This is a genomic window from Novibacillus thermophilus, assembly GCF_002005165.1.
In the GTDB taxonomy this organism is placed as follows: Bacteria; Bacillota; Bacilli; order Thermoactinomycetales; family Novibacillaceae; genus Novibacillus; species Novibacillus thermophilus.
Genome location: NZ_CP019699.1, coordinates 1,555,029 through 1,612,699 on the forward strand (window position 1 = coordinate 1,555,029; position 57,671 = coordinate 1,612,699).

61 protein-coding genes and 6 pseudogenes (2 of these 67 cut by a window edge) are annotated in these 57,671 nt (G+C 43.3%); 57 read left to right on the top strand and 10 right to left on the bottom strand.

The genetic code is table 11. From position 1 onward, the window contains the following. Positions 1-230: the beginning of a sensor histidine kinase gene (locus B0W44_RS07810; protein WP_418304089.1), read on the bottom strand. Its footprint begins 1,147 nt before the window's first position; 230 of the gene's 1,377 nt are visible here — the first part of the coding sequence; it begins with the start codon at positions 228-230; its stop codon lies off the left edge, out of view. A 305-nt stretch (positions 231-535) separates the two neighbouring features. Here B0W44_RS07810 and B0W44_RS07815 point away from each other — a divergent pair, with 305 nt between their 5' ends. From B0W44_RS07815 to B0W44_RS07865, 11 genes and pseudogenes are all read left to right on the top strand, one after another. Then, a complete protein-coding gene (locus B0W44_RS07815; protein WP_077719577.1) occupies positions 536-838 on the top strand; it encodes a metal-sensing transcriptional repressor in 303 nt (100 codons plus the stop codon). A gap of 346 nt (positions 839-1,184) precedes the next feature. Then, positions 1,185-1,391 carry a copper chaperone CopZ gene (gene copZ, locus B0W44_RS07820; protein WP_077719578.1) on the top strand — a complete coding sequence of 69 codons (207 nt, stop codon included), beginning with the start codon at positions 1,185-1,187 and terminating at the stop codon, positions 1,389-1,391. Positions 1,392-1,493: 102 nt separating this feature from the next. Further along, positions 1,494-3,911, top strand: coding sequence for a heavy metal translocating P-type ATPase (locus tag B0W44_RS07825; RefSeq protein ID WP_077719579.1), 2,418 nt, complete (start codon positions 1,494-1,496; stop codon positions 3,909-3,911). Positions 3,912-4,058: 147 nt separating this feature from the next. Further along, positions 4,059-4,325, top strand: a complete 267-nt coding sequence (locus B0W44_RS07830; protein WP_077719580.1) for a glutaredoxin family protein — start codon at positions 4,059-4,061, stop codon at positions 4,323-4,325. 102 nt (positions 4,326-4,427) lie between these two features. Then, on the top strand, positions 4,428-5,069 hold the full coding sequence (locus B0W44_RS07835) for an NAD(P)/FAD-dependent oxidoreductase (RefSeq protein WP_077721293.1): 642 nt from the start codon (positions 4,428-4,430) through the stop codon (positions 5,067-5,069). Positions 5,070-5,477: 408 nt separating this feature from the next. Continuing rightward, positions 5,478-6,704, top strand: a complete 1,227-nt coding sequence (locus B0W44_RS07840; protein ID WP_077718568.1) for an IS256 family transposase — start codon at positions 5,478-5,480, stop codon at positions 6,702-6,704. 183 nt (positions 6,705-6,887) lie between these two features. Next, positions 6,888-7,279 (top strand): annotated as a pseudogene (gene merR, locus B0W44_RS07845) (Hg(II)-responsive transcriptional regulator). A 27-nt stretch (positions 7,280-7,306) separates the two neighbouring features. Further along, a complete protein-coding gene (gene merA, locus B0W44_RS07850) occupies positions 7,307-8,947 on the top strand; it encodes a mercury(II) reductase (RefSeq protein ID WP_077719581.1) in 1,641 nt (546 codons plus the stop codon). 233 nt (positions 8,948-9,180) lie between these two features. After that, positions 9,181-10,503 carry an ISL3 family transposase gene (locus tag B0W44_RS07855; RefSeq protein ID WP_077719582.1) on the top strand — a complete coding sequence of 441 codons (1,323 nt, stop codon included), beginning with the start codon at positions 9,181-9,183 and terminating at the stop codon, positions 10,501-10,503. A 39-nt stretch (positions 10,504-10,542) separates the two neighbouring features. Continuing rightward, positions 10,543-11,193 carry a sensor histidine kinase gene (locus tag B0W44_RS07860; protein WP_077719583.1) on the top strand — a complete coding sequence of 217 codons (651 nt, stop codon included), beginning with the start codon at positions 10,543-10,545 and terminating at the stop codon, positions 11,191-11,193. Positions 11,194-11,209: 16 nt separating this feature from the next. Beyond that, entirely contained in the window at positions 11,210-11,509 is a 300-nt protein-coding gene (locus tag B0W44_RS07865; RefSeq protein WP_077719584.1) for a hypothetical protein, read from the top strand. A gap of 45 nt (positions 11,510-11,554) precedes the next feature. On the opposite strand, the gene B0W44_RS07870 is transcribed toward B0W44_RS07865, so the two are convergent. Continuing rightward, on the bottom strand, positions 11,555-13,678 hold the full coding sequence (locus B0W44_RS07870; protein WP_228441592.1) for a heavy metal translocating P-type ATPase: 2,124 nt from the start codon (positions 13,676-13,678) through the stop codon (positions 11,555-11,557). Between the two features lie 165 nt (positions 13,679-13,843). Between B0W44_RS07870 and B0W44_RS07875 the strand changes: the two genes are divergently transcribed. From B0W44_RS07875 to B0W44_RS07975, 21 genes are all read left to right on the top strand, one after another. Continuing rightward, positions 13,844-14,395, top strand: a complete 552-nt coding sequence (locus B0W44_RS07875) for a TlpA family protein disulfide reductase (RefSeq protein ID WP_077719586.1) — start codon at positions 13,844-13,846, stop codon at positions 14,393-14,395. Between the two features lie 21 nt (positions 14,396-14,416). Next, positions 14,417-15,133: a cytochrome c biogenesis CcdA family protein gene (locus B0W44_RS07880; protein WP_077719587.1), complete on the top strand. Its 717-nt coding sequence runs from the start codon at positions 14,417-14,419 to the stop codon at positions 15,131-15,133. A gap of 375 nt (positions 15,134-15,508) precedes the next feature. Next, positions 15,509-15,883: a hypothetical protein gene (locus B0W44_RS07885; RefSeq protein ID WP_169835477.1), complete on the top strand. Its 375-nt coding sequence runs from the start codon at positions 15,509-15,511 to the stop codon at positions 15,881-15,883. A 118-nt stretch (positions 15,884-16,001) separates the two neighbouring features. Continuing rightward, the gene (locus tag B0W44_RS07890; RefSeq protein WP_149026959.1) at positions 16,002-16,295 is read left to right on the top strand and encodes a DUF2933 domain-containing protein; all 294 of its coding nucleotides are present in this window, start codon (positions 16,002-16,004) and stop codon (positions 16,293-16,295) included. Positions 16,296-16,374: 79 nt separating this feature from the next. Beyond that, positions 16,375-16,626 (top strand): hypothetical protein, encoded by a 252-nt coding sequence (locus B0W44_RS07895; protein ID WP_077719590.1) that lies wholly within the window; start codon positions 16,375-16,377, stop codon positions 16,624-16,626. A gap of 32 nt (positions 16,627-16,658) precedes the next feature. After that, positions 16,659-17,267, top strand: a complete 609-nt coding sequence (locus tag B0W44_RS07900; protein ID WP_077719591.1) for a class I SAM-dependent methyltransferase — start codon at positions 16,659-16,661, stop codon at positions 17,265-17,267. A 218-nt stretch (positions 17,268-17,485) separates the two neighbouring features. Then, entirely contained in the window at positions 17,486-18,226 is a 741-nt protein-coding gene (locus B0W44_RS07905) for an urease accessory protein UreH domain-containing protein (RefSeq protein ID WP_077719592.1), read from the top strand. 177 nt (positions 18,227-18,403) lie between these two features. Then, positions 18,404-18,820, top strand: a complete 417-nt coding sequence (locus tag B0W44_RS07910) for a cytochrome c maturation protein CcmE (protein ID WP_228441655.1) — start codon at positions 18,404-18,406, stop codon at positions 18,818-18,820. Continuing rightward, complete coding sequence (locus B0W44_RS07915) at positions 18,820-20,811, top strand: heme lyase CcmF/NrfE family subunit (RefSeq protein ID WP_228441656.1); 1,992 nt, start codon at positions 18,820-18,822, stop codon at positions 20,809-20,811. The genes B0W44_RS07910 and B0W44_RS07915 overlap by 1 nt, the downstream gene beginning before the upstream one ends. Beyond that, positions 20,804-21,310, top strand: coding sequence for a cytochrome c-type biogenesis protein (locus tag B0W44_RS07920; RefSeq protein ID WP_077719595.1), 507 nt, complete (start codon positions 20,804-20,806; stop codon positions 21,308-21,310). Before B0W44_RS07915 ends, B0W44_RS07920 begins: the two co-directional genes overlap by 8 nt. 69 nt (positions 21,311-21,379) lie before the next feature. Further along, a complete protein-coding gene (locus tag B0W44_RS07925) occupies positions 21,380-21,694 on the top strand; it encodes a hypothetical protein (RefSeq protein WP_169835478.1) in 315 nt (104 codons plus the stop codon). Then, complete coding sequence (locus B0W44_RS07930) at positions 21,684-22,649, top strand: hypothetical protein (protein WP_077719597.1); 966 nt, start codon at positions 21,684-21,686, stop codon at positions 22,647-22,649. Before B0W44_RS07925 ends, B0W44_RS07930 begins: the two co-directional genes overlap by 11 nt. A 5-nt stretch (positions 22,650-22,654) precedes the next feature. Next, complete coding sequence (locus B0W44_RS07935; RefSeq protein ID WP_169835479.1) at positions 22,655-23,344, top strand: ABC transporter ATP-binding protein; 690 nt, start codon at positions 22,655-22,657, stop codon at positions 23,342-23,344. Next, positions 23,341-23,829 carry a heme exporter protein CcmB gene (locus tag B0W44_RS07940; RefSeq protein WP_077719599.1) on the top strand — a complete coding sequence of 163 codons (489 nt, stop codon included), beginning with the start codon at positions 23,341-23,343 and terminating at the stop codon, positions 23,827-23,829. Before B0W44_RS07935 ends, B0W44_RS07940 begins: the two co-directional genes overlap by 4 nt. Next, positions 23,808-24,023 carry a hypothetical protein gene (locus tag B0W44_RS17740; RefSeq protein WP_228441594.1) on the top strand — a complete coding sequence of 72 codons (216 nt, stop codon included), beginning with the start codon at positions 23,808-23,810 and terminating at the stop codon, positions 24,021-24,023. Before B0W44_RS07940 ends, B0W44_RS17740 begins: the two co-directional genes overlap by 22 nt. 47 nt (positions 24,024-24,070) lie before the next feature. Continuing rightward, positions 24,071-24,724: a cytochrome c biogenesis protein gene (locus B0W44_RS07950; protein ID WP_228441596.1), complete on the top strand. Its 654-nt coding sequence runs from the start codon at positions 24,071-24,073 to the stop codon at positions 24,722-24,724. Positions 24,725-24,730: 6 nt separating this feature from the next. After that, positions 24,731-24,853, top strand: coding sequence for a CcmD family protein (locus B0W44_RS19205; RefSeq protein WP_077719602.1), 123 nt, complete (start codon positions 24,731-24,733; stop codon positions 24,851-24,853). 25 nt (positions 24,854-24,878) lie between these two features. Continuing rightward, positions 24,879-25,406, top strand: a complete 528-nt coding sequence (locus B0W44_RS07960) for a TlpA family protein disulfide reductase (protein WP_077719603.1) — start codon at positions 24,879-24,881, stop codon at positions 25,404-25,406. 130 nt (positions 25,407-25,536) lie between these two features. Continuing rightward, the gene (locus tag B0W44_RS07965; RefSeq protein WP_149026961.1) at positions 25,537-25,758 is read left to right on the top strand and encodes an SHOCT domain-containing protein; all 222 of its coding nucleotides are present in this window, start codon (positions 25,537-25,539) and stop codon (positions 25,756-25,758) included. A gap of 197 nt (positions 25,759-25,955) precedes the next feature. Further along, on the top strand, positions 25,956-26,873 hold the full coding sequence (locus B0W44_RS07970; RefSeq protein ID WP_077719604.1) for a F510_1955 family glycosylhydrolase: 918 nt from the start codon (positions 25,956-25,958) through the stop codon (positions 26,871-26,873). Positions 26,874-26,974: 101 nt separating this feature from the next. Further along, on the top strand, positions 26,975-27,499 hold the full coding sequence (locus tag B0W44_RS07975) for a spore coat protein (RefSeq protein WP_077719605.1): 525 nt from the start codon (positions 26,975-26,977) through the stop codon (positions 27,497-27,499). A gap of 244 nt (positions 27,500-27,743) precedes the next feature. Here B0W44_RS07975 and B0W44_RS07980 read toward each other — a convergent pair whose 3' ends face one another. Beyond that, positions 27,744-28,127, bottom strand: coding sequence for a cupredoxin domain-containing protein (locus B0W44_RS07980; RefSeq protein WP_077719606.1), 384 nt, complete (start codon positions 28,125-28,127; stop codon positions 27,744-27,746). A gap of 239 nt (positions 28,128-28,366) precedes the next feature. Here B0W44_RS07980 and B0W44_RS07985 point away from each other — a divergent pair, with 239 nt between their 5' ends. The 4 genes and pseudogenes from B0W44_RS07985 to B0W44_RS08000 all read left to right on the top strand — a co-directional run. Then, positions 28,367-29,950, top strand: a complete 1,584-nt coding sequence (locus B0W44_RS07985) for a multicopper oxidase family protein (RefSeq protein WP_077719607.1) — start codon at positions 28,367-28,369, stop codon at positions 29,948-29,950. A 295-nt stretch (positions 29,951-30,245) separates the two neighbouring features. Further along, entirely contained in the window at positions 30,246-30,434 is a 189-nt protein-coding gene (locus tag B0W44_RS18085) for a hypothetical protein (protein WP_077719608.1), read from the top strand. Positions 30,435-30,597: 163 nt separating this feature from the next. Further along, entirely contained in the window at positions 30,598-31,470 is an 873-nt protein-coding gene (locus B0W44_RS07995) for an alpha/beta fold hydrolase (protein ID WP_077719609.1), read from the top strand. A gap of 246 nt (positions 31,471-31,716) precedes the next feature. Beyond that, positions 31,717-32,051, top strand: a pseudogene (locus B0W44_RS08000) (IS110 family transposase); the annotation flags it as partial. Between the two features lie 635 nt (positions 32,052-32,686). Here the strand turns inward: B0W44_RS08000 and B0W44_RS08005 are convergent. Next, positions 32,687-32,953, bottom strand: coding sequence for a DUF4366 domain-containing protein (locus tag B0W44_RS08005; protein ID WP_077719610.1), 267 nt, complete (start codon positions 32,951-32,953; stop codon positions 32,687-32,689). 80 nt (positions 32,954-33,033) lie between these two features. Beyond that, positions 33,034-34,260 carry an IS256 family transposase gene (locus B0W44_RS08010; RefSeq protein WP_077718568.1) on the bottom strand — a complete coding sequence of 409 codons (1,227 nt, stop codon included), beginning with the start codon at positions 34,258-34,260 and terminating at the stop codon, positions 33,034-33,036. Between the two features lie 1,024 nt (positions 34,261-35,284). Between B0W44_RS08010 and B0W44_RS08015 the strand changes: the two genes are divergently transcribed. The 4 genes from B0W44_RS08015 (at position 35,285) to copZ (B0W44_RS08030) (ending at position 39,903) form a co-directional block, all read left to right on the top strand. Next, complete coding sequence (locus B0W44_RS08015) at positions 35,285-36,871, top strand: multicopper oxidase family protein (protein WP_077719611.1); 1,587 nt, start codon at positions 35,285-35,287, stop codon at positions 36,869-36,871. 212 nt (positions 36,872-37,083) lie between these two features. Further along, positions 37,084-39,276, top strand: a complete 2,193-nt coding sequence (locus tag B0W44_RS08020) for a heavy metal translocating P-type ATPase (RefSeq protein WP_077719612.1) — start codon at positions 37,084-37,086, stop codon at positions 39,274-39,276. Positions 39,277-39,345: 69 nt separating this feature from the next. Next, positions 39,346-39,666, top strand: coding sequence for a metal-sensitive transcriptional regulator (locus B0W44_RS08025; RefSeq protein ID WP_077719613.1), 321 nt, complete (start codon positions 39,346-39,348; stop codon positions 39,664-39,666). Between the two features lie 30 nt (positions 39,667-39,696). Then, the gene (gene copZ / locus B0W44_RS08030) at positions 39,697-39,903 is read left to right on the top strand and encodes a copper chaperone CopZ (protein ID WP_077719614.1); all 207 of its coding nucleotides are present in this window, start codon (positions 39,697-39,699) and stop codon (positions 39,901-39,903) included. A gap of 26 nt (positions 39,904-39,929) precedes the next feature. Here copZ (B0W44_RS08030) and B0W44_RS18490 read toward each other — a convergent pair. From B0W44_RS18490 to B0W44_RS08040, 3 genes and pseudogenes are all read right to left on the bottom strand, one after another. Further along, a pseudogene (locus tag B0W44_RS18490) lies at positions 39,930-40,028 on the bottom strand (VOC family protein); the annotation flags it as partial. Positions 40,029-40,088: 60 nt separating this feature from the next. Next, positions 40,089-40,436, bottom strand: coding sequence for a four-helix bundle copper-binding protein (locus B0W44_RS08035; protein WP_077719615.1), 348 nt, complete (start codon positions 40,434-40,436; stop codon positions 40,089-40,091). Between the two features lie 82 nt (positions 40,437-40,518). Further along, positions 40,519-40,977 (bottom strand): hypothetical protein, encoded by a 459-nt coding sequence (locus B0W44_RS08040; RefSeq protein ID WP_169835481.1) that lies wholly within the window; start codon positions 40,975-40,977, stop codon positions 40,519-40,521. A 442-nt stretch (positions 40,978-41,419) separates the two neighbouring features. Between B0W44_RS08040 and B0W44_RS08045 the strand changes: the two genes are divergently transcribed. The 7 genes and pseudogenes from B0W44_RS08045 (at position 41,420) to B0W44_RS08070 (ending at position 46,444) form a co-directional block, all read left to right on the top strand. Next, positions 41,420-42,007 (top strand): YdhK family protein, encoded by a 588-nt coding sequence (locus tag B0W44_RS08045; RefSeq protein ID WP_418304080.1) that lies wholly within the window; start codon positions 41,420-41,422, stop codon positions 42,005-42,007. Positions 42,008-42,047: 40 nt separating this feature from the next. Beyond that, positions 42,048-42,764, top strand: coding sequence for a response regulator transcription factor (locus tag B0W44_RS08050; protein WP_077719618.1), 717 nt, complete (start codon positions 42,048-42,050; stop codon positions 42,762-42,764). Further along, entirely contained in the window at positions 42,761-44,179 is a 1,419-nt protein-coding gene (locus B0W44_RS08055) for a sensor histidine kinase (protein ID WP_077719619.1), read from the top strand. Before B0W44_RS08050 ends, B0W44_RS08055 begins: the two co-directional genes overlap by 4 nt. A gap of 249 nt (positions 44,180-44,428) precedes the next feature. Beyond that, a complete protein-coding gene (locus B0W44_RS17750; protein WP_149026964.1) occupies positions 44,429-44,683 on the top strand; it encodes a hypothetical protein in 255 nt (84 codons plus the stop codon). A 2-nt stretch (positions 44,684-44,685) separates the two neighbouring features. Then, on the top strand, positions 44,686-45,183 hold the full coding sequence (locus tag B0W44_RS08065; RefSeq protein ID WP_237087438.1) for an urease accessory protein UreH domain-containing protein: 498 nt from the start codon (positions 44,686-44,688) through the stop codon (positions 45,181-45,183). A gap of 446 nt (positions 45,184-45,629) precedes the next feature. Then, a pseudogene (locus B0W44_RS18780) lies at positions 45,630-45,734 on the top strand (hypothetical protein); the annotation flags it as partial. A 71-nt stretch (positions 45,735-45,805) separates the two neighbouring features. Further along, positions 45,806-46,444 carry an IS110 family transposase gene (locus tag B0W44_RS08070; protein WP_250637973.1) on the top strand — a complete coding sequence of 213 codons (639 nt, stop codon included), beginning with the start codon at positions 45,806-45,808 and terminating at the stop codon, positions 46,442-46,444. Positions 46,445-46,818: 374 nt separating this feature from the next. Here the strand turns inward: B0W44_RS08070 and B0W44_RS08075 are convergent, their stop codons facing one another. Together B0W44_RS08075 and B0W44_RS08080 are read right to left on the bottom strand one after the other, a co-directional pair. Continuing rightward, on the bottom strand, positions 46,819-47,292 hold the full coding sequence (locus tag B0W44_RS08075; protein WP_077719622.1) for a PCYCGC motif-containing (lipo)protein: 474 nt from the start codon (positions 47,290-47,292) through the stop codon (positions 46,819-46,821). A 368-nt stretch (positions 47,293-47,660) separates the two neighbouring features. Continuing rightward, positions 47,661-48,932: an IS1380 family transposase gene (locus tag B0W44_RS08080; RefSeq protein ID WP_077721187.1), complete on the bottom strand. Its 1,272-nt coding sequence runs from the start codon at positions 48,930-48,932 to the stop codon at positions 47,661-47,663. A gap of 198 nt (positions 48,933-49,130) precedes the next feature. Between B0W44_RS08080 and B0W44_RS08085 the strand changes: the two genes are divergently transcribed. From B0W44_RS08085 to B0W44_RS08130, 10 genes and pseudogenes are all read left to right on the top strand, one after another. Then, positions 49,131-49,448: a hypothetical protein gene (locus B0W44_RS08085; protein ID WP_149026965.1), complete on the top strand. Its 318-nt coding sequence runs from the start codon at positions 49,131-49,133 to the stop codon at positions 49,446-49,448. Positions 49,449-49,734: 286 nt separating this feature from the next. After that, complete coding sequence (locus B0W44_RS18330) at positions 49,735-49,926, top strand: hypothetical protein (protein ID WP_179947370.1); 192 nt, start codon at positions 49,735-49,737, stop codon at positions 49,924-49,926. Positions 49,927-50,806: 880 nt separating this feature from the next. Then, positions 50,807-50,964 (top strand): annotated as a pseudogene (locus B0W44_RS18750) (PadR family transcriptional regulator); the annotation flags it as partial. Between the two features lie 20 nt (positions 50,965-50,984). Then, positions 50,985-52,177: pseudogene (locus B0W44_RS08100) on the top strand (chromate transporter). 678 nt (positions 52,178-52,855) lie between these two features. After that, positions 52,856-54,256, top strand: coding sequence for a BglG family transcription antiterminator (locus B0W44_RS08105; RefSeq protein WP_169835483.1), 1,401 nt, complete (start codon positions 52,856-52,858; stop codon positions 54,254-54,256). An 80-nt stretch (positions 54,257-54,336) separates the two neighbouring features. Continuing rightward, positions 54,337-54,798, top strand: a complete 462-nt coding sequence (locus tag B0W44_RS08110) for a PTS sugar transporter subunit IIA (protein ID WP_077719625.1) — start codon at positions 54,337-54,339, stop codon at positions 54,796-54,798. 37 nt (positions 54,799-54,835) lie between these two features. After that, positions 54,836-55,105, top strand: a complete 270-nt coding sequence (locus B0W44_RS08115) for a PTS sugar transporter subunit IIB (RefSeq protein WP_077719626.1) — start codon at positions 54,836-54,838, stop codon at positions 55,103-55,105. Between the two features lie 39 nt (positions 55,106-55,144). Next, on the top strand, positions 55,145-56,458 hold the full coding sequence (locus B0W44_RS08120; protein WP_077721295.1) for a PTS ascorbate transporter subunit IIC: 1,314 nt from the start codon (positions 55,145-55,147) through the stop codon (positions 56,456-56,458). Positions 56,459-56,477: 19 nt separating this feature from the next. Further along, positions 56,478-57,173, top strand: a complete 696-nt coding sequence (locus B0W44_RS08125; RefSeq protein WP_228441600.1) for a copper homeostasis protein CutC — start codon at positions 56,478-56,480, stop codon at positions 57,171-57,173. A 71-nt stretch (positions 57,174-57,244) separates the two neighbouring features. After that, on the top strand, positions 57,245-57,671 hold the 5' end (the start) of the coding sequence (locus B0W44_RS08130; RefSeq protein ID WP_077719628.1) for a phosphotriesterase family protein. The gene runs 545 nt beyond the window's last position; 427 of the gene's 972 nt are visible here — the first part of the coding sequence; its start codon is at positions 57,245-57,247; its stop codon lies off the right edge, out of view.

Here is a 57,671-nt window from a genome sequence, read left to right on the forward strand (position 1 = left end):
TCCGATTTTACCTCCATTAAGGCGATATGTTGGATTGTCTCTGCATTGTAGTATGTTTCCAAAACATCACGGTGATTATTTCCTCTGGTGACCAATGCGGACAATTCCTCATCTATTCTTGTGTGAGCAATTTTTTGGTGCAACAGGAAAAATAAGCACACTTCCATCGTAAAAATTAAACAAAAAAAGAGCAGGCCAATTTTTATAGATATTTTCCTCAAACACGACACCACCTTTAGATATTTTACAAATGAGATATCGAGAATTTATGCAGAAAAAAAGAAGATTGTTGGTACTCAATTCTAATATGTAGAAATTAGCATAACATATTCTAAAAAAAACATTTGTATACTACACAGGGGTATGGTAACTTAAATGTAAAGAATGATAAATAAAGTGTTTCATGAAGATTTAATAATTGCACTATGTCAAACAGACTGATGAATTCTTTAATAAGCTTTGTAACTGTTATGCATTCTTAGAACCCCGGTTACGTATAATAAAATTAAAGCAAAGTAATGAAGGTGATATTTACATGCACATACCTGAGGAAATAAAGGTCACACACAGGTCAACAAATGAAAAAGAACAATTAATTAATCGTTTAAAACGGATCGAAGGCCAAGTTCGTGGTATTCAAGGCATGATCGAAAACGACCGATATTGTGTTGATATTCTTACTCAAATTTCTGCAATCACTGCTGCATTAAATAAAGTAGGAATTCATTTATTGGAAAAGCATACACAGCACTGTGTAACTGATGCGATAAAGGATGGGAATGGGGAAGAGGCCATTCAAGAACTGATGGAGGTATTTAAAAGGTTTTCTAAGTCATAGATTTAAAGCCAGTAAAACTGGCGCTATATTTTTTTGTTATTGACATACCTAACAGGGGTATGGTAAATTAATATTGAAAGTTGTTATTGGTAGTTAATTCCTAATGAAATGGAGGGGGAATGGATGAAGGGATTATGAATTATACCTTGCATCAGACATATACGTACAGAGGTCATATAAAGGGAATAAAAAATATGATAACGAGAGAAACTTTATGAAGCTTCAATATTCCATTTCACACCAAACAGATAAAGGTTACTATCTTTACTAAAGGGTTTAACCTTTTACCCTACCAAGGTAATTTAAATATAGAAATTTGAAAAATATTTTTAGGAGGAACTTATTTATGCAACATATAACACTAAATGTACAAGGAATGTCTTGTGGGCATTGCGTGAATTCCATTGAACAAAATGTAGGTCAAATAAACGGCGTTCAATCTGTTAAGGTAAATCTTGAGGAAGGAAAAGTTGATGTTACATTTAATTCAGATGAAGTAAGCCTGAAGGATATAAAAGATGTTATTGAAGATCAGGGATACGATGTAGCATAACCGAATAAGAAATCAAAAAAATAAATCGTGCAATTGTTTAGCACGATTTATTTTTTGAAATAAAAATACCCCACTACAGTATGTGAGTTTGGAGTGATAAACATGAGCCAAAAGGAAGTAACCCTGCAAATTTCCGGAATGACCTGCGCAGCATGTGCGACCAAAATCGAAAAAGGGTTGAAAAAAATCGAAGGGGTCGAAGAGGCAAATGTGAATTTAGCACTCGAAAGAACGAAAATAACATATGATCCCGGAAAAACAGATGTAAAGAAATTTAAAGAAAAAGTTGAGTCATTAGGATATAAAGTTGTGAATGACAAGGTAGAGTTCGATATATCCGGTATGACGTGTGCTGCTTGTGCGACGAAGATTGAAAAAAGAATTAGTAAGATGGATGGTGTAACTAAAGCGAACGTCAACTTTGCTTTAGAAACGATTGCGGTTGAATATGACGAAAAACAAGTTCAAACATCAGATATGATTACTGCTGTTAAAAAATTGGGATATGACTTGATTCCAAAGCAAGATGGTAAAGAAAAGATAGATCATAAAGAACAAGAAATAAAAAAGCAATATAGGAAGTTTATTTTCTCGGCCATCTTAACGTTCCCATTGTTATGGACGATGGTTGCGCATTTTGAATTCCTGTCCTTTATCTATATGCCCGAAATTCTGATGAATCCTTGGGTACAGCTCGCGCTTGCAACACCAGTTCAATTTATCGTCGGTGCATCATTTTATAAAGGAGCCTATAATTCACTTCGTAATAAAAGTGCAAACATGGATGTATTGGTTGCCCTTGGAACGAGTGCTGCCTATTTCTACAGCCTCTATCTAACATTTGAATGGATGAATGCAGGTAGTATAGGACATCCCGAACTGTATTTTGAGGCTGCTGCTGTAATTATCACGCTCATTGTACTTGGCAAGTTGTTTGAAGTACGTGCGAAAGGAAAGACGAGTCAGGCTATCCAAAAGCTACTTGGTTTGCAAGCTAAAACAGCCCGAGTTCTAAGAGAAGGTGTTGAAAAAGAAATTCCTGTTGAGGAAGTCGTTACAGGGGATACAATCTTAGTCAGACCAGGTGAAAAGATCCCAGTGGACGGTGAAATCATGGAAGGGCGCTCCGCAATCGATGAATCGATGATTACTGGTGAAAGTATCCCGGTTGATAAAGTCGTTGGCGATGCGGTGATTGGCGCTACGATCAATAAGAATGGATCTTTAACAATAAAAGCCACAAAAGTAGGGAAAGACTCTGCGTTGGCGCAAATTGTAAAAGTTGTTGAGGAAGCTCAAGGTTCGAAGGCGGATATCCAGCGTTTGGCTGATAAGATTTCTGGAGTTTTTGTACCGATAGTAGTTGCAATTGCAGTAGTAACATTCTTTATTTGGTATTTCTTCGTTTCACCAGGAGATTTCCGTTCAGCTCTCATTCCCACAATTTCCATTTTGGTGATTGCGTGCCCATGTGCACTCGGTTTAGCTACACCGACTTCGATTATGGCAGGTTCGGGCAGAGCTGCTGAAATGGGACTTCTTTTTAAGGGCGGAGAACATTTGGAGAATACACAGTCAATCGATACTGTTGTTTTAGATAAAACAGGAACTGTTACAAAAGGTGAACCTACATTGACTGATATTTTTGTGACTGACGGCTTTAAGGAAGAAGAAGTACTCCAATTGATTGGAACAGCTGAAAATCAATCCGAGCATCCATTAGCTCAGGCAATCGTTAATGGCGTAAAAGAAAAAGGGATTACCCTCCTTGAAACAACTGACTTTGAAGCGTTGCCGGGCTATGGAATTAGGGCTAAAGTAAACACCCAGGACGTGTTAGTAGGAACAAGAAAATTGATGAGAAAGCATAATATCTCGATCTTAGATTCTGAAGCATCGATGGAAAAACTAGAGGGCGACGGAAAAACGGCGATGCTGATAGCTGTGGATAACAAACTTGCGGGTATTGTCGCAGTAGCCGACACAGTGAAGGAGACGTCTAAAGAAGCGATTTCTAGAATGCTGGATTTGGGCCTAGAAGTTATCATGCTAACTGGTGATAACCAACGAACTGCAGAAGCGATTGCTCGACAAGTCAATGTATCTAAAGTGATTGCGGAAGTTATACCTGAACAGAAAAGCGAAGAAATTAAAAAGCTTCAGGAACAGGGCAAGAAAGTAGCGATGGTCGGAGATGGGATCAACGATGCACCTGCCCTTGCGATGGCGAATATCGGTATGGCAGTTGGGACTGGAACAGACATCGCTATAGAAGCAGCTGACATTACACTGATGCGGGGAGACTTAAATAGTGTTGCGGATGCGATGATTATGAGCCGGAAAACAATGCGGAATATTAAACAGAATCTGTTCTTTGCTTTTATTTACAATACGATCGGAATTCCGATTGCAGCAATTGGCTTATTAGCCCCATGGGTTGCAGGTGCTGCGATGGCGTTCAGTTCGGTATCCGTAGTTCTTAACGCACTAAGACTACAAAGGATTAAGTTAAAGGCTTAAATCTAGAGAGGATGCACATTTAGATATTTATAAAACCAAAAATGGATAAATATATTCCCCAAAAAGCTAATGATCAAGAGGAAGAAGGAAGGCCATGTAGGTTACTGCATGGCTGTTCATTTACTTTAGTCGGGAAGGTGGTTATTAATGAAAAAATATCAATTAGTGATCTATACCCGTCCTACTTGCTCAGACTGTCAAGCAGGAAAAGAGTTTCTTGCTAGGAATAACATATCTTATATTGACTATGATTTAACAAAACAACCGTCTAAGGAAGAAGAATTAATACAGATTTCAGGTACAAGGATTGTCCCGGCGTTTGTTTTTAAAAATAAATCAATCCTTAGGTTGAGTAAAAAACCAAAAGTAATTATTGGATTTGAATGGAATGTAGATGAAATAAAAAATTGTTAAATATTAACGGCTGACATTACCTGCATTCTATATAGTGAGTAGCAGTACATGGTCGTTTTCAAATGCTTTTTAGTACACTGGGGAATGGATGTGAGAATTAGAATGAACCAAAAAGACAAAATGGTAAAACTCGCTATTAGTGGAGGAATATCGTTCGGTGCCAAATTAAATGCCAAACAATTGACTGTGATTGCTGAATACATGAATGAAAGTGATGAGCTGGAGTTAACAACGTTCCAGCAACTTTACATTGAGGTACCCGAAAGTAAAGTAGAACAAGTTAAAGAAAAATTTCAAGAGGTGGGTTTATCCTGTTACCCCGTGGGGAATTTCGTAAAAAGTCTAAGAACCTGCAATTTTTGTAAAGGGGCCGAACAAGAAGGGATGCCGGTTGCCATTGAATTAAACAAACGAATTGCAGGAAAACCAGTTCCCTTTACACTTCGGCCAGCATATACCGGATGTCCGATTGGCTGTGGTGAACCTATGGTTAATGATATCGGTGTCATGAAGGTAAGAAACGGATATAATTTATATGTTGGGGGAAAGGCAAAAGGTATGGACGCCCAAACAGGTATCTTATTGATGGAGCAACTGCTACCTAAAAAACTCTATGAGGTTATCGAAAAAATTATTGATATCTATTCTGAACACGGCAAAAAGAGAGAACCATTCTTTAAGTTTATTAATCGATATGGTCTAGATAACATAAAAAATCAAGCAACCGGACAAAAGCTTTTGTAAAAGTATAATATTATACTCTCGGTTTCAAATCACAAGATTTGAGACCGGTTTTTTTAACCGACCCTTCCTTATATAGTGCCAATTTAATGCGATTAATTTCACACCTAGGGCATTCTCCGTTAGAAAACAATTAAAGGTAAAGGCTTAGTTTTATAATTATTTCTCTTAACTTCGACCCTTTCATTCATAAACTTTATTTATTGAACATTTTGCGTACATCTTCCGTACGAAATTTTATAATATCCCAGATACAATATTAATGTAGGCAACCCTTTCCATAGTTAAGTCCTTATAATTGTGTAAAATAATTGTGTAAAATGGATTCCTTAAAAATAAAGGAGCCAATTTCAAAATCCTCGGTTAGAATGGAGTTGTCGGAAATACCATTCTGGAGAGGAGAATTTTGAAATGGCTCAATACCAGATTACCGTAGATCAAGAACTTTTGCAGCAACTTTTTTTAGGACATTCAAAAGACGCTGGTGTAGCGAAATTACTGGAATCGGTATTAAACCAAATTCTCCAAGCGCAGGTGACCGAACAGCTGGCAGCTGAACGCTATGAACGCACGGATTCCCGTCAAGGCTATCGCAATGGATCCTATCCTCATCAATTAACCACTCGGGTGGGGACCATTACGTTACGTGTTCCACGGATTCGAAACGGTCAGTTCTCCACTGAACTGTTTGCCCGTTACCAACGGAGCGAGCAAGCTTTGGTGTTGGCTTTGATGGAAATGGTCGTGAATGGGGTTTCCACACGTAAAGTGACTCAGATTACCGAAGAGCTTTGCGGCACTCATTTTTCCAAGTCCACCGTTTCAGACCTGTGCAAAAGGCTTGATCCTATTGTGGAGGCTTGGAATTATCGTCCGCTTTCAGACCGCCGGTTCCCGTTTGTGCTGGTGGATGCCTTGTACCTCAAAGTCCGTGAGGATGGCCGGGTACGGTCCAGAGGAGTGATGATAGGAATCGGTGTCAACACAGACGGTTACCGGGAAGTCTTGGGGATCATGACCGGTGACACGGAATCGGAAGCCAGCTGGAGCGAATTTTTCAGTTGGTTAAAACAACGTGGTCTTGGTGGTGTCGATTTGATCACCTCTGATGACCATGGCGGTTTAGTCCGTGCCATTCGTCACCATTTCCAAGGGGTCACCTGGCAACGCTGTCAAACCCATTTGATGCGTAATATTCTGGATGCCACACCAAAAGCGCTGAGAGACGAAGTTCATCGCCATGTCCGTGGCATCCTGGATGCAGCGGATATCGAAACAGCCAGAATGCTTTTGAACGAAACGCTGAAAGTCTTTGAAGAGAAAGCGCCTAAAGCCATGCGTATTTTGGAAAACGGGTTTGATGATGCCACCGCCGTTTTGGCTTTCCCTGAGAAGTACCGTAAGCGACTGCGTACCACCAACAGCGTCGAGCGGTTGAACGAAGAAATCCGCAGACGGGAACGTGTGATTCGCATTTTTCCCAACCGCCAATCGGTGATTCGTCTGTTGGGGGCCTTACTCATGGAACAGGATGAGAAGTGGGCCAGTGGTCGGAAATACCTCGATATGGAAGATTACTTCACCTGGCGCAAAAGCCATTCAGCAAAAACACATAGTAAGGTGACACGCATCATGTAGGCAGCTTATCTAACCGAGGAGCTTTTTACACACAATTTTGGACTTGATCTTAGGATAATCAATAGTATTATATAAAAGTATCAATCACATACGAGTGATACGTTGGGAAAAAAATAAAATAGTCGAATTTACTTGACCGTGTACTATGGTACACGGTTTATAATATTCATGGGGTGAAATAAGATGATTTATCGCATTAGTGAGTTTGCAGATAAATGTCGAGTTAATAAAGAAACGATCAGATATTACGAGCGAAAAAATTTATTACAAGAACCTCACCGAACGGAAGCTGGTTATCGGATATATTCATATGATGACGTTAAGCGTGTTGGGTTTATTAAACGAATACAGGAACTTGGTTTTTCTTTAAGCGAGATTTATAAATTACTTGGTGTTGTAGATAAAGATGAAGTTCGTTGTCAAGATATGTTCGAATTTGTTTCTAAAAACAAAAGGAAGTGCAAACACAAATAGAGGATTTAAAACGAATTGAAACTATGTTAGACGACTTAAAACAACGATGTCCAGATGAAAAGCAATTACATTCGTGTCCAATAATAGAAACGTTAACATGAGAGATTAATTAAGAAAGGAGCTTTTTTATGAATAAATTTAAGGTAAACATTCAAGGAATGACTTGTACGGGTTGTGAAAAACACGTAGAATCAGCACTTGAAAAGATAGGTGCTAAAAATATTGAGTCTAGTTTTCGTCGTGGTGAAGCAGTATTTGAGCTGCCCGATAATATTGAGGTTGAAAGTGCAATAAAGGCGATTGGTGAAGCAAATTACCAAGCCGGAGAAATTGAAGAAGTATCTTCACTAGAAAACGTGGCGTTAATTAATGAAGACAATTATGACCTTCTTATTATTGGTTCTGGTGCTGCTGCCTTTTCTTCGGCAATTAAAGCTATAGAATACGGTGCAAAAGTTGGAATGATTGAGCGTGGAACGGTTGGGGGAACCTGTGTGAATATTGGCTGTGTTCCGTCAAAAACTCTTCTTAGGGCAGGGGAAATTAATTATTTATCAAAAGACAATCCGTTTATAGGTTTACAAACATCCGCTGGAGAAGTGGATTTAGCTAGTTTAATCACGCAAAAGGATAAATTGGTGAGCGAACTTCGGAATCAAAAATATATGGATTTAATTGATGAATATAATTTTGATTTAATTAAAGGTGAAGCAAAATTCGTTGATGCTAGTACGGTTGAGGTCAATGGGGCAAAGTTATCTGCAAAACGCTTTTTAATTGCAACAGGTGCATCGCCTTCGTTGCCCCAAATTTCAGGACTTGAAAAAATGGACTATTTAACTAGTACAACACTTCTTGAGTTAAAGAAAATACCAAAACGATTAACTGTAATTGGTTCAGGATACATTGGAATGGAGCTTGGACAACTATTTCATCATTTAGGTTCAGAAATAACGCTTATGCAAAGAAGTGAGCGACTTTTAAAGGAGTATGACCCTGAGATTTCAGAGTCAGTTGAAAAAGCGTTAATTGAACAGGGTATAAACCTTGTCAAAGGGGCAACTTTTGAGCGTGTTGAACAAAGTGGAGAGATAAAAAAGGTTTACGTAACAGTAAATGGCAGTAGAGAAGTCATTGAATCAGATCAGTTACTTGTTGCCACTGGAAGAAAACCAAATACGGATTCGTTAAATTTAAGTGCAGCAGGTGTTGAAACTGGAAAAAATAATGAAATCCTGATCAATGATTTTGGTCAAACAAGTAATGAAAAGATTTATGCAGCAGGAGATGTGACTTTAGGACCGCAATTTGTATATGTAGCTGCCTATGAAGGTGGAATTATTACTGATAATGCTATAGGTGGGTTAAACAAAAAAATAGATTTATCGGTAGTTCCTGCTGTTACGTTTACGAATCCAACGGTTGCAACGGTTGGTTTAACAGAAGAACAAGCAAAAGAGAAAGGGTATGATGTGAAGACATCTGTATTACCTTTAGATGCTGTTCCAAGAGCAATTGTAAACCGTGAAACAACCGGTGTATTTAAACTAGTAGCAGATGCAGAAACACTAAAAGTATTAGGGGTTCATATTGTATCTGAGAATGCAGGAGATGTCATCTATGCAGCATCATTAGCTGTTAAATTTGGCTTAACGATAGAAGATTTAACAGAAACCCTAGCACCATATTTAACAATGGCTGAAGGGCTAAAATTAGCTGCACTTACGTTCGATAAAGATGTTTCGAAATTATCTTGTTGTGCAGGCTAAGGGAACTTTTTTTACAACTCCCTATTCAAGTGAACCAGCTAATACTTTACTAAAGTGTGCAGTAGTTTAGCAAAGTCTACAAAAAATTTCATACACTATTTTGCGATTATATAAATGCTTTAAGGGATTTTCTAAGTGCATTTGTGGTCACAAAAATAATTTAACACTGATGATTTCGACATCAAATCTATAATTGATACCTTAACACCGCAGAGTAATAAAGGATGAACAATATGTCAGACTTATTATCCCTACCAGACATTAAAACAATAGAACCACCACAAGAAAATGAAACCGATATGATGTTTAAAGTTGAAGCAGTCGGACCACCTGAACGTTGTCCTGAATGTGGTTTTGACAAGTTGTACAAACACGGTTCAAGAAATCAACTAATTATGGATTTGCCCATTCGTTTAAAGCGAGTGGGTTTACAATTGAACCGTAGACGATACAAGTGTCGTGAATGCGGATCTACCTTCTGGGAACGCCTAATATCTGTAGATGAAAAGCGTAGTATGACCAAAAGGCTTTTAAAGTCCATTCAAGAGCAATCCATGTCTAAGACCTTTGTAGAAGTCGCAGAAAGCGTTGGTGTTGACGAGAAAACCATTAGGAACGTTTTTAAGGACTATGTGGCACTCAAAGAACGTGAATACCAGTTTGAAACTCCTAAGTGGCTTGGGATAGACGAGATACATATTATCCGTAGACCTCGGCTTGTATTGACTAATATTGAACGCAGGACTATTTATGACATCAAGCCTAACCGTAACAAGGAAACAGTCATCCAACGTCTTTCAGAAATCAGTGACAGGACTTACATTGAGTACGTCACAATGGACATGTGGAAGCCCTACAAAGACGCAGTGAACACTATCCTTCCACACGCTAAAGTTGTCGTAGATAAGTTTCATGTAGTTAGAATGGCTAATCAAGCCTTAGATAACGTCAGAAAGTCTTTGAAAGCCAATATGAGCCAAAAAGAAAGACGTACCCTTATGCGTGAAAGGTTTATCCTTCTAAAGCGTAAACACGATCTAAATGAACGTGAATCATTCCTCTTAGATACTTGGTTAGGTAATCTTCCTGCTTTAAAAGAAGCCTATGAACTCAAAGAAGAGTTTTACTGGATATGGGATACTCCTGATCCAGATGAAGGTCGTCTTCGTTATAGTCAATGGAGACACCGTTGTATGTCCAGTAACTCTAAAGACGCATATAAAGACCTCGTGAGAGCCGTAGACAACTGGCATGTCGAAATATTCAACTACTTTGATAAAAGGCTCACTAACGCTTATACAGAGTCAATTAACAGCATTATTAGGCAGGTAGAGCGAATGGGTAGAGGTTACTCGTTTGATGCCTTACGAGCCAAAATCCTTTTCAATGAGAAGCTCCATAAAAAGCGTAAGCCACGATTTAATTCAAGTGCTTTCAATAAAGCTATGTTATACGATACTTTCAATTGGTATGAAGTGAATGATCACGACATTACAGACAACTTTGGTGTCGATTTTTCCACACTTATTAAGAATTTGGAGAAGGGTGATTTATAAGCCCTTTTCCACCATAAAATCCGAATACCCAAAAAATTCTTGTCTGATATATCACACGAACTGCGCACCCCGATTACGTACATTAAGGGCTACGCCTCCCTATTGATGGATAAAAAGGTTAAACCTTTCAAGCAACAGCAATTATTTGAGATCATTTCGAGTGAGGCGGAACGGTTGGAACATTTAGTAGAAGATTTAGTGACTCTTAGCCGACTGGATGAAGGGCGCGTCCAACTTCAACTGGAGGAAGTGGACCTCAAATCCTTATTGGAAAAGGTGGCAAACCGGATTCAATCTTATGCTGAACGGGAAGGCTATCACCTTTCCCTTGAATTAGAACACGTGAGAATCAAGGGAGATCCCCGAAGATTGACTCAAGTGCTCATGAATTTAATGGAGAATGCTATTCGTTATTCAGGAAGAGAAAAACGAATTGAACTCCGCTTGTATCGTCATGGTTGGCAAGCAGTCATCGAAGTGGAGGACCACGGTCACGGTATTTCTGGAAAGGAGTTGCCTTATATATGGGAGCGGTTTTACCGTGTGGAAAAATCCCGTTCACGACAGTTTGGGGGCAGTGGTCTTGGATTACCTATTTCTCGTGAACTTGTGGAACTTCACGGGGGAGCATTGATGTACAAAGTCATGCAGGTAAGGGAACGGTATTTCGTATTTATTTACCCTTATTAGAAGGGGGTCATCAAAAATGACAAAGCGTGAGATTGTTTTAGCAGTTGCCCTCCTAAGTGTAGGTTTGGGATGTTTGTTTCTGTCCGTACAAGCCCCGATTCCGCTCGCGATGGATTGGATGATGGGCCTCATGCATATGATTCCGGTCTTATTCGTTTGTCTATTAGTGGTTGGAGCAGTGTTGTTGATCTGGCGTGCTTTAAACAGGCCTTTTGGAACGTGTGATCGATGTGACCAGTCATTAAAAAAGGACTGGCATTATTGCCCAAACTGCGGAAAAGAAGTCAATAGAACGATCATGCAGGAAGAAAAATAGGAAAAAATGCACAGGGATCTGGTACCATTTCAGATCCCTGTAATATCAACTGTTCAGCTTCAAAAGCCGTGCATTGATCGCGACAATGATCGTACTCAGTGACATAAGGACGGCACCGAGTGCAGGGCTAAGTAAAATGCCGATACCGAATAACACACCGGCAGCGAGCGGTATGGCAACAGCGTTGTAACCTGTTGCCCAAAACAGGTTTTGGATCATTTTGCGGTAGGTGGATTTGGCTAATTCGAGAATGGACAATACATCGTTCGGATTGTTGCGTACGAGGACGATGTCCGCTGTTTCCACTGCGACATCCGTACCAGCACCGATGGCGATGCCGACGTCGGCTTGAGCAAGTGCTGGCGCGTCGTTTACACCGTCACCGACCATGGCGGTAATCAGACCGCGCTGTTGAACTTCCTTGATTTTTTCCGCTTTTCCGTCCGGCAGGACCTCAGCGAAGTAATCGTCTAGTTCCAACTGTTTCGCAACCCACTGGGCCACTTGTTTATTGTCACCGGTCAGCATCATACACTGTACACCCTGTTCCTTTAACGCCTGAATCGCCCTTTTCGAATCTTCACGGATGATATCGGCGAGAGCAATGCTTCCGGCGGGTTCTTCACCGACCAGAACAAAGACAACCGTCTTACCCTCGGCAGAGAGTTCAGATAAAGTATCCTCATTAAATGGGATATCGTGTTCGCGCAAATACCCGGGGCTAACGACTTTGATGTCCCGTCCGTCTACGGTTCCTTCCAGCCCCTTGCCGGTTAACGAAGAAAAGGAATCGACCTCCAGTAGTTTCGTCTTTCGTTGCTCGGCCTCACGCACAATCCCCTGTGCAATGGGATGTCCGGATTGAGCTTCCAGCGACGCTGCCCATTGAAACACTTCATCTTCGTCAAAGTCACCGAAAATGTCCAAATTCGTGACACCAAACTGTCCTTCCGTTAACGTTCCAGTTTTGTCAAACACGACTGCCTCAAGATTGCGCGCACGTTCGAAAGCAGCCCGATCCCGGATAAGGAGGCCGTTTTTGGCCGAGAGGGCGGTGGAAGTGGAGACGACGAGCGGCACGGCCAAACCAAGGGCGTGGGGGCAGGTAATCACCATGACCGTGACCATCCGTTCCACGGAAAACGCAAAATCGTAGCCGAGTACCAGCCAGATGAATAGTGTACCGAACCCCCCAACTAATGCCACCATGGTCAGCCAAAACCCGGCCCGGTTGGACAAGTCCTGGGTTTTGGAACGGCTTTTTTGCGCTTCCTCTACCAGACTGACCACTTGGGACAGATAGCTGTCTTCACCGGTTTTATCAATCTCAATCGTGAGCGCTCCTTCCCCGTTAATTGATCCCCCGATGGCGGTATCGCCCTGTTGCTTTTCGATTGGAGTCGATTCGCCGGTTAACATCGATTCATCGATGGTCGTGTGACCTTTGATGATTGTCCCGTCTGCCGGTACTTTTTCGCCCGGTTTAATTAGAACCCGATCCCCTTGTTGCAGTTGTTGGATGGGGACGTCCGTGACTATGCCGTCATCCTGCAGCAGATGAGCTTCTGTTGGCATGAGTTCAACTAGCTCTTCCAGCGCACGGGACGCGCCCATGACCGAGCGCATTTCCAGCCAGTGTCCTACCAGCATAATGTCAATCAACGTGGCGAGCTCCCAGAAAAACATTTCCCCTTTCAGGCCAAAGACAACAAGGCTGCTGTAACCGTAAGCGACGGTAATCGCCAGTGCGATCAAAGTCATCATGCCGGGTTGTTTTGTTTTCAACTCATCGGCCATTCCGCTTAAAAACGGCCAACCGCCATAAAAGAAGATAACCGTAGATAAAGCGAATAAAAGATACAAATCTCCGCTGAATCGCCAAGCATTTCCCACGCCGAGGAACGATTGAATCATCGGTGATAAAGCGAGGATGGGAATTGTCAAAACGAGCGATATCCAAAACCGCTTTTTAAAGTCGGCGATCATGTGTTCATGATGATCGCCATGTCCATGACCTCCGTGATCGCCATGATGGTGTCCACTGTGATCATGATGGTCTTCGTGGTGTTGTTCGTGATTCGCATGGTTCGTATGATGCCCTTCTTGGTGATGGGTGTGGCTACCGGAGTGATGGCTTCGGTGTTGTTGGTTGGATGGATGATTGTCCACGGAATTCGTCTCCTTCGTCTATCAGTGTTCCTATCGTATTATTTTCCCACTTATAATTGTTATCAAACAACATCAGCGGACGCAAATATGTGCAAATTTCTTCACACTTTCTACATAAATCTTTACTATACTCAGTCCATATAGTTGTACAAGAGGGGTGAGGGTATGCGTGGGAAAAATGTTTGGGTCGGGATCGTGATTATTTTGCTTATCGTTGGTGCAGTCTTCATGAATCAATCAAGGGAGGGTCAGCAACAGACAGCGAAAGTGGTTGAACCTGACCGCGATGTGAAACCACAAGAAGGATTTGCTGCCCCTGATTTCACGTTACAATCTTTATCAGGTGAGACGGTTCAGCTATATGAAAACAATGGGAAGCCTTCTTTAATCAACTTTTGGGCTTCTTGGTGCCCACCTTGTAAAGTGGAAATGCCCGATTTACAAGAGGCATATGATACGTATGGGGATCAGGTTAATTTTCTGATGGTCGATTTGACGTTTAATGATGATCTGGATGAGATGACACAGTATATTGAAAGTAACAGCTTCACCTTTCCAGTTTTGCTAGACGAGACAGGGGATACGGCAAGCCAATACCAAGTTGTCGCAATTCCTTCAACATATATCGTAGATAAAAATGGCATTATTGTATCGAAAGTTCAGGGAGCGATGTCTCGTGAACAAATTCAAGACACGATGAAGCGACTCACAAAGTAAGCATAAGGGGTGGAAGTTTTCATGGGAGCAGATCTGACATTATGGTTAGCGTTCGGTGCGGGGTTTTTGTCGTTCATTTCCCCTTGTTGTCTTCCGTTGTACCCGTCATACATTTCATATATTACGGGCATTTCAGTCAATCAATTAAAGGGTAACAAGCAGTCGTTTGCCATGCGTAAACTGACGATGATCCACACGTTGTTTTTTATTTTGGGTTTTTCCATCATTTTTTTCGCACTTGGATTGTCGGCATCCTGGATCGGGCAGTTCTTTACCGGCAACCAAGATATTATCCGCATGCTCGGTGGGATTTTAATTATCGCTATGGGGCTTTTTGTGATGGGTGTTTTTAAACCTGCTTTCTTAATGCGTGAAAAGAAAGTGTCTATTAATAAAAAGCCGACCGGGTATTTAGGTTCTACACTCGTGGGCATTGGTTATGCGGCGGGGTGGACACCGTGTGTGGGGCCGATACTGACATCGGTTTTGCTGCTCTCTGCTACTAACCCCACACAAGGAATTGCCTATATTACGGCTTACACTCTCGGTTTCGCCATTCCATTTTTTATCATGGCGTTTTTCCTCGGGCGTACCAAATGGATCTTAAAGTATTCCTCAAAATTGATGAAAATTGGTGGCGCCCTGATGATTGTGACGGGAATCCTGTTATACACAGATCAAATGACACGGATCACCACCTCGTTAATTCGTCTCTACGGAGGGTTTACTGGGTTTTAATTTTTGTCACGGTTCAAGACAGAAGAGGGGATAAGCGGTGTTCGAACCACGGGTGATTAGCGTTGGCAGTTTCTTGCTTCCATTATCGCTATTAGTCATTGTCTTACTAGCTTTTCTATCAGTTAAGGCAAGTGAACGGTTTTCACCGCAAAGGGAGAAAATCGGCAAAACAGTGAGTGACGAGCTTCCGACGTTGCTACTCATCTATGTACTGGTATACAAGTTTGGACCTGCCGTTTTTGACTTAGGACGGGTCTTTCAAAACCCGTTTTTATTGTTATACAGTTCGGGGTCCTTTAAATCCGGAGTCATGGCAATATTGGTTATGATCGTTTGGCTATGGTACAAGCTTAGAAAATCCCCCACGTTTGGCAGATGGTGGATGTACTTGCAGTGGCGGGATTGCTCATTATCGTGGGATATAACGTGATCATTCGTGATCTCGGGGAGACAACCTCGCTTTGGTGGGGTTGGGACGGGGGAGAATACCGTTACCATCCGCTCAATGTTTACCGGCTTGTCATGTTGGTTCCGTTTTCTATCTGGCTGTTACGAAGATGGAGGCAGTTGACACCTGGGCATGTCTCTGGTTGGGTCTTCATTTCGGTCGGTATGGCTTATACATTAAGTTCATTTTTAGATTTTAGCACGAATGATTTAGTCGCCGGCTTAACAACCGAACAGTGGTTAGGTCTAGCGTTAATTGTTGCCGGATGGGGTTTGCAACTGTTGTTGCCAAAAAAATTATAGATATTTAGCGAACAAGAGACCTCATAAAACCTCCAACTTTTCCTCACAGTTTTAACACAATTTTTGTCTATACTAAAGGCATAAGATGATCCCATCCAAAAGCGAGGTGAAACAGTTTGTGGAATGGTTAACCCTCTTAATCCTTTTGGCTTGTCCGCTTATGATGCTGTTTTGTATGAGAGGTATGCACGGCGGAAAAAAAGGACACGCTCACCATCACAGTAACGGGGATGAAAAACAAACCCTCACGGCAAAAGGGGAGGTTTCCCAACAGCAATGGGAGACCCTTCAAACACAAATGGCTGCATTAACAGAAGAGAATCGCCACCTAAGGCAAGAGGTCGAATCGATGAAGGTCTCCCAATCCACTCCGAATAAAATGAGATCTCCCTTTAAAAAGGACGTATCATGATCGGGAACGGCAAGGGAGTATGTATAACAGTATCTTTCTAGTTGCTTAAAATAAACTTGATCGAAAGGAGTAAGACAAGATGAAAAAGAAAACAGCATTGTTGATGTCATTTGCTTTAGCCATCGTGCTGGTAGTGGGGCAAATTGCCTTTGCTCACGGAGAAGACGATAATGGTGGCATGGGGATAATGGATGGCAATGGCATATCTGGAATGATGAACAATGCGAACATGGGGCAAATGATGGAAGCGATGAATTCCCCGGAAGGACAAGAAATGATGAATGCTTGCATGAATTTCATGCAATCCCAAAATAATGACACGAGTTCGTGAACCAAGGAACAGCCGAATGGAGCTGAGTATTAGTGGGCAAGTGGTTCCCCAGATGGTATGATGCATTGATGGAACCTTTGGAACGGCGGGGTATTCGGAACATTCGCATTAGATTGCTTCAAAAGGCATGGGGAAATGTGCTGGAAATCGGTTCGGGAACAGGATTGAACTTCCCTTATTACGAACAAGTAGAGCAAGTGACTGCTATCGACCCAGAACCACTCATGGTGAAACAATCGATGCAACGTGCGGAACAGGCCCACGTTCCGATTAGAGTTAGGAGGGCCGAGGCAGAAGCGCTCCCCTTCGCTGACAACCTCTTTGACACCGCCGTGGGAACGTTGGTACTATGTACGGTTCCAGATCCGAACAAGGCATTGGCGGAAATTCGTCGTGTCTGTAAACCAGGTGCCCCGGTTCTTTTCTTCGAGCATGTTCGCTTGGAACACCCATTGCTTGGGCGGTTGCAGGACGGGTTAACTCCCGTGTGGAAACGCCTTTGTGACGGCTGTCACTTAAACCGCAACACATTAGAGCAAATCCAACGAGCAGGATTCAAAACGACCGTTGTCGAACCGCATTATAAAGGAATCTTTCTCGTTATAGAAGCGGTCAATGAAAAAGATATCGGAAAACAGTGATTAGACTATAAAAACCGGGCAGATCAAGAACGGGCGTTTTCGGTTCTTGATCTTTTTTTATGGATTCAACTGGTTCCCTATTTTGTCAACGCTTCCCCATAAATTCTTCACAAGTTCGTGTTATAAAAGTGGAATAGATGAAAAAATACAGCCTGTTGTTTGTAGTCGATCAAAACAAGATGCGGCGAATAACGAAAACTAATGGGGGGCTCAAGTAAATGTATGACTGGATCAGTCGCATGAGTGCTATTATAAGCGAGCCGTTTTTCAATCTGTTTTTTGGGGTGGAATGGCCGGTATTGGGTGCATTATTGCTCGGTATTGTCGGCTCACTCGCCCCTTGTCAACTAACTAGCAATGCAGCGGCACTAGCATATACGACGAAACGTTTTCAGTACAAAAAGAGTGTTATGGTTGAACTTATGGCATTCATTAGCGGCAAGATGATCGTTTACTTCGGTATTGGGCTCATTGCCATGATCCTTGGTGCCCAGCTACAACAGCAACTTATCCCCATCTTTGTCTGGGCCCGCAAGCTGATTGGGCCTATTCTTTTACTAACTGGCTTAGTTCTGGTCGGCTGGCTGCGCTTTCGAACGCTAAACGCATCATTATCTTCGCGTATCCAGAACTGGGCGGAACGTTACGGGGGAGGGAAAGCAGCCTTCGGGATGGGAGCGGGATTTTCCCTCGTGTTCTGCCCAACCATGGCGACACTTTTCTTTGCCTGGCTTTTGCCAATGGTGATCAGTACTTCCTTCGGATGGGTGTTGCCCCTGATATTTGCGATCGGGACCTCCGTGCCGCTAGTGGTGTTGGTTCTTATAGCCGGTGTTACTGGAATGGACCGGCCGTTACTTCGTCAATCACGAAAGGTGGGAAGATGGGTGACGGTAGGGATTGGCGCTGTCCTAATCGTCATCGGTGTTTTTGACACAATAACGTATTGGACATTTTAGTACGAAGAAGCAACTGAAATCTGTTTCCTTCAAACATCAGCCACAGTTTCATCATAAAAACTTCACACTTGTTTGTTAGTGTTGAAAATGGAAGGCCGCATGGGAGAGGAAAGTCGTTATTACACACCCCACAAATATATTGTTTAATATGGAAAAAATGAGGAAGGCGGTGCGGTGATGAGTGTAAAAACAAAGTTGACAATTGTGGTCAGCCTGATCGTTGTCGTAATCGCAACACTTGTCGTCACAAATCTGGGGGAGGCTGCGACATTTTACATGACCGTTGATGAGTTTGATGAAAAAAGCGTTTCAGCTTCGGCGAAGCCTGTCCAGATAAGTGGAGAAATTGTCGGCGATTCAATTGAATGGGATCCAGAGAATACGCTACTTACGTTTGACCTTCGAGGTGCGCAACAAACGGACAAAACAGTTTCGATTCGTTATGAAGGTGTGAAGCCTGACATGTTAAACGATGGTTGGGAAGCCATTGTCGAAGGCAATTTAAATGATGACGGCGTCTTTGTTGCAACCGAATTGCTCGTCAAGTGCCCTTCGAAATATGAAGCAATGGAAGAGGAGGAAGGCGGAACGTGATGGGTGAAATAGGGCGCTGGGCACTTATTTTTGCCTTGATTATCGTTGTCTATGCGGGGGTGGCGCATCTCATAGCTATCAAAAGTGGAAATAAGCGTCTGTTACATAGTGCTAAAAATGCCGTGCTCGTCGTAACAGGTTTAACGACAATAGCGTCAAGTGCCCTCATTTATTTACTAGTGACCGATGACTTTAGATACCAGTACGTCGCACAATATACGAGCACGGATACATCACTACTCTACAAAGTAGCAGCGTTCTGGGGAGGCAATGCCGGCTCGCTTCTTTTTTGGCTCTGGATTTTAACCATATATACAGCGCTTGTCACTTGGTCAAAACATAAAGACAGTCACCAGTATTTACCGTGGGTCTCCACTGTCATGCTCACAATCAGTTTGTTTTTTGTGTTTTTGGTTAACTTCGTTGCGCAGCCTTTTGCTTTGGCAAACGAAGTCGTGACAGAGGGAAGCGGATTAAATCCGTTGCTGCAAAATCCAGGAATGGCCGTACACCCTGTCATGCTTTATCTCGGCTATATCGGTTTTACGATTCCGTTTGCTTACGGGATTGCCGCGTTAATTTTGAAAAAGGCGGACGCGACTTGGCTGAAGGTCACGCGGCGCTGGACACTTGTGACGTGGCTTTTTTTAAGTATGGGGATCATTTACGGGGCACAGTGGGCGTACGTTGAACTGGGCTGGGGTGGCTACTGGACTTGGGATCCGGTCGAGAACGCCTCTTTCTTACCGTGGTTGACAGGAACGGCCTTTTTACATTCCGCAATGATTCAAGAGAAAAAAGGCAAGTTAAAAGGCTGGAACATTTCATTAATTGTGTTGACGTTCATGCTGGTGATATTCGGAACCTTTCTAACACGTAGCGGATTACTGTGGTCGGTACATGCGTTTGCCAACGGCCCGATCGGTGCTTATTTCCTTGGTTTAATCGGGGTTGTTCTCATTGTTTCGCTTAGTTTGATTTGGTCGCGGTGGTCACTTTTGAAGGCTGATCAAGTGCAATATGAGGCTGTTGTCTCAAAGGAAAACAGCTTTTTAATTAACAATCTGTTGCTTGTCGGGATCATGTTTACTACATTTTTTGGCACCATTTATCCCATCATTTCTGAGACATTGACAGGAACGAAGGTCATGGTTGGCGCCCCGTATTTTAATCGGGTGAACGTCCCCATCTTTATCGCCTTAATCTTGCTCATGGGGATTTGCCCGCTGATTGCATGGAAGAAATCAAGTTTACGGACGGTGCGCAAAAACTTATTTCTCCCTTTAATCGTAGCGCTCCTGACTGCATTCGTACTGTTTGCAATGGGCGTAAGCGAATGGAGAGTCTTCCTGTCGTTGACCGTTGCTGCTTTCGTTTTGGCAACCATTTTTCTCGAATTTGCTTTGGCTGTTCAGGCAAGAGTAAAATCGACAGGGGAGAATCCGTTTCTTTCATTGTATATGCTTTTTGTAAAAAACCGCAGAAGATACGGCGGCTATATTGTTCACTTCGCCATTATTATGATTGTCATCGGCTTGACAGGTGCGGGTTTCTACTCTCTCGATCTGCAGAGCAGTATTGCCCCGGGCGAGACAATGCGGGCGGGGAACTACACGTTACAATACCGCAACATCGATGAAGTAACAACACCGGCAAGGAATACGGTTTATGCGGAGTTCCTCGTGAGTAAAGGCGATAAGCTCCTAGGTGCCGTCCGTCCGAAAAAAGTTTTCTACACAAATGGAAATCAGCCGTCAACGGACGTATCGGTTGTGAGTTCATTTACGGATGATTTATACGTTGTTTTAAACGGTTGGATTGAAGACTCGGAAAAAGCGGTCATACAGGTTAAAGTCTTTCCGCTCATTTCCTGGGCATGGTTTGGTGGTTATGTGCTCATTTTCGGCTCATTAATCTCGCTTTGGCCAGGCAAGAAAAAGCGGCGTTCATTCCGAACGCCAAAAGCAATGGAGTCGGTTCTCGATGGTTAAAGTGAAGCACCTGATGGCTTTGGTCATTTTGGCTTTTTTGATGATGGGTGGGCACGATGCATGGGCAGCAGGGAATGCCCCATCACAAAAAGTGCCTGTTTCAAGGGCAGACGTGCTGGACGTCGCCAAGGAGATTCACCCACCCGGCTGTACGCACTCGATGACAGCCGACTACTGTACACTGACCACCGCCTATGAGACGAGAGCCGAAATTGCCGAGTTGCTCGGTCAGGGCATGAATAAACAGGAAGTACTGGATACGCTAATTGCCAAATACGGGGAACGGATACTAGCATCGCCACCGGCGAGGGGTTTTAACCTACTCCCCTGGGTTTTACCCGGGGTTAGTATAGTGATCGGTGCGGCTGCCGTTACTTTTTTCGTTCGCAGCTGGGCGAATGGAGAGGAGGACAGCGGCAACAGTTCGGAAAGGAATAACTACACGGTTTCTCCGGCGGATGAGCGAGATGTACAGGAAGAGCTTAAACATTGGATTTAAGGATTGAACCAGAGTGTTGCCAAGAAAGGAGAATGGACCATGTCGACATCAATGCTTATTATCGTAGGGATGGCTATCTGTGTATTGGCAGTTATTTTATATCCACTCTTTATAGACACCGGGCGACAAAAGGGCGATTTCATCGAAAAGTCTGATTGGGAACAGCGGAAAGAAGAGGTCTTCTTACAGTTGTCAGATTTAGAATATGATTACCAGATGGGAAAGCTGTCCCAACACGACTATGAAACTACAAAAGCGGAATTAACCGCGGTTGCGGTACGCTATACGCGCGAAGAAGAAACAGATCTGGATAACGTCTCCCAATCGGTCGATCAGGAGATTGAGCACTACTTATCTGCGAGGGGAGTGCAGAATGAACATTAGAAGATGGTCAACTGTCGTCTTCCTGTTTGCCTTATTTTTTTCGTTTTCACCGTACGCTTATGCGGACGGAACGTACCCCGTAAGGATAACGAGCCAAAAAATGATCGTGTACCCGAGTGACGTGAACACAGTCAATATCGTGCAAAGTATGGATTTTAAGAACACCGGTACGGAAAAGGAAACAGAATTGCCGATCTACTTACCCGAAGGGTATAGCAACTTGGAATTAAGGGGCGGCTTAGCGGAAGCGGACATGGAGAAGACGGAGAATGGAATTGTTGATACGTCCGGATTGGATGCGGGCGAGGGTAAGCTGATTATCGTTTCTTACCAAATGCCGATGGAGCAAAACGTTTCCCAATGGACAATCACACAATCTTATGTGACAGAAGATGTGCAAGTGATGATACAGCCCGGGATTTTATCGTTTCAGGCGACTGATCTTGTCACGCAATCGCAGCTGATTGAAATAGACGGACAAGAGTATCGCAGATTCACCCGTCTGGATCTGCATCCGGATGTTCCGTGGACGCTTTCCTTTCGTTTAATCGACACCGTGGAAGGTAATGAATCGGAGACGACCCCATCTAAGCCGTCCGCAGGGAGTGCTGTTATTGATCCGAGTGGGGAAAAGTTCACCGAGGACGGCATCCCGATTATTGGGGCCGAGCATGAACGTGTCTTTTTTAAAACGGCTTTTACTTTTGGAACGATTGCTGTCGCTTTATCCGCTGCGTTGATCGGTTTACGGCGGGACCGGCAGTCCACAATCGTCGATGTGAAGAAAAGGAGCAGACCTTGGCTGCATACACAAAAAGAACAGCTGCTTAAGCAAATGTTCGATTTGGAAAAGGACTACCACAACGAATTAATCAGTGAACAAACATATGAGTCGGTAAGGGCCAAAATTCGCAGCCAAATAATCAAAATTACCGCAGAACTGCAGCAAAGGTAATGACCATGATCGAGCTACAAAACCTTGCGGTCATTTTAAATGACAAAGTTATTCTACGTGCGCTCAATTTTTCTTGGCACAAGGGAGAGACAGTCGCCCTTGTCGGGGCAAACGGTGCTGGGAAAACAACATTGTTGAAAGTACTCAGCACGTTAATCAAACCGACATCCGGCAAGTTGAAGTTGGCAGACGGTGTCACGTCGCAACAGTGGAGACGTCTGTTCGGTGCGGTATTTCAAGAATCGTTTTTGTACGATGAGCTTTCTGCACAGGAAAATTTGCTTTTTTATCAACAATTGTATGGTGACGCTGACCGAAGAAAAACGGAGTACCTGTTGCAACTGGTAAACCTGCTTAATGTGAAAGATGAGAGAACAACGGCGTTCTCCAAGGGCATGAAGCAGCGACTGTCGATTGCACGAGCTTTAATTCACGAACCGATGTGTCTGCTGCTGGACGAGCCGTTTGAGGGACTTGATCTCGCATCAAAAAAAACGATTGAAGCCGTATTGCATGAAAGGAAAAGAGCCGGAGCAGGCTGGATTCTCGTCAGTCACGATATAGATGATGCGTGGCGATTATGTGATCGGGTTGTGTTTCTCCATGATGGAACGGTTCTGCTCGAGCAGCCATGTCATGAACAACAATTTGCGTCCTTTCTTACGTATTACAAAAAGGTACTGGAACGAGGATGACGATGCAATTTCTTAGACAGGCAGCCTTAGTTCTGCAACGGGATATCACGATTGAACTGCGGCAAAAATCACTGCTCGTTTCGATGATTGTTTTCTCAATTCTCATCCAAGTTGTATTGTTCATTTCTTTTGATGTGCAAAAAGAGGCGATGCAAACGTTGGCAGCAGGGATACTATGGCTGCCGATTATACTCTCGGCAATGATCAGTTTTAGCAAATATGCAAAAGCGGAAAAAGAAAATGGGGCGATGCACGGCATGCTCGTTTCCCCGATCAACCGCGGTGCGATGTTCCTCGGCAAGCTAATGGGAAATTTAATTTTCGTATCGATGGTGGGCGTTGTTTCCGTCCCGGCCTTTTTCCTGTTCCTGAAGCAGCCCCCCCTTCTTCCACAGCACTTTTACTGCTCACCCTTTTTTTGGGTAGCTGGGGCTTTACGGCTATCGGCGTTTTTCTCGCCAACTTGGCTGAAGCAAGCAGTTTGAAAGAATTGCTCGTTCCGATTATGTTGTTTCCAATGTCAGTACCGCTCTTAATTGCGATTATACGTTTAACAGAAATGGCACTTTATCCGACAGTTGAACTCGGGATGTCTCTGTGGATCGTCCTTTTAATCGCGTATAATGTCCTTTTTACGGTTGTTCCTTTGTTGTTATTCGATGTGTTACTGGAGGTATAAGCATGGCGAGGAAATTAATTGTACCCTTTAAGTGGGGACTGTTCGCAGTGACCACTGTTGCCGTTCTGATTCAGTTGTACATGGTCTTCTTATATGCGCCAACTGAAAAATTTATGGGGGATGTGCAGCGACTCATGTATTTTCACATCCCAAGTGCATTTTCGGCCTTTGCAGCATTTGCTCTCGTTTTTGTGATGGGGATTGTTTATTTGGTTACGAAAAAGAGGACATGGGATTTGATCGCCGTTTCTTCAGCTGAAATCGGTGTTCTATTTACAACACTGACACTAATAACAGGATCCATATGGGCGCGCCCTGTGTGGAACGCTTGGTGGGTATGGGATGACCCAAGACTTGTCACGACACTTATTCTTTGGTTTATGTACATCGCCTATTTGTTGATTCGTTCGTCCATCGCAGAGGACACACGCCGGCGCAAGTTTGCATCTGTTTTTGGTATCATTGCGTTTATTGATGTTCCGATTGTCTACTTTTCGGTGCTGTGGTGGCGGACGATCCATCCGAAAGTCATTGATGAGACCGGGATCCATATGCCGCCCGAGATGACGCAAACGTTGTTCGTCGGCATAATTGCTTTTCTTTTATTGTATGCCATGCTTTTACTTTATCGGACGACCTTTGAGTATCAACGCGAAGCATTTATCAGTATAAAACAGGAAAAATTAAGGGAAGGAAGATGATGTCGGGTGGGTTATTTGTTCGCAGGAACAGCGATTGTCTGGATTGGTATATTGGCGTACGTTATTTCGATATCGGTTAGACAGCGGAAAGTATTTCGCCTAATGCAAAAGTTGAAAAGAAATAGCTAGTATTTAATTAAGAGGAGGATGGAATGTGAGGGGGAGGGTTATACGAATTGTTGTGTTAATCCTTCTTGCCGCTGGGTTTGGCTATGCTGCTATTACGCTTGGTATTAATTCGACAGCAGCGGAGATAGGGGATCCGGCTCCCGATTTCACGCTTGAAGATATGGACGGAAACAAGGTGACCCTGGCCGAGTATAAAGGGCAATTTGTCATTTTGAACTTTTTTGCCTCATGGTGTCCACCTTGCCGGAAAGAGGCACCAGAATTACAGAAATTCCAAGAGCAATACGGGGATCAGGCAAAGCTGTTGATCCTTAGTCGTGCTGAGCCGAAAGCAACAGTTCAGGAGTTTATTAATGAATTTGGATCAACATCGACCTATCTACTCGATTACAATGATTCGATGGCAAGGCCTTATGGTGTCGTCGGTCAACCGGAAACCTTTTTTATTGATGAAGAGGGGATCATTCGCTATCACCATATCGGGGAGATGGACATGGCGTTTATGGTCCAGACTACCAATCAGTTTATAGAAACACCGTTGAAAGGACGATGAAGGTGAACGGGTCTTAGGATATGAGATGACTGTTCCGACGCCTAGCCGGGTTTAGGAGATGTTAATGTAAAACAGGCATATACTCGTGATGATGAATGCAAAATAAGAACAGGAATAGGAGTGATATCCAATGATGATGATGGGTGGTATGGGAATTCTTAATATGATCTTTTGGATCCTCATCCTGGGTTTGTTAATCTACGGTGTCTATTTGCTAATTGAAAAAGCAACAGGTAAATCAGGAAAGGAGTCTTCGGATTCTCCCGCTAACATTTTGAAGGGAAGACTGGCACGGGGCGACATCAGTGAAGAGGAGTACGAGAGATTGAAATCTGTTTTAAACAAAGATTAATTTCCCAACCTCATCACAGTTTCATACGTTTTTTGGTTATCGTTTTACGGCAAAGAAATTTATAAATGGCATTTTTGATATAAAACCTATTGGATGGTCAGAGAAGGATTTTTTGAAGTTTCACAATTGGATAATTTAACAGTTATGACCGTGAGGTAAAATCGTAAGAAATGACATTCAAAGGGAGTCGAAAAATATTGCAAGGCAAAAGTAAAATCATTCTTGCTGTTATTGTGGTAGGGCTTGTCGTCATTGGCGCAGTGCTTTTCTTAAATCGGACAAGCGAACCAGAGATTGTTATGGAGCATGTGCACGGATTGGGGTACACAGCGGACGGAAAACTTGTTACGCCAGCGCATGATGGCTTGCGAGTGTACGCGGACGGGGAGTGGTCCATCCCCGAAGGCGAAAAACATGACTACATGGGCTTTTCCATGGTGGATGAAGGGTTTTATAGCAGTGGACATCCAGCACCAGGCTCTGATCGGATCAATCCGTTCGGCGTCGTTAAAAGCACTGACCTTGGTCAAACACTGGAGACGTTGGACTTGGAGGGGGAAGCCGATTTTCACGGTATGAGTGTTGGTTATAAAACGCACACGATTTACGTGATAAATCCGGAACCGAACTCGCAGATGGATGCTGTAGGAATGTATTATACGCAAGATGAGACGAAAACTTGGAAGAAAAGTGACATGCAAGGCTTGACGGAGGAACTGACGACTCTTGCCGCTCATCCGACAGAAGATGCTGTTATCGCCGTTGGAACTAATACCGGTGTGTTTTTATCCGAAGACTACGGTCATACCTTTAAGAAAATCAATGATACTGTGCAGGTCACTTCCTTGTACTTCAGTCCACAAGGGGAACTGTTTGTTGGGGGAGTCAATCAGGGGCCGAAGTTCTTTCAGCTTGACCTACAAAGTGGGGAGACGACACCGGTTAATCTTCCACCGTTAAACGATGACGCTGTTATGTATATTGCCCAAAGTACTGAAGGGGAAGAACTAGCCTTCGTTTCATTCAATTTGCATATGTATGTGACAAATGACCAAGGAGAAAATTGGAAACAAATTGTGAACGACGGAAAAGGAATTTCCGGAGAATCAGGGTAAAGAGTGTTGCCTTCCTCATATAGAGATAGGTTAGTAACCAATCTTGTTGCTTTTGCATACATAGATGGATGAATGATCTTTTTTATGGGGGAGGTAATTTAATGAGGTTGCCGGCGGTAGACCTCGGGTTGATGGCTGAACATTTGCCTACCCATGAGGGGATACTCAATAAACTTAAGCACTACCTTGCTAAGGTAACAAATGCTGATCTTAAAGACATTATTAGTTTACAAATTAGTGTGATGCGTGCACACGTTAAAGTTATGTTACTACTCATTAACCCATATCAAAACGGATATGTGGCAGTCCCGCCTCTCGAAGCCTATTCGGGAAACCATTACTTTAAAGAAGAAGCATGGGGCCAAAATCCATTAAAAAATAAATCGATTACATTAGAAGCACGTGCCACAGCAAAATGCATGGCAAACGATAACTTTATCTCTGCTTTAATGATGAAAAATCCTAATGTTAAACACGCGCATATCGAAATGGCATTGCAGCAAGCCTTTTTACAGGAAAGGTATAGTCAGTTCATTCAAAGAATGGGTTGGGAATTTGTTCCGCATGTATCTGTCCAAGATCAAATAAATACGTACCAGCATTTTCAACATATTTTAAACAACTAACAGGAAGCGACGCCCATATACGGATTTCAATAATGTGGCCATACCGAATGGAATAAGAAAATCGCTTAATTTCAGAAATTAAGAATAGTGGCTGATGTTAATCTCAAAATTGTTGTGATGTTGGGAAACAACAAGTTAAAAAAAGCGAGCCGATTATTCCTTAGGTGAAGGAAAATCGGCTTTTTGCATCCAAAATGGTTTAGAAGAACCTTTCGCGTTTGTTAAACGATGACCATTACTTTATTCATTTCACGACAATTTTTGCTTGCATATCCGCGTGCCCTTGTCCACAAGCGATGTTACAAGAAAACGGATATTCACCAGGTTCCAAATCGACCGTGGCGGATTCCCCATCGGTTAAATCCACCCCTAAATCTGGAATACTAATTCCGTGTACTCCCTCTTTAGACGTAAAACTAATTGTTGTTTCACCGGCAGGGACTTCAAAAGTTTCTTGATTAAAGCTCCAATTCGTGGCGGAAATTTCTAGTGTGTCTCCCCCGGCACCACTACTTGAATCACTGGCCACGCTGTCAGTTTCATTCTCCCCACTCCCGGCTCCACAGGCTGAAAGCAAGAGCGTAAGTGAGACAGCGAGGAAAAAAAGAACCATCCATTTTTTCTGCATGGTTTTCCACTCCTTTCCCCATAATCATAATCCAACTTTGTCAAGAAACTGTGTGATTTGTTTGGCGAATTTATGATAAACAGCAAGCATGACAAAACATCGGTTAATTGAACGAAGCTTTATCCTTCACTTCATATTTCTACACACTTTCTTTAAATTTTCATCACATTTGTACACTATACTTAATTAGTAGTTGCAGATCTCAGTCGAAAGTACTTCATCAAGGAGGAAACGCAGCGATGAGAAAGCAGCTGATGACGTTAATAGGTATCGCATTAATTGGTTTGTTAGCGGCGTGCTCACAACAGACCGACACGGGGCAAGCTGATAAACAAGCATCTACAAATGTGGAAAAGAAAGTGGATCAAGCGATTTCAACCGCTCGTTCTGCGGATATCGCTGGAAAGAGAGTGAAGGCATTTAATTTAACGGCGCAGCAGGTCGATTGGACATTAAGCCCAGAAAAACAAATTAAAGCATGGACGTTTAATGGGAGTGTTCCAGGTGAACAGCTTCGTGTCAAGGAAGGTGAGGTTGTAAAGGCAACCCTAACAAACAAATTGGACGAACCTGTGACGATTCACTGGCACGGAGTACCCGTTCCCAACACGCAAGACGGTATTCCGGGAGTGACCCAAGATGCTGTATTGCCGGGGGAAACGTATACGTACGAATTTGTTGCGGATGATCCGGGGACGTATTGGTACCATACGCACCAAAACGGTGTTGAGCAACTGGATAGAGGCCTATACGGTACGCTTATCGTTGAACCGAAGGAAGGTATACTGGCAGACCGCGATTATACACTTGTTCTCGACGAATGGGAGTCAGGAGCAGGTCGTGATAACGGTGACAAGGGAATGGGGAACATGGGCGACGGTGGCATGAAGAACGGCATGCACGAAGGAAACGTGAAAGAGAACATGTCCAGTATGAACAACATGATGATGCACGACATGTCTTCTTACGATATTTTTACGGTTAACGGTAAAACGTACGAAGAAAACGAACCATTAATGGTTAAAAAAGGAGAAACGGTCAAGCTTCGTTTCGTGAATGCTGGTTATATGGTCCATCAAATGCACATCCCCGTTGACTTTAGAGTAACCCACGTCGATGGTCAGATAGTGAATAGACCGGGGATCGAAAAGTCAGGTATCATCGAAATCGCTCCTGGAGAACGGTATGATATCGAGTTTACGGCGGATACGGAAAAAGACTTTATGATTGACAACCATGATGGTATGCCAGCATCAAAAGACATGCAAATCGACGTCGCTTATAAGAACGGAAATAGCAAAAAAATGAAACATCCGTCTTCGTCCGACGTTGTTGATGTGACCAAATTGGGTAAGAGCAAAGAATCGTTTTTTAGCCTAGATGATTCCTTCGATGTAGCGTATACGATGGACCTTGGAGTTGCAATGGACCATCAAAACATGGGCATGGTATATACCATCAATGGTAAGACGTTTCCAGATGTACCGCCGGTTAATGTTAATGAAGGCGATAAAGTGAAGGTTACCCTTAAGAACAACAGTATGGACAATTCCACACATCCCATGCATCTGCATGGACATTTCTTTCAGGTATTAAGCAAAGATGGTAAGCCATTAAAGGACTCTCCGATTATAAAGGATACGTTAAACGTTAAACCGGGAGAAGAGTACGAGGTCGCATTTCTTGCTGACAATCCTGGGAATTGGCTGTTTCATTGTCACGATTTGCACCACGCATCAACTGGTATGGTGGCGATGGTCGAATACAATCATTTTGCACCGTTTTACAAAGACACAGGAAAGGTGGAGAATATTCCAGAGTAACTAAATAACCACCGGTTTAAATCCGCTGGTTATTTAGGGAGGGTCGATATGAGCGTTGTCTACGTTAGGGCCATCGCACCTAAGTCGCCTTTATTGATGTAAAATTGATGTAAAAATTGATGTAAAAGCGTGGTAAACCGAGGTAACAGAACACATGGCGAACACTGCAAACCTTTATTCTATGCGGTTTTACGGCAATATAAAATAAAGCATGATAACCCCAACCCTTCTTTGATACGGTAGAGGTCGGAAGTTCGATCCTTCTACCGCCCACCACTTTGTAGAAAAGCCGTTAATGACACGGCTTTTTGTCGTTTATGGCGTGGACAAAACGTGGACATTGCGCGGACAGAAACGCTACACGGTGTCGCATGTCTTATCCGTCTTCAGTATCGAACAGGAGGCGTTTTTTCATGATCGTAAATCCTGTTCGGATAACAGACGGCGGGGAGGTAAACGGGCACTTGAGGAAGAATTGAAATAAACACACAGCCCGTGTGTTTTTTATATGGAAACTGTTAAAAGCTGGTGGAACCCTCAGGGGAACCGTCGGCTTTTTGTGTTTTAAGGACAAAACGGGTTTCAAAAGATGTGTTTGCTTAAGGGTGAAGACGTCTTTTTTTATAAAAATCTCAAAGGGAGAGTGGATGATGTCGTCTCGGAAAAAGTTCTTTATTCCGCTTCTGGTACTGGTACTTCTCATTTTAGTGTCTGCTGTATCAGGCTTTAAGTTCAATGTCAACTCCGGTGCGTGTATGTATACGGAGAATACGGTTTGCAGCTATGCGTCGGTGAATGGCCTTGACATGTATTATGAGATACATGGCCAAACAAAAGGCCAGCCACCACTTGTGTTGCTACACGGGCAGTTTGCTACAGGTGGAATGTTTTTCAATATTCTGCCCGAACTCGTCAAGAGGCGGCAGGTTATTATCATTGAGCAACAAGGTCATGGTCACACAGCGGATATTGACCGTCCGCTCAGATCCAGTCATATGGCCCATGACACCGCCGAATTGTTACGTGAAATTGGAGTGGAACAGGCGGATATTTTTGGATATAGTGAAGGTGGTTCTATTGCCCTTCAGTTGGCCGTTCATCACCCTGAGATGGTACATTCGTTAGTACTTGCATCGGCTGTTTATGACATGGATGGTTATAAACCGGAAATCATCGATCAAGTGATAAATCCGTCCGTTCACTTCTTGCCACCGATCATTCGTGAATCATATATACGGGTTGCGCCCGATCCGAACGGTCTTGATAAACTGGTACAAAAGAGCGCAGAGATGGCAGAACATCCCGAAAACTTGCGGTCGGAACAGCTTGAGGACATGAAGGTTTCGTCGCTTGTCATGATTGGTGATCGAGATATTATTCGTCATAATCATGCTGAAGAGATGGCTCGCTTGCTAGGTACAGAACTTATAGTAGTGTCCGGGGACCACGCCTCGTACATCGTCAATCACCCAGAGGAGCTTTTAAGCCATCTGACATCGTTTTTGATGAAAAATGACTGATGCATCGTTTGAAATCCATATTGAAATGTAATGATTCTATCTTTTCCACATTTTCCTTAAGTTCTAGTCCACTTTCTATTCGACGTGTTTCAAGACTCTAAGCATTATGTGCAGAAGGTAACGAGTCAGATGCTTGAAGCTGTTAGGAACTGTTTCCCGGGAGCTTCAATTCATGGGAGATTTACTGACCGACTTCTGTATCGGGATTTAAAGATCCCTGCTGGACAACATGCCATGTTTGCCTGACAACTGGATGATATCCTGCAACAAGTCGAGCCACTGTTTGAGCAAATTCCCGGCACCAAAGAAATGCTAACCATTCCCGGAATGGGCGTGGTCACCTTAGCTGGATTCCTAGCAGAAGAAGTCGGCGATCTTAAGAGATACGACCATGGACAGCAAATCATTCGGCTGGCGGGGTTAAATCTTAAAGAAAACAGCTCTGGCAAGAAGAAAGAGAAAGCCACCATCAGCAAAAGGGGACGTGCGCGATTACGGGCGTTACTCTTCCGGTGTGTCTCCCGATGGTTGCTAAAAATGCCGAATTCAAGGCGATGCATCGCTACGTAACCGTCAATAGTTTATTGGCTCTTTTTTCACCGTTCGGGAAGGTGCAGAACTGTTGGAACTTTCTACCTGACAGTTACTGCGTTTAAGGAAAAGATATCTTACGGAAGGAGTACAAGGGATTGCCCATAAGAACCGGGGGCGCAAGCCATATAAAAGAAGAGAAATTAATACTAGGATCCATATCGATGGATCAATCGTTGATCAGTAACGGGGAGCAGATTTTTTCCTCTTTACGGACGTTTTGAAGTCCCTTGGACATTTTAATCCCACGGTTGTTGGATGAAGTAAAGCCGTACTTGACAGCCAACAAAACTATGATGGGACGAGGCCTCTACTATGACGCGTATGTTAGGTAAAGACCCATCGCCCTTTGCCTTGACCAGCAAAGAAAAAGGGAAAAAGAAGTTTTATTTCGTAAGCGTCTTGCCTAGTCATGAACCGAAAGAGACAGTTGTGTTGTTTTCGATGTCTGCTAGGTGAAAGAGTATTTGAGATTTAAGCCAGGGAGGAAATTCCCCGGTTTAAGACTACAAACTTCCTTCCGATACTCCTTCACGTGCAATTGAGTATACGTATAGTAACCAAATCGTGGCGCATATTTATTCCACTCCTTTTTCTAGCGAATCCGTTTTAATAACTGTGGCCCTTATTTCCGTTTATAAAAGTAGTAGTAACCGCCACCGCCTATTGCCAGAATCAGACCAAAAATTAAAGCAATTACGAAAGCCTTATTTCCAGGACTGGATTCTTCATTTTCTACTTCCTCATCTGCTGCTATTGTTGTTTCAATAATTTCCTCGTCTGTTTCTTCTTCTTCATCTTCCGTTTCATCAAATCCTAATTGTTCGGCTTCTTCTTCTGTTATTTTTTGCTTGATTTCCCTTCCATTATCATCTTTAACCACCGCAACCAATTTATTTCCATCTTTTTGAACTTCCTGCTTGGATCAAGTCCAAAATTGTGTGTAAAAAGCTCCTCGGTTAGATAAGCTGCCTACATGATGCGTGTCACCTTACTATGTGTTTTTGCTGAATGGCTTTTGCGCCAGGTGAAGTAATCTTCCATATCGAGGTATTTCCGACCACTGGCCCACTTCTCATCCTGTTCCATGAGTAAGGCCCCCAACAGACGAATCACCGATTGGCGGTTGGGAAAAATGCGAATCACACGTTCCCGTCTGCGGATTTCTTCGTTCAACCGCTCGACGCTGTTGGTGGTACGCAGTCGCTTACGGTACTTCTCAGGGAAAGCCAAAACGGCGGTGGCATCATCAAACCCGTTTTCCAAAATACGCATGGCTTTAGGCGCTTTCTCTTCAAAGACTTTCAGCGTTTCGTTCAAAAGCATTCTGGCTGTTTCGATATCCGCTGCATCCAGGATGCCACGGACATGGCGATGAACTTCGTCTCTCAGCGCTTTTGGTGTGGCATCCAGAATATTACGCATCAAATGGGTTTGACAGCGTTGCCAGGTGACCCCTTGGAAATGGTGACGAATGGCACGGACTAAACCGCCATGGTCATCAGAGGTGATCAAATCGACACCACCAAGACCACGTTGTTTTAACCAACTGAAAAATTCGCTCCAGCTGGCTTCCGATTCCGTGTCACCGGTCATGATCCCCAAGACTTCCCGGTAACCGTCTGTGTTGACACCGATTCCTATCATCACTCCTCTGGACCGTACCCGGCCATCCTCACGGACTTTGAGGTACAAGGCATCCACCAGCACAAACGGGAACCGGCGGTCTGAAAGCGGACGATAATTCCAAGCCTCCACAATAGGATCAAGCCTTTTGCACAGGTCTGAAACGGTGGACTTGGAAAAATGAGTGCCGCAAAGCTCTTCGGTAATCTGAGTCACTTTACGTGTGGAAACCCCATTCACGACCATTTCCATCAAAGCCAACACCAAAGCTTGCTCGCTCCGTTGGTAACGGGCAAACAGTTCAGTGGAGAACTGACCGTTTCGAATCCGTGGAACACGTAACGTAATGGTCCCCACCCGAGTGGTTAATTGATGAGGATAGGATCCATTGCGATAGCCTTGACGGGAATCCGTGCGTTCATAGCGTTCAGCTGCCAGCTGTTCGGTCACCTGCGCTTGGAGAATTTGGTTTAATACCGATTCCAGTAATTTCGCTACACCAGCGTCTTTTGAATGTCCTAAAAAAAGTTGCTGCAAAAGTTCTTGATCTACGGTAATCTGGTATTGAGCCATTTCAAAATTCTCCTCTCCAGAATGGTATTTCCGACAACTCCATTCTAACCGAGGATTTTGAAATTGGCTCCTTTATTTTTAAGGAATCCATTTTACACAATTTTAAGGACTTAACTCATTTTTTCCAGAAATACATGATAAAGAACCTTCAAAACAGCAAAGAGACATTACTCCTACATTTAAAGAATACAACAATAAGCAAGTTATGGTTATTTATGATATTGAGGGGTTATTCCCATACCGACATCAAAAGCAATGACGCTTTGCATATACATTCCTCCTGATTTTTATGTAGAAGTCTTCACTTCACCTTATCGATTCCCTTTTCTTATACACGATCTCAAGGATCCAACATACTGAAACTGATTCTTATAAGGGCAGTGAAGTAGGCCAGTTTTTTCATTACGAACTCAAGGTTCTGGGGCTGTCACGACCTATTCTCCACTTCTACTATAAAAAAATAGTAGCACAGACCATGGCCATGGTCTGTGCTACTAATCTTAGTATGTTTTTTTGGTTAAAATTTTTCTTCATAGTTAAGATAAAAACCCAGTGGGTTCAAAGGTTTATCCTATGTCATTGACAAGTTTCAATTCCTTATAGTTAAGATAAAAACGAAAATTCTCGCATTGCAGGTGGAGCTTGGGGAACTTTGGTTTCAATTCCTTATAGTCAAGATAAAAACACTGCACCGACTTTTATATATTTTATTTTTTAAGACAGTAAGACGAGAAAACAGAATTTATCGGTCTACTTTGATGTTCTGAGGGTGGTACACAACAGCGGATGAGGATTTATCAACGAAAAAGCGATTGACCATGTATTCATGGGACACTGTGGGCAATGCATTAAAAATGAGTCGCGGTCAACGCATGGGAATTTCTAGTTGAGAATTGGAATATCAAGAAAATATGTGAAAATACGCCCCTAACCTAATAACAACTTCATAATATAGCTATTTTTTTCCCATACTTTCTTCACATCTTTCTTGTATCCTATAGTCGTAAAAGGAGGTTAGGGGAGCATGAAAAGAATCATTATGTTTTTTATTACCGTTTTAATCATTGCTATTTTATCAGCTTGTTCTCAGTCACTATCTGAAACTGCAGATCAAGAGGAGCATGATGAAGATTCCCAAGGACAAGAAAGGGTGGAGGTTATACATGAATCGACGAAGGGTAAAAAAGTTAACGAAATTAATCTGACTGCTCGGAAAACGGAGTGGATAATCAGTCCTGATAACACCATTACAGCTTGGACTTATAATGGAACGGTTCCAGGTGAAACTATCCGTGTGAAGCAAGGTGAAGTGGTTAGAGTTAACTTAAAAAATGAACTGGATGAGCCTGTCTCTATTCATTGGCATGGTGTTCCAGTTCCTAATACAGAAGATGGTATCCCAGGTGTGACTCAGGATGCTGTGCTACCTGGAAACACGTACATGTATCAGTTTATTGCCAATGATCCGGGAACATATTGGTATCATTCCCATCAGAACGGCGTTGAACAACTGGACAAAGGGTTATATGGGACTCTTATAGTAGAGCCGAGTGAAGTAATCGATGTTGACCGTGACTATACTCTTGTACTGGATGAATGGGAGTCAGGCAACAGTGATGGTGGCATGAATATGGGAGATATGCATGGAAATAATCATGGCGAAATGCATATGAAAGGAATGGGCATGGATGGAATGGATGGTCATATGGAATCCAATGGTAGCCCCATGATGGGTCATGATATGTCTTCCTATGATATTTTTACGATTAACGGAAAAACATACGAAGCAAACGAATCGTTAAAAGTCAAAGAAGGAGACAGGGTTAAACTCCGGTTCATCAATGCAGGTTATGTGGCCCACCAAATTCATATTCCTGTTGAGTATCAAGTCACCCATGTAGATGGTCAAGCAGTAAATAACCCTCAAGTTGAAAAGGGATCAATTCTTGAGATTGCTCCGGGAGAGCGTTATGATATCGAGTTTGTCGCTGATGGACAGGGAGATTTCACTATTGATTGTCATGGTGAGATGGAAGCGGCGAAAGATATGAGGATCGATGTAGTTTACGAAGACGGAAATAATCAAAAACTGGACCATAAGGCACCTTCTGGTGAGATAAATCTGGCCACTCTTGGTGAACCATCTCAAGCATTGTTTACGTTAGATGATAAATTCGATATAGAATATACTATGGAACTTGGAGCTAAAATGGACATGAACGCAGAGATGGGAATGATCTGGACCATTAATGGTGAAACTTACCCAAATGTGCCACCTTTTAAAGTAAATAAAGGGGATAAGGTGAAAGTGACGCTGACTAACAATAGTATGGATGATTCAGTACATCCCATGCATTTGCACGGTCATTTCTTCCAAGTACTCAGTAAAAACGGTCAGCCTCTTGAAGGGTCACCGATTATTAAAGATACTCTTAATGTCAAGCCAGGTGAAACCTATGAAGTTGCCTTCCTTGCAAATAATCCTGGGAATTGGCTGTTCCACTGCCACGATCTACACCATGCATCAAGCGGTATGGTGGCTATGGTGAAATACAATCACTTTGACGAATTTTATAAAGATACCGGGAAAGTAGATAATCGGCCTGAATAATATTTGTATGATGCGGGATATCCCCGCATTTATTATTCAATAATTTGCTGTCTCAGCAGCAAGGCTTATGCTATTTTATATACTTAATTGGTACATAATAAATTTAGTTTTTATTAGGTAAATAACTATTTACTACCCTACTGGGGTATAGTATAATCAATACCAACAGAAGGAAAACATTGGTGACATTCCGTTAAAGGAGTGAACGGAAAATGAGTGCATATAAAAAAACAACTTTAAACATTACGGGGATGACCTGTGCCGCCTGCGCCAACCGGGTGGAAAAAAGTCTTTCCAGATTGGAAGGGGTATCAGAAGCCAACGTCAATCTGGCCAATGAAAAAGCCACTGTTATCTATGATGAATCGAAAGTGGATATTCAGACATTGATTGAGCGGGTGGAGAAAATCGGCTACGGGGCCAAGGAAGCCACTGAAGACCGGGTGGAAGAAGAAAAAAAGGAAAAAGAGCGGCGCTACATAAAACAACGAAATGCCTTTCTGTTTGGGGCGGTCATTTCCATTCCTTTTCTGGTGCAAATGATTGGGGATCTTACGGGGTATCACGGGTTGATGATGCCTGCCTCCCTCCAGTTTATACTGGCCACCCTCGTCCAGTTTACCATTGGATGGCGGTTTATCCGGGGAGCATATAACGCCTTAAGGGGCGGCAGTGCCAACATGGATGTTCTGGTGGCCATGGGCACTTTGGCCGCTTATCTGTACAGCACAGTTCTCTATTTCTCGGGTCAGAGGGAAGGGTTTTATTTTGAAGCCTCCGTCATCATTATCACTTTGATCATTCTGGGAAAACTGTTGGAAGCCCGGGCCAAAGGGCGCACATCGGAAGCATTGAAGAAACTGATGGGTCTTCAAGCCAAAACGGCCCATGTGATCCGGGATGGCCAAATCGTGGATGTTCCCATTGAAGCGGTGCAGGTGGGAGATCTGCTTCTGGTCAAATCAGGAGAGAAAATACCGGTTGATGGGGAGATTGTGGAAGGAAGAACCGCCGTTGATGAGTCCATGTTAACGGGAGAAAGCATGCCGGTGGAAAAGGAAACGGGTGATGCGGTGATTGGGGCCACGCTCAATACCCATGGTTCCATCAAAATCAGGGCCACAAAAGTTGGAAAAGATACTGCGTTGTCTCAAATTATCCGGTTGGTGGAAGAAGCTCAAGGCACCAAAGCGCCGATCCAAAGTCTGGCCGATAAAGTGTCCGGTATTTTTGTACCCATTGTGATGGGAATAGCGGTGTTAACCTTTATCATCACTTATTTTGTCTCCGGTTTTACCCCGGCGTTGGTCAGTGCAGTGGCCGTGCTGGTCATTGCCTGTCCTTGCGCATTGGGTTTGGCCACCCCCACCGCCATTATGGTGGGAACCGGTAAGGGAGCGGAACATGGCGTATTAATCAAAGGGGCGGAACACCTGCAAATGATGCAGGACGTGGGTGCCATTATTTTGGACAAAACGGGAACGATCACCAAGGGAGAACCTGAAGTGACGGATGTGAAAGCCTTCGGGATGAATGACAATGAGCTGCTCCGTTTGGTGGCTAGCGCTGAACAGGCTTCCGAACATCCATTGGGAAAAGCGATTATCAATGGGGCCAAAGCAAAAGATCTTCCCTTATCGGACCCCAAAGCATATAAGGCCATTCCAGGTAAAGGGATTCAAGCCACGGTTGATGGAAAACTCATTTTTGTGGGCAATAAAACACTTATGAAAGAGCAGGGGATAGAACTTTCTCCTTACCTGCCAGAAATTGAAAAGTTGGAGCAAGAGGGTAAAACGGTGATGTTGGTAGCGGAAAATGAAGCGGAGGGGAGTGTGCTGTTAGGCTATGTGGCCGTGGCCGATACAGTCAAAGAGACCTCCCGACAAGCAATAAGTGAGCTTAAGCAACTTGGCATCGAAGTGATTATGATGACGGGTGACAATGAACGTACGGCCCGGGCCATTGCCCAGCAGGTGGGGATCAGCCGGGTGTTGGCCGAAGTGCTGCCTGAACATAAAGCAGAAGGCGTAAAAAAATTAAAGCAGGAAGGGAAAAAAGTGGCTATGGTGGGAGACGGGATCAATGACGCTCCTGCCCTTGCTGAAGCAGATGTAGGCATTGCCATGGGAACGGGCACCGATGTAGCCATGGAAGCAGCCGACATAACCCTGATGCGGGGCGATCTTCTTTCCATTGTGGATTGCATTCAGCTATCAAAGGCGACCATGAGAAAAATTAAACAAAATTTGGGCTGGGCGTTTGGCTATAATGTGCTCTTGATCCCTGTGGCCGCTGTTGGGCTGTTAAACCCCATCTTGGCCGGTGCTGCTATGGCTTTGAGTTCCGTATCAGTGGTGACCAATACTTTGTTTCTTAACCGTTGGAAACCTCATCATTCATAAGCTTTAAAACAGTGGTTTTCACCGATCTAACAAATGGGTACTTGTGAGTAAAGGAGGGAGAGAGGAGTCATGAGCCATGAACATGATTTGCCCATGCAACCGGACAAAAAACCGGTCGTACCTCGTTCAGAAAACGAGAAAGAGAAGATCAAAAACCGCCTGAAAAAAATCGAAGGCCAAATCCGGGGACTAGAAAAAATGGTGGATGAAGACCGATACTGTGTTGACATTTTAATCCAAATTGCTGCTGTTCAGGCTGCTTTAAAAAAAGTTGGCTTTAGTTTGCTTGAGCGTCATACCAAAATGTGTGTGCTCCACTCCATGGAATCAGGCAATGAAGATGAAATGATTGAAGAATTGATGAAAGTGATCCAACACTATGCCAAGTAGTCGTTAAGTCAATTGAAAGGAGGTGAAAGCATGGAGCAGATCACCTTAAATATTAAAGGCATGTCTTGCAGCCATTGCCAGCAAGCGGTGACTAATGCTTTAAAAGAGCTGAATGGCGTAGAAAAAGTGGAGGTTCATCTTGATCAAGGCACAGCCGATGTGACCTATGACGGTTCTAAAGTGACCATTGAAAAGATGAAAGAAGCTGTGGAAGAACAAGGGTATGATGTTGTGTAGTAAAAAACCGGCTTTTTGGCCGGTTTTTAAAGTAATTTAATTTTTTCCATTACAGCAAAGTAATTATCTTCATTATCTGCAAAGTTAAATACTCTTCCAGAAGGCATATTTACAATTTCACCGACTTTAAAAGGCAGGTGATGTCATTGATCACCTGCCTTGTCTGCCCACTATTGGCCTGCTATTTATGCAGCCATTTTACGGCATTCTTCAGCACACTCACGGCAAAAATCGGCACATTGTTGGCAGTGATTATCTTGATATTTAGCACATTCAGTTGCACAGGCCTCGCAAATTGTAGCACAAAGCTGGCAAAACTGCTTTACATACATGCTTCCACGTGAAATCCATTGAGAAGCCATGGCACAGATGTCCGCACAGTCCCTTAACATGTTGATACAGTGGGATCTGGATTGAACATCAGGTTCCTTTAAACAAGATGTTAAACATTCTTCACATGCTTGCATACATTTAATACACGCATCGATACACATTTGATATTGTTGTACAGTGGAATTAACAACAGTTGGCATCTGTAACCCCCCTTAGCATTGAGATACAACCTTATTTTTTTATATATTTGAATGAGTAATCGTGGAAAATATGCCCACAATATTAGAGATGAAGAGGTTTTACTGATGGAGGGTTCTGTTCAAGCACATCTGGGAACATCCATAATGTAATAATAAACACGCAACATGTGGCGATCAGTAGCAGGAGATCATATTTGCGTATAACATGTTCACAGGACCGGTACAAAATATGCCGGACACTGAACATGGATGTGCCGGTTAAAAGAAATGAGCTCACTAAAAATATAATGATTGTCTCCCTCATGGAAAGCATCCCTACAAGCATGGACCCCATCATGCCTGCCATAATGGCAGTAAAAAAACCTTCTATTCCAGCCAATCCATGAAGTCTAAGACCCAGGTTGGCTCCAGCTAAACCAGATATGCCCATGCTCATTAAGATTGACAGTAACAGGTTGTCGTGATAAATAATTCCCATCAAAACTCCAATGACTAACCCAAAAGACATGCTTAAGGTCATGGTGATCATCATTTGTTCCATAAGTGCAGCTTTATATTTGCAAAACAAGTAAATCCCCATTATCACAAGAAAATGAGTCCCAATAAATATAAAAATATACATATACCCCCAAGTCATCAAATCCCTAAAATTATGTTTGTAATAGCAAATAATGAATACTAATTACTACGATACCTAGGTAAAGTATATATACACGTTTAAATTTTCTCCTGAAAAATAATGGACATTAAACACACTTACTAATTAATGAATCATTATACATGCGAACAGAGTATTTAATCTTAAATTCAATCATTATTTCCATACTTTCTTCACATTTTTTGTGTACCATGTAAGTGTTTGCTCAACCACAAATAAATTGAATATGTGTTGGGCAGTGTACTAATGATACTTATAAAATGAAAGGAGTTTGAAAATGAAATTTAAAAACATCTTGATTGTACTTATTTGAATGGTTGTAATAATGACCTTGTCTGCGTGTGCAGGTGATACTGAAGAAGCACCGGCTCCATCTGAGTCAAACGAAAATCAGCAAGACGATGCGGATACACATACAGGCGGTATGAATTCAGGAACTGAAGAAAATAACGAGACAGATTCAAAGTCTCCTTCCCACGCAGAGATGAACCACTCTGGCTCAGGTGAAGTGCCTGAAGGCTTAAAAGAGGCAGAAAATCCCACATATCCAGTGGGGAGCCAAGCGATCATCCATGCTGATCATATGCCAGGGATGAATGGTGCCAAAGCAACAATTGTAGGAGCCTATGATACGACTGTTTATTCTGTCACTTATACAACGCCAGAGGGAGAAAAAGTGGAAAATCATAAATGGGTGATCCACGAAGAAATTAAAGAAGCAGGTGAAGAGCCTTTTAAACCTGGAGACCAAGTCACCCTAAATGCCGATCACATGGAAGGAATGGATGGCGCAACCGCTACGATTGATTCCGCTGAAAAAACAACCGTATATATGGTTGACTACATTTCGACTGATGGTGAGAAGGTTACCAATCACAAATGGGTAACAGAAAGCGAACTCAAAGCCGAATAAGGTTAAAGAATTGCCCTTATTTAGAAGGGAATTTGAGCCTATGGCATGGCAAATAAACCAAGCCCATATTCTTGTTGTTGATGATGAATGGAAGATGAGAAACCTCCTGCGTATCTATCTGACCAGGGAAGGATTTCGTGTAACCGAAGCCAAAGATGGAAATGATGCACTGGAAAAAATGAAAAAAAACACTTTTGATTTGGTTATCTTAGACATTATGATGCCGGGGATGGACGGATGGGAGCTTTGTACAAAAATACGTCAGATCACCATGCAAATGCCCATTCTGATGCTGACAGCTCGCTCTGAAACCAAAGAAAAGGTACAAGGATTAAATTTGGGAGCGGATGATTATCTGGTTAAACCGTTTGATCCTGAGGAACTGGTTGCACGTGTACGCGCCCTGCTTAGAAGATCCCGTATGTCAGAGATAGATACGGGGCATATGATTATGACCGGAGAGTTACGTATTGATCCCGAACGAAGAGAAGTTTGGGTGCATGATCAAACAATTGATTTAACAAAGACGGAGTTTGATCTGTTATATTTATTGGCTGGACATCCTGGACGGGTATACAGCCGGGAAATGTTGTTGGATCATGTAGGGGGAAAAGATTATTTTGGGGATCTTAGAACGGTAGATACGCATGTAAAAAATATCCGTGAAAAATTCCGCAAAGCAGGTCTGTCTGAAAACCTTATTCAAACCGTTTGGGGGATTGGCTATAAATTTAAGGAGCCTGATCCAAGGCAATGAGATGGAATCGGATTTCAGTTAAACTGGGCATGACCTTTCTTTTGCTCTTGCTCATTGTTTTATTCCCCTTAGGCTTTGTGATCCATCAAATCTTTCTGGGCTTTTATTTAGGGGAAGTACAGCAAGATCTGGATGATCTGTCATCAAGGTATGCCAAATTTATTGGAGAAACATTAGATGAAGGGATCACCCAAAACATTGAAATGATGGGGGGATTCTCTCAGGTCCCGTTTTACATTGTTGACGCTGAAGGTCGACTCATCGCCAATTTTGGTGTGCCTGGTCTGACAGATGATACGCGGATACCTGCTGATGAATTGGAAATTTTAACAGAAGGGAAATCCATTAGAGGAGAATATAGCGATCGTTCAGGAAATCGTTTTCTTGTTTCGGGAGCGCCTATCTATGATGGTGGTCATTTTTTGGGCGGCGTTTACGTCTTATCCTCCATTGAGGACATTTACCAATCCATTGAAAAAGTGAGGTACATGCTGGTTCTGTCAGGGATAGGCGCTTTATTTCTTGCTCTTGGGGTAATTGTGGTCTTATCAAGGACATTGTCCAATCCTTTGCTACAAATGGAAAAAGCCACACGTAAGATTGCTAGGGGAGATCTGAATACTCGAGTAAAGGTTAAAACAGCAGATGAAATCGGCACATTGGGACAAGCCATCAATGATCTTGCACGAGAGCTGAAAAGATATCAGGAGACCAGAAGTGAGCTATTTGCCAATATATCCCATGAATTAAGAACACCCGTCACCTATCTGGAAGGGTATGCCAATATATTAAAGGAAGGTCTGTATCAATCTGAAGAGGAGAAGGAGCAATATTTAGAGATTATTAAACAGGAATCAACCCGTTTGAGTCGACTGATCAATGATCTGTTTGAGCTTTCCAAAATGGAAGAGGGGAAAATGACACTTAACCAAGAATGGATAGACATGCGTGAAATGATAGAAACGATTCTTCCCCGAGTAGAATTACAGGCAAAAAAGAAAGGCTTGCAGTTAAAGGTCGATATACAGGATAACCTGCCCCTTATTAATGTGGATGGTTTGCGCATGGAACAAATCGTCACGAATTTACTGGATAATGCCCTTCGCTATACTGATCACGGATGGGTCGGCATAAGGATTGAACGTGCAAGATCTGGAGATCTGATGATTAGCATAGAGGATTCGGGTAAAGGCATTCCGGAAGACGAGTTGCCCTATATTTTTGAACGTTTTTACCGAGTGGAGAAATCTCGTTCCAGAGACTTTGGAGGGACAGGATTAGGACTGGCCATTGTCAAGCAGTTGGTCGATATGCAAGGGGGAACGATATCCGTGTTCAGTGAAGTAGGGAAAGGGACTCGCTTCCAGATTTTGTTTCCCGCCAACCAGAACAGGGACGGAAGAGAAGAACAATGAGATGGATTGAATGGGTTATTGCCATTGTCCTTGTCATCATTGGTCTATGCTGCTTAACGATGTCCGCAACCTGGTTATTGACTCCAAATACTTTAGGGCATTATCTTCATACGTTATTTATGATTTGTATGTGGGCAGGATTGCCGCTTATTGGGGCTGCGGTCATCTATTTCATATATAGAATAATAAAACGCCAATCTTAGCCGATAGATGAAAGCCAGTGAGATCTAGATTTAAAGAGGTGTTGTCATGGCAGATTGGTATATTCAATTTTCTCAATTACTAACTTTTATCAGTGAACCATTACGGATCCTGTATTATTCACAGCAAACACCAGTTCTTGGAGCATTATTGTTAGGTGTACTCGGAGCGGTCGCCCCATGTCAAATTTCGGCTAATATGGGGGCCATTTCATATACAACGAATCGAATGGTACAAGGCAAGAAGTGGCAAACGGAAGTCATCAGTTTTTTATTGGCAAGACATTGGTTTATTTTTTATTAGGAATGTTGATCATTGGGATTGGGAATGAGCTAGAAGCGTTAACTATACCGGTTTTTCAAGTCGTGCGGAAGATAACAGGTCCTGTATTATTGGTTACTGGTCTTTATTTTATCGGATGGATTAAGGTACGTGGACTATTTACCGAACGATTACTAAATTATAGAAGTTATATAGATCATTTATCGGGAAACACCAAGGCCTTTGCTTTAGGCGTTCTGTTGTCACTCGCTTTTTGTCCAACCATGTTTTTCGTATTTTTTGGTTTACTCACCCCTTTAATGTTAAATACAGCCGGTTATGGACTTGCTCTTCCTTTTCTGTTTTCCATCGGTACGATTATCCCGGTGTTACTATTTCTTGGATTGGCCTTTGGAATGGGGTTGGATCAGAAGGTTTTAAAAAGATCAAAGAAAATAGGGCGGGTTATCCAGGTGATAGCGGGGATTGTACTAGTTATCATAGGTGTTAATGATATTATTTTGTATTGGACATTATCTTAAACTGATAAAAATTTTCACCGCCAATCTACTTGTCATAGTATCCTCTGAATAATGAACGATGTTCAATAAAGCTTTGCATTACAGCCAGATTTTTTCGGAACCAAAAATCAGGATCGAATTAGCAGTCTCTTGTTGTCCCAAACTAACATGGCCTGACGGCCACCACAATGAATGAAAATGTGTATCGGCCTGTTCACCAGCTAATTTATTATTAAATTAGCAGGTCACAGGCCGATACTTTTTTGGTGGTCAAAACCCCGAGTCCCAAACCGACCGACTGCACCTACGAGTACCGAGATTGTTACCATGAGTACGTGTATAAAAATACTTTGCTCAAGGGTGCATGGCCCGCATGATTTCTTTAAGGAGGAATGAGTGGGATGGATGCATTATTAGAACGATGTGCCGGACTGGATGTTCATCAAGAGACGGTGGTAGCATGTATCATGTATGGTCCTTTGGACCGAAAACCAAAGCAAGAAATCAAGACGTTTTCTACCACTACTAAAGGACTGCTTGAACTTCATGATTGGCTCCATCAATACAAGTGTACACATGTCGCCATGGAAAGCACAGGGGTATACTGGAAACCGGTATGGAATGTTCTTGAAGGAGTTTTACGTTGGTATTGGCCAACGCTAAACGAATCAAGAATGTTCCAGGTCGAAAGACGGACGTACATGATGCGGCTTGGATTGCTCAATTACTCCGTTGCGGGCTTATCACTCCTAGTTTTGTTCCGCCAGAAGAGATACGGGATCTGCGCGATTACACTCGTTATCGCAGAAAGTTGCTGGGTGACGCTACGGCGGAAAAAAACCGAATACACAAGATTTTACAGGATGCCAACATCAAGTTGGCCACATATGTGAGTGACTTATTCGGCGTATCCGGAAGAGCTTTGCTGGAATCAATCGTGTACGGTGAAGTGCTAAGTTCAGACCAGGTAAAAGATCTAGTCAAGACATCGCTAAAAAGAAAAGTTCCGCAACTTGTAGAGGCTTTAAATGGTCGAGTTCGAGCTCATCATCGAAAACTAATTGGAATGCACTTGGATCATTTGAGGTATCTTGAAGAACAAATGGCGGTTATAGAGGCGGAGATCGATAGGCTACTCACTCCATATCAAAATGTAGTTGAACAACTTAGCACTATTCCCGGAATTCAAAAGGATGCAGCGGCGGTCATCCTGGCAGAAATCGGGTACGACATGCAGGAGCTTGAAAGCCGTGCTTTGCCAAGCAGCTTGGGCCGCGAGTAAATCCAAAGGCACTCGTCTTGCTTCGTTTTTTTTTATCGTGTCCAGAAACAGAAAAAAGCTACAATGGCTACGGCTCATCTCATACTACGTATTATATACCACATGCTGAAAAATAACATCACCTACCAAGAGTTTGGATGGGATTACTTACAAGATCAATCACGAGTAGTGGATTATTGGATCAAGAGAATTGAATCCCAAGGCTTCAAAGTAACGATTGAACCCAATGAAGTCGCCTAAGTAAATTCCATATTTTGGTTATTGTTTCAACTAACCGAAGTCCGTCCTTTTTTTGCTTTTTAGGGGGGACATTTTCGTATAAAAGCAAAATAAAAAACCTCACCTTTCGTTTTCGAAAAAGTGAGGTTTATTTATTATAAAGGCATTGGAGTATTAGTTGGTTTTGCGTATCCTACTTTGTACTTTTCATCAATGTAATGGCGAATTTCCTTTATAGATTTGCCTTCCTGTTTCATTTTAATGGATTCCGCTGCGATTTGTAAGCAAACACCACAACGAGTTCCATGGTCATCCCAGACTACAGAACCATCTTCATTAATTTTTTTCACAAAACAATTCATACTACTTTTATGCCCTGCGCTATCTGCGCAACCGCAATAACAAGGAATCCATTGTAACAATTCTGTTGATTTACCAGCAGCTTGATACACCAAGCCGATCTCTTCACTATGACCTTTCAAAAAGGCTGGTAAAACATCAGTAGAAGTAGTTTTTTCTTGCAAATCCCCATTAAAAGAATGCGATTGATGTGATTGTTCTGTATTGGAACTGCAAGCCGAAATGAACAAAGTGAGTATAAATAAAACAATCAGACCCTTATATTTCATCCTTGCTACCTCTTATAACATTAGATATGATCTATTATATCATCCTGAATTTCGAAAGTAAAGTTGCTTGATCCAGTAATAAAGGTGCTCCAATCCTTGGTATAATGGTGTTTGAACGAACAACAAAACCCAAAGAGAGGGGCACCCGTTAGGTGAAGTCTACCACAAACATCGCCAAAATGAAAACAGAATTCACCCCGAATTTCGAATGTGGATAACATCAGCTATTTCTAGCATTACCCACATGGAAACAGTAAAAGTGGAAACTAAACTTGTCCTTTCGATGGGGTTTCTTGTTCTTGGGATACACTTTCCCCCTCCCCACACAAGCGGGCTCGGTTATTTCCATGTAAAAGTTTGGATAGGCATTATTGTAGGAGAACCACCCGTTCTTCCATGCGCCGCCAACTGTACTCATTTTGGAAGGCTGCCGCGATTTTTAGAATGACTTGGCGACTGCGATAGATGATCGTACCAGGGACATGGAAAAACTCCTTACGAAATCGTGCAATGGTATAGCGGCGATGAACCGGTTCACAGCAGTCCATCTTAAAACGCTCGAATACATTGTAGGCCAACAGCTTCAGCAACAGATCGATTTCATTGGCTTTAAACGAATCTGTCGGAATACGGTGAATCGAAAAGCCGTGCTTCACTTCTTTGATGTAGTTCTCCATGCACGCGCGCTGATTGTAAAAACGCCAAATGTCGATGGGCTCCCAATCCAAATTGGTCACGATTGCTTCGTAATCCCAAAGAAAGTCGAATTGGAGTTGATCACCATCGTAGCGTTCGGCTTTCCTGATGACGACCACCATTCGAGCCTTTTTCCAAGAAGTGGCTTTGTACACTAAACAAAGGCCTTCGATGATGACGTCTCCGTCCACATAGCGTTTCCAATGAGGACATTTGGCGACTTCTTTGGCTAACCGATGCGTCCATTTGAGTTTGCCAACGTAGCCGATCTGTTTGCCTTCCCAAAAACTATAGAAGGTTTCGCCGCCGAATCCTTTGTCGAATCGGGCATACTTGACTTTACACGATTTAGGAAGACGTTGAAGGGTTTCCTTCGCGAAAGTATGGGCATTGCGGGAACAATGCGTATTGCCTGAACGCAGTTCGGCATTAAGGTAAAGACGGGACTTTCCTTCAAAGGCGATGAGTGGTTGGAAGCTTTTACGTCCGGGCTTTTGAGCGTTTGTCCCAACTTCGGCCCCTTCCTGATTCCCGTACACCGTCTCAACGGTGGAATCGAGGTCGAGAATGCATTCGTCGGATAGGCAGGGAGTGATGAGATCAAGGTTTAATGCCTTCAAGTCCCGACGGATCGTGGGCATGGAGACAGCAGCGCGGCACAGTTCTTTATACAAAAGAGTGTGATGGGGACAACGTCCACCTAAAAATCGACGTACCAGCGAATCGTCTCGCAATGAGCGGAAATGGAATATACGTTCGCAACCCAGTAGCCATCCGACTAAAAGGTACATCAAGATCTTGAAGAACGGAAAAAGCGTATTCCGGCCTTTCCCGCAACCTATCTGACGAAAAGCGTCTTCCAGTTTGATTTTTTCAAGGTACGCAAGCAAGGGTTTACTCCCTGCGTGTGAGGTTGCATTCTTTAGCGTGAATTCTGTTTTCATTTTGGCGATGTTTGTGGTAGACTTCACCTAACGGGTGCCCCTCTCTTTGGGTTTTGTTGTTCGTTCAAACACCATTATACCAAGGATTGGAGCACCTTTATTACTGGATCAAGCAACTTTACTTTCGAAATTCAGGTTAATATTCCTTCTACTCATGCACCAGAACATTTTCAAGCCGACATTGAAGTGGATAAATGGGTGCGTGCTAAAGATGGCTGGTTGATTGGCATCAGTTGTAAGCGCACACTACGGGAGCGCTGGAAACAAGTGTCCAGCGCCGACCGTGGTGTGTTAAGTCGTTATAAAATCAAACAATTATGGCATTTGATGACGTATGATGAGGATTTAAGCGATGATAAAATCACCACCTTGGGGAGTCAAGGGCATATTTTTTATTTACGAGATGAAAGCCGACGTTTGCGTGCAACCTCCAGTCACATTGGCATGAAAGACTATGTTCGCCCAATGTCCAAATTCATTGACGATTTAAAGGAAGTCATCAATTTAAAAAGTTAAAAGGGGAATCTCCTATGCCAAGTTAACGAAGGAACAAATTAAACCCCATGAATTATATGTTCCCCTCTGAGAACCTCGTTCCGCTTCATCCAAATAATCTTGCCAAAGATGGTGGTGTATTTGCAACACCGGACAATTCTGGCAGATGCGGATCGGATGCGTATTGACGGTATCCCTCTCGAGGCGTGGTCCGATAAGGTAGGGACTGCTGAACATATAAAGACCGCACTAATCCACTTTCACTTCGTTTAGAAGTGGGAGATTTCTTTTGAACGGAGGTTAAATAATGAAGGATCTTAATAAAAGGCGATTTGAAGAGGACAGTAAGGATAGCCTTATTTTAGAAACGATTCATTATCATACCATTAACGAACCACAATACTTGAAAAACTTAGTCGAGTCGTTAAATGAAATGAACTTACCAACAGGCACGGATGAAAAAAACGTTACTGGATGTCAAAGTCAAAAGAAGTTTTAAATAAACGGATGTATGAAAATACGGGACAATACATTATAACGAACCCGTTGAAGTGAGTGATGGTTATTATGATTCACTGGACAAGTACGGTGTAGATAACAAAAAAAGATATCATGATTTCTTATCTTTTCTCTTCTCAAGAATTAGATTATAAAGATCGTAAAGTATCAGGCGATGTGACGAAGACCCATCATGTTATCGTTGAATTCGATCAACGTTATGTCCATATAAAGTGAATGAACCGTATTTCATTCTATCATTTTCAAAACTTGAAAAAAAAGATCCCTTTACTAAAATCGAGAGAACGATTTTTATATGAAAATTCGATTGGATGGATTTCAACCGCACTTTATGTACATAAAAATGCCGATTTCATTGTATAAATCTTTTTGAACCTAAAGGAAGGGATATTTGAAGGAGAACAGTGGAAAGAGTATTTACTGCTCTATATTACGAACATGAAGATTATATTTAAAGATGAAACAGAAGATATAAAATTAAAGGGGTTAAATTCTACACTATGAATGACGGGAGAGGAAAAAAACAGCAAGGTTTAAATAGCATTGAAGTTAGGATTTAAAGGTTTAAGTATCGAGAAATAAGGGTGACCGTTAGAATAAAGTAAGTCAACTGCAAACATTTTTGCAAACGAACGAATAAAACAGATGAGGTTAGATACAAACACAAAGTATTGATAATGGCTGTAAATCTATGTTTGCAATTTGGTTATAAATCTGTATAATGCGTAATAAACATCCTGAATCTAACTCGTAATGAAGGGGTCGGGGGTTCGAATCCCTCCGTCAGCACCACTAAAAACGTTGATACGGCGCGGTTCACCGATTTCAAGGAACCGCGCTTTTATCATGCCAAAAACCGATCTGGTACTCTATACCCTATCTTACACCACATGAAGGAGGATAGACTTTTAGGTAAGGGAAAAATAAGAAAGTATTATTCCATTACAGAAAAAGGCAATGCGGTGCTTGATGAGGCAAGAAAAAAGCATACGACCTGTTAAAAGAAATTGGAGCATAAAAAATAGAAGGTGAAAATAAGTGAAACAGAGTTGTAAGAAAAGTTATTTTAAGTCTCTTTTTGAGATCCTTCTCGTTTCGACTAGGCTCGGGTTAACATCATTTGGGGGGCCTATAGCCCATCTAGGCTACTTCCATAATGAGTACATTCGAAGAAGAAAATGGATGGATGAAAAAAGATACGCTGATTTAGTCGCCTTATGCCAATTACTACCAGGGCCAGCAAGTAGTCAAGTAGGAATTGGAATCGGTGTAATGCGAGCAGGAGTACTGGGGGGAATTGTATCTTTTCTTAGCTTTACATTGCCTTCTGTGATTGCTCTTATTATATTTGCCTTAATGGTACACGGACTCAAGATCGACGCAGGCTGGATTCACGGATTAAAAATAGTCGCCGTCGCTGTTGTTGCACATGCCATTTTAGGAATGGCGCAAAAACTAACCCCTGATTTAAAGCGAAAAGCACTCGCATTGTTTGCATTGATCGTTACGTTATTATGGCAAACAGCATTCACTCAGGTCGGTGTCATAGTCATTTCAGCAATTATTGGATTTATTCTGTATAAACAACATACTGAACATCATGACGATAAAAGGGTATATTTTCCTATATCACGAGGTCTTGCCGTTATTTGCTTATCTTTGTTTTTTGGTTTACTTATCCTTTTACCTATATTGAGAGAAGTAACGTCTTTAAGTTGGATCGCAATGTTTGATAGCTTTTATCGTTCAGGTTCTTTAGTTTTTGGTGGTGGTCATGTCGTTTTACCTTTACTTGAACGTGAATTTGTACCGACTGGATGGTTAAGCGAAGAAGCATTCTTAGCTGGTTACGGCGCTGCACAAGCTGTTCCGGGGCCTTTATTTACTTTTGCTGCATATCTAGGTGCCGTTATGGATGGGTGGCAAGGCGGTTTATTAGCAACCGTCGCTATTTTCTTACCTGCTTTCCTGCTTATCTTAGGTACTTTACCCTTTTGGGATTTTTTACGTCGCAGCCCAAAAATAAAAGCAGCATTAATGGGAGTTAATGCAGCAGTTGTTGGGATTTTAATTTCTGCATTTTATCATCCTATTTGGACCAGTTCTATATTAGCTCCAACTGATTTTGCTTTTGCTGCCATTTTATTAGTATGTTAGTGTATTGGAAACTATCTCCTTGGATTATTGTGGTGACTGGGGCAATTGGCGGTTTACTCATGACACTAATATAAACGAGATCATCGAAGAGGCACGTCGCGTGATCAGTCAGTATAACGATTTTAAGAGCCTCGTTACCGATGACATGGAGGTGATGGAAACCTATATTGGGAAATTATGTCTACAGGTGGCACGCATGGTAGAAGTCGTTTCATGATGAAGCGGTCAGACTTAAATGCCAAGAGTTCCTTTTGCGGGAGATTCTTGGCTTTTTTATTTTTAAATGATCTAGGGAGAGTGTTTGGAATGGAAGCGAGCTTTGAAAAGTTATTGGAGATTAAAAATGCTCTAAATGCGAAGTTTTTGAGTGTGAGAAAGAAGTGGAGGCTCTTCTGGTTGCCCTGCTTGCCCGCCAATATCTGTTGCTCATTGGTCCAGCGGGAACGGCGAAGTCTGCTTTGTCGGCATAGACATGAAAGCGTCCGCAAAAAAGTATTTGGCCATGTGGTTATTATCCAGCCGATGTGAGACGGCAAAGAGGCATTGGCTTTGATGAATTGATGCCGATTCGGTTCAAATGCAGGGGTATTCACCAATAATTTGGCGCAAAAGATGGAAGCCAGGCGGCTTCCTTTTTTATTTCTGAAGTGCACATATGTTAAGGTGTGAATAGTTGCCGATTCGTTGTGGTAACGGCTTTCATATCAGGTGAATGCTCATAAACCTTACAATAAAAGTGAGAGGTGATCGAGGTGCTCAACCGACGGCAGCGCCATATCCTCAAATATTTAATTGATCATGAACGGTTTGTAACGGTACGCGATCTGGCCGAAAAGTACAAGGTCAGTGAACGGAGCATCCGATATGACTTAGACGCAATCGCTTACGATGTCAAAAAGAACGGGCTCGCACTTGACCGCCATAAGCATCGCGGTGTGCGTTTCGTTCTCCCGAAGGAAGAGCGAGGCAGGTGGTTACATCGTTTGGCAGGTGAACCCGATTACAGTAATCGCCTGTCTGCAGAGGAGCGGCGTGACACGATCTTAGGTGTATTGTTTCACCAGCACCGTCCGGTGAGTTCCACGGATCTCGCGGATTTGCTTTACGTCTCAAGGCGAACGGTTGTGAAGGATTTGAAGCGGGTGGAAGCGTGGCTGAAGTCACACCGATTGTCGCTTACGTACGTCCAAAACAAAGGGTTCCGCATAACTGGTGCAGAACGGGATGTGCGTAAGGCGCTAGCTTACCTTGTTTCTAACCGATCTCACGACGATCGCGACCTCCCCTTTAAGCTGACGGGTCTGGCTGATGAGCATTTGGATTTGGTGCGTGAAGCTGTTTTTGAGCATGTTCGGACACTTCCTTACGAGTTAACCGATTCATCGCTAGACGGACTCATTTTTCACATTGCGGTCGCTCTACAGCGGTTGCGAAAAGGGCATGAAATTACGATGCCAGAGCGGGAATTGGCAGAGTTAAGGTCGACACAGGAATTCAAGGTGTCCCAATCGATCGCACATTCGATAGCCTCTAGATTAAGGGTGTCCATTCCGGAAGCGGAAGCGGGTTATATGACCTTGCACCTTCTCGGGGCAAAACTGTTGCACAAGCAAGCCCCTGTCAGCATCTCTCTGGAAGGTCCTGTCAAACACTTTATTCGAGAGACGGGTGCCAGGTTAGGGACTGACTTAACAGAGGACCGTCAGCTGATGAGAGGCTTGATGGTGCACTTGCGTCCAACCCTTTACCGGTTAAAGTTCAATTTGCGCCTAAACAATCCGCTCAAAGACGACATCATGCAGGAATACACACCGATTGTAGAAGCGATTGCACACAGTGTCCCGATTCTTGAAGATGCTTTTCAGGTCTCCTTTAACGACGATGAGCGCGCTTATTTGGCTTTGCACATCGGAGCAGCGCTTGAAAGACAGTCCGGTGTTAAACGTAGGCCGCGCGTTCTTCTCGTTTGCGGGAGCGGTGTCGGAACAGCGCAACTGTTATTAGGACGTATCAAGAGGTACTTTCCGAATCTGGACATTGTCGACACATGTCCGCTCTATCACATGTCACCGGAATGGTTACAACAGAAGGATGTCGACTGGATCATCTCGACGATTCCAATTGATGGGTTGCCTGTCCCCATATCATCGTAAACCCGTTTTTAACCGTTCAAGATCGACAAAAGATCGCCTCACGCATACAGCAAGAGCAAGAGAATCAGGCAGAAGAAAGGATGGCAGGCCCAGTGTTAGAAGACGTACTAGCGCCGGAATTAATCAAATTAGATGTTGAAGTAGAGAATTGGCAAGAAGCTGTACGGCAAGCCGGGCAACTGCTCATTGATCACAATCACGTGGAACCGCGTTACGTGGACGCGATGGTGCGCATGGTTGAGGAAAATGGGCCGTATATCGTCATTGATCAAGGTGTTGCGATGCCGCATGCCCGACCGGAAGACGGAGTTAAATCGCTCGGCCTCAGTTTATTGCGGTTGAGTAATCCGGTCAATTTCGGACATGATAAAAACGATCCGGTTAAACTTGTCATCTGTCTTAGTAGTGTGGACGCGGAAATGCATTTGAATGCCCTTCGCCAGCTGGCGAGTATTTTAAGCGATAACGAAAACAAACAAATATTGCTGACGGGTGGCAAGGAAGCCATTTTAGAGAAGGTGCAGGAAGTCAGTCAGATTTAATCCTGTTCTAACATTGTATGGAGGGAGGTGAACTCACGTGAAAATATTAGCCGTATGCGGATTAGGACAAGGGACGAGTCTGTTGTTAAAAATGAACATTGAAGATGTGTTACGTGATCTCGGTGTTGAGGCTGACGTGGACTATATGGATGCCAGTGCTGCCAAGTCAGCAGCAGCGGACGTCATTATGGCCAGTCCGCAGTTGGCGCCGTTATTGGAAGGCCATTCTGCGAACGTCATTGTCCTGGACAGCTATTTGGACAAAGAGGAGATTAAGCAGAAACTCAGCGAGCACTTGGAATCGTAAAATTGTGGAGGATTGGAGGGGAAATTCATGAACACATTTGTGCAGGTAGCCGAGTGGCTGGCGAACAACTTGTTTGGTCAGCCGGTCATTCTGATTGGGCTTATCGTGCTACTGGGCCTCGTGCTACAAAAAAAGAATACGAGTCAAACAATGTCGGGCACATTTAAAGCGATGATCGGATTTCTCATTATTAATATCGGAGCAGGCACCATTACAGCTGCACTGGAAGTATTTCAACCGATGTGGGCAGCCGTATTCGGATTAGAGCAGCAAAGCTTGGGGGAGTACCAAGGGTTTGAGGCATTCAGCAGCCGTTACGGCGGCGTCATCGCTTTGGCGATGACCTTAGGTTTCCTCATAAATGTACTGCTTGCGCGCATTACACCGTTTAAGTACATTTATTTAACGGGACACATGATGTTTTGGACGACAGCGATTTTCGCCGGCATCATGGTGGATACACTCGGTGTGGATATCGAGATCAATAGATGGAGTCTCATTTTAATCTTAGCCGTAATTATGGGTGTTTATTGGACATTGCAACCAGCTATTACTCAGCCGTTTATGCGGAAAGTGATTGGCAGTAATGACCTTGCTCTCGGTCACACGTCAGGTTCAGTCGCACTACTCGGCGGACTGGCAGGTAAATGGTTCGGAAACAAGGAGAACGACACCGAAAAACTCAAGGTTCCCAAAGGGATGGAATTCTTAAAGGATTCCAATGTCATTATTGCCTTAGTCATGGGGGCGCTTTACGTTGTTGGTGCAGCATTACTCATGCTAAGTGGGGCACCTGGAGCAGCGGAATTAATGGCATCAGCAGGGGATAACAACTTTATTGTCTTTTCGATCATAAAAGCGTTTGAATTCGCGGCCGGTATTGCGGTTGTATTGTTCGGAGTACGCATGCTGATTGGTGAGTTGGTCCCTGCATTCCGCGGGATTGCGACCAAGATTGTTCCGAACGCTAAACCGGCGCTGGATGCCCCGGTGGTCTTCCCATATGCCCCGACCGCGACGATTGTCGGTTTTGTTAGTGCTTTCGCCGCATCGCTCATCTGGCTTGTCGTCCTCGGTGCTGCTGTTTCGTATGTGTTTGTGCCGACGATGATTGTCATTTTCTTCCACGCGGCCACGGCAGGTGTGTTCGGGAACGCGACGGGCGGAGTACGTGGCGCCATATTCGGTGGGGTCATTACCGCAACAGTTGTCGCCTGGGGTCAATATATTATGGTGACGGCGCTTTTGTCCAGTACGATCCCGGATACTGCGATGTGGGCGGCGGATAGTGATATGTTCATCCTCGGTCCAGTCATTAAATTACTCGCCAACATCTTTCGTTTCCTACTTTAAATGACGGTTTAGGGAGGTTGTGCGATTGCTTCTCGAAATCATTGCCACTCATTTAACCGATGCGATTACGGCAGCAAAGTCTGGAGCCGATCGATTAGAACTCAGTCCGGGGATGTCAGAGGAAGGTCTCACACCGAGCTACGGGTTGATTGACGAGGTTGTCCATGCCGTTGACATCCCGGTAAACGTCATCATCCGTCCGCACAGTCAATCGTTTTGCTACGATGCGAACGATATCAAAACGATGGTGAAGGATATTCACATCGCCAAAAAGCTGGGAGCCGCGGGGATTGTCATTGGAACCCTGAAGCCAAACGGCGAAATCGATACAGAGGCCTTAAAGCATTTGCTGGAGGCGGCAGATGGTCTGGACGTTACGTTCCACAGGGCATTTGACTTTGCCCGCGATCAGTCGGAAGCGCTACACGTGCTGTCGCAATTTCCACAAGTGAGGCGTGTGCTAACATCAGGTGGGAAGCAGAAGGCGCCTCAGGGGGTTGACAATCTGAATGAGTTGCTTGCTCAAGCAAAACAGACACACGTGACGATTATGGCGGGGCACGGTTTAACACTGGAGACGTTTGCCGCATTTATCGAGAAAACAGCGGTGCGTGAGGTACATTTCGGTTCGGGTGTACGAGTGGGCAAAGCTTATCATCAACCGATCTCAAGGGACACAATCAAACAGATTAAAAAAATCATGGCGGACGTCTAAACTAGCTTCTGATGTTCGCAGCCAATCAGTATCATGATACAGGGAACCCAGACAGGAGGCTTTCTCACACGATGTCATTCATCCGCACCGTTCTCGGAGACATTCCTCCGGAACAGATGGGGGTCACGTACTCCCATGAACATATTGTATGCCGTCCACCATACTGGGTAGAAAAAGGCGAAGATGACTTACTCCTAGATGATCCGGAAAAAAGCAAACAAGACATCCAGCTGTTTCAACGAGTCGGCGGACAGACTATTGTCGATGCTACTGCAGTCGATTACGGCCGTGACATCGCAGCCGTCCGACACATCAGTGAAGAAACAGGGGTTCATATTATCGCCACAGCTGGATTTAATAAAGGGTTTCTCTGGTCAGCGAAACGACCAGGAACCGATGAAACGTTTGCAGCATGGATTGAACGTTCGAGTATTGAAGATTTGACTGAATTCGTTGTGCGCGAAGTGACAGAAGGCATGGAAGGGACCACTGTTCGCG

Bases quoted from the DNA above. Each gene is read 5' to 3' on its own strand.
- B0W44_RS07815 (WP_077719577.1), top strand. From the start codon at position 536: ATGCACATACCTGAGGAAATAAAGGTCACACACAGGTCAACAAATGAA.
- copZ (WP_077719578.1), top strand. From the start codon at position 1,185: ATGCAACATATAACACTAAATGTACAAGGAATGTCTTGTGGGCATTGC.
- B0W44_RS07825 (WP_077719579.1), top strand. From the start codon at position 1,494: ATGAGCCAAAAGGAAGTAACCCTGCAAATTTCCGGAATGACCTGCGCA.
- B0W44_RS07830 (WP_077719580.1), top strand. From the start codon at position 4,059: ATGAAAAAATATCAATTAGTGATCTATACCCGTCCTACTTGCTCAGAC.
- B0W44_RS07835 (WP_077721293.1), top strand. From the start codon at position 4,428: ATGAACCAAAAAGACAAAATGGTAAAACTCGCTATTAGTGGAGGAATA.
- B0W44_RS07840 (WP_077718568.1), top strand. From the start codon at position 5,478: ATGGCTCAATACCAGATTACCGTAGATCAAGAACTTTTGCAGCAACTT.
- merA (WP_077719581.1), top strand. From the start codon at position 7,307: ATGAATAAATTTAAGGTAAACATTCAAGGAATGACTTGTACGGGTTGT.
- B0W44_RS07855 (WP_077719582.1), top strand. From the start codon at position 9,181: ATGTCAGACTTATTATCCCTACCAGACATTAAAACAATAGAACCACCA.
- B0W44_RS07865 (WP_077719584.1), top strand. From the start codon at position 11,210: ATGACAAAGCGTGAGATTGTTTTAGCAGTTGCCCTCCTAAGTGTAGGT.
- B0W44_RS07875 (WP_077719586.1), top strand. From the start codon at position 13,844: ATGCGTGGGAAAAATGTTTGGGTCGGGATCGTGATTATTTTGCTTATC.
- B0W44_RS07880 (WP_077719587.1), top strand. From the start codon at position 14,417: ATGGGAGCAGATCTGACATTATGGTTAGCGTTCGGTGCGGGGTTTTTG.
- B0W44_RS07885 (WP_169835477.1), top strand. From the start codon at position 15,509: ATGGTGGATGTACTTGCAGTGGCGGGATTGCTCATTATCGTGGGATAT.
- B0W44_RS07895 (WP_077719590.1), top strand. From the start codon at position 16,375: ATGAAAAAGAAAACAGCATTGTTGATGTCATTTGCTTTAGCCATCGTG.
- B0W44_RS07905 (WP_077719592.1), top strand. From the start codon at position 17,486: ATGTATGACTGGATCAGTCGCATGAGTGCTATTATAAGCGAGCCGTTT.
- B0W44_RS07910 (WP_228441655.1), top strand. From the start codon at position 18,404: ATGAGTGTAAAAACAAAGTTGACAATTGTGGTCAGCCTGATCGTTGTC.
- B0W44_RS07915 (WP_228441656.1), top strand. From the start codon at position 18,820: ATGGGTGAAATAGGGCGCTGGGCACTTATTTTTGCCTTGATTATCGTT.
- B0W44_RS07920 (WP_077719595.1), top strand. From the start codon at position 20,804: ATGGTTAAAGTGAAGCACCTGATGGCTTTGGTCATTTTGGCTTTTTTG.
- B0W44_RS07925 (WP_169835478.1), top strand. From the start codon at position 21,380: ATGGCTATCTGTGTATTGGCAGTTATTTTATATCCACTCTTTATAGAC.
- B0W44_RS07930 (WP_077719597.1), top strand. From the start codon at position 21,684: ATGAACATTAGAAGATGGTCAACTGTCGTCTTCCTGTTTGCCTTATTT.
- B0W44_RS07935 (WP_169835479.1), top strand. From the start codon at position 22,655: ATGATCGAGCTACAAAACCTTGCGGTCATTTTAAATGACAAAGTTATT.
- B0W44_RS07940 (WP_077719599.1), top strand. From the start codon at position 23,341: ATGACGATGCAATTTCTTAGACAGGCAGCCTTAGTTCTGCAACGGGAT.
- B0W44_RS07965 (WP_149026961.1), top strand. From the start codon at position 25,537: ATGATGATGATGGGTGGTATGGGAATTCTTAATATGATCTTTTGGATC.
- B0W44_RS07975 (WP_077719605.1), top strand. From the start codon at position 26,975: ATGAGGTTGCCGGCGGTAGACCTCGGGTTGATGGCTGAACATTTGCCT.
- B0W44_RS07980 (WP_077719606.1), bottom strand. From the start codon at position 28,127: ATGCAGAAAAAATGGATGGTTCTTTTTTTCCTCGCTGTCTCACTTACG.
- B0W44_RS07985 (WP_077719607.1), top strand. From the start codon at position 28,367: ATGAGAAAGCAGCTGATGACGTTAATAGGTATCGCATTAATTGGTTTG.
- B0W44_RS18085 (WP_077719608.1), top strand. From the start codon at position 30,246: ATGACACGGCTTTTTGTCGTTTATGGCGTGGACAAAACGTGGACATTG.
- B0W44_RS07995 (WP_077719609.1), top strand. From the start codon at position 30,598: ATGATGTCGTCTCGGAAAAAGTTCTTTATTCCGCTTCTGGTACTGGTA.
- B0W44_RS08010 (WP_077718568.1), bottom strand. From the start codon at position 34,260: ATGGCTCAATACCAGATTACCGTAGATCAAGAACTTTTGCAGCAACTT.
- B0W44_RS08015 (WP_077719611.1), top strand. From the start codon at position 35,285: ATGAAAAGAATCATTATGTTTTTTATTACCGTTTTAATCATTGCTATT.
- B0W44_RS08020 (WP_077719612.1), top strand. From the start codon at position 37,084: ATGAGTGCATATAAAAAAACAACTTTAAACATTACGGGGATGACCTGT.
- B0W44_RS08025 (WP_077719613.1), top strand. From the start codon at position 39,346: ATGAGCCATGAACATGATTTGCCCATGCAACCGGACAAAAAACCGGTC.
- copZ (WP_077719614.1), top strand. From the start codon at position 39,697: ATGGAGCAGATCACCTTAAATATTAAAGGCATGTCTTGCAGCCATTGC.
- B0W44_RS08035 (WP_077719615.1), bottom strand. From the start codon at position 40,436: ATGCCAACTGTTGTTAATTCCACTGTACAACAATATCAAATGTGTATC.
- B0W44_RS08040 (WP_169835481.1), bottom strand. From the start codon at position 40,977: ATGGAACAAATGATGATCACCATGACCTTAAGCATGTCTTTTGGGTTA.
- B0W44_RS08045 (WP_418304080.1), top strand. From the start codon at position 41,420: ATGACCTTGTCTGCGTGTGCAGGTGATACTGAAGAAGCACCGGCTCCA.
- B0W44_RS08050 (WP_077719618.1), top strand. From the start codon at position 42,048: ATGGCATGGCAAATAAACCAAGCCCATATTCTTGTTGTTGATGATGAA.
- B0W44_RS08055 (WP_077719619.1), top strand. From the start codon at position 42,761: ATGAGATGGAATCGGATTTCAGTTAAACTGGGCATGACCTTTCTTTTG.
- B0W44_RS17750 (WP_149026964.1), top strand. From the start codon at position 44,429: ATGGCAGATTGGTATATTCAATTTTCTCAATTACTAACTTTTATCAGT.
- B0W44_RS08065 (WP_237087438.1), top strand. From the start codon at position 44,686: ATGTTGATCATTGGGATTGGGAATGAGCTAGAAGCGTTAACTATACCG.
- B0W44_RS08075 (WP_077719622.1), bottom strand. From the start codon at position 47,292: ATGAAATATAAGGGTCTGATTGTTTTATTTATACTCACTTTGTTCATT.
- B0W44_RS08080 (WP_077721187.1), bottom strand. From the start codon at position 48,932: ATGAAAACAGAATTCACGCTAAAGAATGCAACCTCACACGCAGGGAGT.
- B0W44_RS18330 (WP_179947370.1), top strand. From the start codon at position 49,735: ATGAAGGATCTTAATAAAAGGCGATTTGAAGAGGACAGTAAGGATAGC.
- B0W44_RS08110 (WP_077719625.1), top strand. From the start codon at position 54,337: ATGGCAGGCCCAGTGTTAGAAGACGTACTAGCGCCGGAATTAATCAAA.